The organism is Lacinutrix undariae, from assembly GCF_052934785.1.
In genome coordinates this window covers 1,162,843-1,220,513 of the sequence record NZ_CM128809.1, presented here as the reverse complement: position 1 = coordinate 1,220,513, position 57,671 = coordinate 1,162,843, and the positions used below count along the sequence as shown (strand labels likewise).

Here is a 57,671-nt window from a genome sequence, read left to right as displayed (position 1 = left end):
AGAAGCAATATTACCAAATAAACTCCACCCAGAATAACTTAATAGCGTCCTGTACAGTTTTGAATCATAATAAAATTGATATTTACTTTCTTTAAAGTTTCTAACACAATAAACAATATAAACAATGGCTATTAAAAGTGTAATACTAAATACTAGAGCAGCATAAAGAACTAATTTATTGATTTCTATAAATACCAATAAAAAAACAATACCTAATTTAAATACGACTTCTATTATACTTAAATACGCATAAGTAATCATTTTTTCATGCGCAATTATAATAGCATTATAAGGCACCCTAATAATACCTACTAAAAAAGTTAAAACAGAAAAATGATAAACCCATTGTACCGTCTCTAAACTACCTAAAGGTAGGTTTAATTTATTATTGACAAACCATAGGCCAAAAGTCTCTGCCAAGACTAAGACTAATACACCAATTAATATGTGTATGTTAACTGAAGCATTGAAAGTTAAACCTAGTTTTTTAAAGTCGCTACGACCGATTTCAAAAGAAAAAAAACGTTGTGTTGCAGATGCCATTGCAGAATTGAAAAAAGCAAAAAGAGTAACTACTCCTCCAACAACACTATAAACTCCAAAATCTTCTACACCTAATACATCTAAAACAACTCTAGATGTATATAAGGCAACGGCCATAGAAAAAAACATCCGAATGTATAAATACATTGTATTTTTCGCTATTTTCTTATTTTGATTTGAATCGTTCAACTTTATCTTTTTAGGCATTCTTATTCAAAAAAACAACTTTAAAAATAGCTGTGTTTTAAAAAATTTTAATACAACGTAATATTTCTTACCGCAATTACTTTACTTAACGTTTTACCCTGATAACCTGCTCTATGATAAAGCGCAAACCTAAATTCTTTTATTTTTTTCAACTTAGTCGTTACCGTATTAATCATGTATTTATGCCCGTTTTTCTCAATTAATTCGGGCTTAAAGTCCCATATCAACTCAGCTGTTTTAATGTTGTTTTTTTCCCTCTCTTCTTCTGTTGGTACAACTTTAATGGTTACAGCATAATTTTCTACAACTTCTTTGGCTACATCTTCATTTAATAAAAAAACCAAATCGTATGTATCTTCTTTTTCTTCAGATTTAATTATTCCGAAAACCTCTACCTTAAAATCATTTATTAAAAAATCTTTAAGAATATGCTTGTTTTGTAACTCAAATAAACCTTTATTAAGATAATTTTCTTGTTTGCTTGTACAGGAATTAAAGAGTAACAAGACAATTAAAAAATTAATCAAATGAATCTTTCGCATTACTTCTATTTACATCTATTAAAGCATTATACTCATTTCTAATATTAAAAAAAACATTTATATTTCTTAATGCTATTCTTTTTTTTCCTTTTGAGGATAAAAACTTAATTTTCAACTTACTGCCCTCATATCTGCCAAACAAATCATATTCGACAACATATGTTTTATGGTGTCTTGTTTTAAATTTAGTGTGATGTGTTCTTAAAATATCTTCATCGGTATTTGCTAATTCCCACTTATTATTATTGAAAACATAAATTTCAAACTTATCTGGTAATGATTGTTCATTTACACACCCATACAAAACTAACTTTGTAATATCTTTACGCTGCACACCAAAATCCAACACCAATTCTGTAGGAAATTTATTTGTACTCCAAAAGTTTCCAAACGTCCAATTATTATTCATTAAATTTTCCACACCATGCGTCTTAGGAATGATTGTGTGTGATGCCTCTATTGATTTTATCTTATTAGGTACATCTTTATTCATTTGAGACAAGTGCTGCTGATAAAACTTATATCCATATTCATAAAACACCTTGTTACCTGTCCATAGATATAAAGTTATTAGTTGATGAACTATTAATTTATGATAATGATCTGGATTTGTTCCATTTGCTGAATCATAAGGATATTGACCTGTACCTTCTACCATACTATAAAAAGAAGTAAAACCGGCATCATAATCTTTTATTTTAACCGTTAACGCTTCAATACCTTCATTATATAGTTTAAGTGCTTTTATATTTCCAGTTAATTGATAATGATAATACAGCCCAGCTAAAGAAAATATATATCCATTTAAAACATGAGATTTGGGGTCTGCGTATTCCTCATAATGCGGATAAGTATCCCATAAACTCTTAATTCCCCCATCAGCAATCAATACTTCAAAAGAATTTAATGCTAAGTTAGCTGCTTCTAAATATGATTTATCTTTAGTTAGCACATAAGCTTGTAGCATTACTCCTAATCCAAATCCTTGAGCCATAGAAGAAGCAAAAGGAGGATAAACTTTATAGGGAGATATCTCTACTCCACACTGCCACACACCAAAACCATCTTTAACAACCAACCTGTCTTTAATATCATTAGCTTGCTTTAAAAACACATTCTTATCTTTTTCCTGTTTAGAAAAATAATATTTAGCGTAATAATGAAGCGCTATTTGCGTATACTGTACAGGGTAATATATTAATGAATCTTTATATTTTAAAAGAGGTATTTTGTTTTCATCAAATGCAATATCATCATATTTTTCTATATTTCCGTTTGTAAAAGGATATAAAGGGACAATATCAATGTTTTTTAATTTATTAGTTTTAAAGAAAGAAGTTCCATCTTGAGTATTCACAACAGACTTACATGATGTTAAAAAAGCAATACTAAGTATAGCTGCAAATTGTAATATTTTCATTTATTTAAAATTTTATATTCTTTAAAAGAATATGTTTTCCGTAAGTTCTACCTTTGTAATCACCTCTGTCATATAGATAAAAATCTATACTATCTACTCTTTTTTCAATTACAGGTCGCTTTATTTTTCTAACTAGATAATTATAATCACTAATTTCTTCTACAAAAGGATCAAAATCATAAGAAATATGAGACCTGCCATTATACTTCACATAACACCTAATTCCCATTCTGTATTTTTCCACAACTTCTTTTTTTGACTTTCCGTCTAATAGAAATACAATATTTAAACTATCCTTCTCTTTAATTATTCCAACTTTAGTTAACCCATATTCTTTAAGAAAAACTTCATTTACGTTTCTATGGTTTTGTAAATTCTCTAATCCGTTTTCTAAATAGTTCTCTTCTTTAGAAACACAAGAAAACATCAAAATACTAACTATAAAATAAAATAAAAATCTCATATTATAATAATTATTTAAAAACCCCACAAAAGTCTAAAACAACTTTATCTGAAGGTATTTCTAATGTTTTAAACTCGTCGTGTGCTACTAAAAATGCAATTATATCTGCTTGTTTAGTCGCCGCTTTATAATCTGTTAATTTAAAGACTTTATGCTCTGTTATATTAGGCTCTACAATGTAGTACTCCTCATTATTTGCATTTTGCAGTACTTTTTGCGCAATGTACTTTGCTGGAGATTCCCTTAAATCATCAATATTTGGTTTAAAAGCTAAGCCCATAATAGCAATACTTGGTTTACGACCGTGTTGTAACTCAAATTGTAATTTTGCTGTTTGCACTTTTTCTGCACACCAAAATGATTTGTAGTTATTTATCTCCCTGGCTTTTCCTATAATTTTGGATTCCATTGGATATTCGGCTACAATAAAATAAGGGTCTACCGCAATACAGTGACCACCTACTCCACAACCAGGTTGTAATATATTTACTCTTGGGTGCTTGTTTGCTAATTCTATAAGTTTCCAAACATTTATATCTGCTTTATCACAAATTAGAGACAACTCATTTGCAAATGCTATTTGTACATCTCTAGAAGAATTTTCTACCAACTTACACATTTCTGCAGTACGCGCATTGGTTTTATGTAAATCTCCTTTTATAAATTGTCTATAAAAAGCTATTGCTTTTTCTGTAGATTTGTCATCTACACCTCCAATAACACGATCGTTATGAACCAACTCGTACATTACATTTCCTGGTAATACACGTTCTGGACAATAAGCGATATTAATTTTACCTTCCAACTCTGGTCTTTCGGCAAACATTAATTGCATCATTTTCTCTGTAGTCCCTACAGGAGAAGTAGATTCTATAATATATAAATCGTCTTCTTTTAATAAGGGAAGTATTGCTCTAGTTGCAGCTTCTACAAAAGAAATATCTGGTTCATTTTTAGCCTTAAACGGCGTTGGTACAACAACTAAATATGTATTAGCTTCAACTGGCGTTGTTGCAACTTTTAAATAGCCTTCTTTCACTGCATTTTCTACAGCAACATCAAGTTCTGGCTCTACAATATGTATTTTTCCTTGATTAATAGTATCTACAACAATCGGATTGATATCAACGCCGTGAACTGCCATTTTATTTTGTGCAATTAAGGCCGCTGTTGGTAATCCAATATATCCCAAACCAATCATGACAACTTGAGGTTTACTCATATTATTTTTAAAATTAAAAGGTATTTATAATTTCTTTTATGTGATTTACAATACGTCCACAGGCTTTACCATCTCCATAAGGATTATGTAATTTACTCATGGCTTGATAAGCCGATGTATTACTTAATAAACGATCTGCCTCTTCAATTATTTTATTTGTATTGGTTCCTACAAGTAATACGGTTCCTGCTTCTACTGCTTCAGGACGTTCAGTAGTATCTCGCATTACTAAAACAGGTTTTCCCAAACTTGGCGCTTCTTCTTGCACTCCACCACTGTCTGTAATAATAAGATGTGATTTTTCCATTAACCATACAAAAGATGGGTATGAAAGTGGCGCAATTAATTTTATATTTGAAACATCAGATAATAATTCATAAACAGGTTTCTGTACATTAGGATTTAAGTGTACAGGATAAATTATTTCGCAATCTTTATGTTTTAAGGCAATGCTTTTTAATGCTTCACAAATATTTAAAAATCCTTGTCCATGATTTTCTCTACGATGTCCTGTGACAAGAATTATTTTTTTATCTAAATTTAAAGTTGTTTTTAAAGCTTCTATTTCTTCATCAATATACCCTTTATTTACTTTATTTACACTGAAAAGTAAAGCGTCTATAACAGTATTACCAGTAATAATAATATGACTTTCTTTCTTGTTTTCTTTTATAAGATTTCCTTTTGAAGTTTCAGTAGGAGAAAAATGATAATCAGCAACAACACCTGTTACACTACGATTCATTTCTTCAGGGAAGGGCGATTGCATATTAAAGGTTCGTAAACCGGCTTCAACATGACATATTTTTGCTCTAGAGTAAAAACCAGCAAGACTTGTAGCCATTGTGGTGGTGGTATCTCCATGTACAAAAACGTAATCTGGAGTAAAGGCTTCTAAAACAGGTTTTAGATTGGTAATAATATCTGCAGTTAGGCTGTATAAATTTTGATTAGGTTTCATTAAATCTAAATCAAAATCAGGAATAATTTCAAAAAAAGACAAGACTTGATCCAACATCTCCCTGTGTTGTGCCGTAATACACACTTTAGTTTCAAAAAATTTATTTTCGTTTTCAAAAGCTTTTACTAAAGGTGCCATCTTTATAGCTTCAGGTCTTGTACCAAAGACAATTAGTATTTTTTTTTTCTGAATCATTATTTTTTTTTTATTTAAATCACAGCTTATTCTGAATAAAAAAACCACTCATTTTTCAGTACAAAAATAGCATAATTATCGACTTTACAATACGAATACTACCAAATTAGCTTGTATAAAAGTATTTCGTTTTTTAAAGAAAAGAGACTCTAAAAAAATATTAAAGCACAATGCGTGTAAAAAGCTTTGATGTTTTATTAAAATATAATTACACAATCATACCTGCCGCAACCGTTTCGTTTGTTGCATCATCTACAAGAATGATACTTCCTGTGGTTCTGTTTTCTCTATACGAATCTATCATTAATGGTTTTGTAGTACGTATTTTTACTTTACAAATATCATTCATATTAAGTTCTTTATCGTCGTTAATACGATCTAAAGTATTAATATTATATTTGTATACGACCTCTTTAATCATTGCTTTTTGATCGTTTGAAGTATGTTTTATAGTATATTTAGCTCTAGGTTTTGCTGCTGTATTATTTAACCAACATAACATTACTTCAATATCTTGAGAAGCTTCTGGTTTGTTGTTTGAACGTACAATCATGTCTCCTCTACTAATATCAATATCATCTTCTAGTGTTAAAGAAACAGACATTGGAGCGTAAGCTTCTTCTAACTCTGCATCTAGAGTATCAATGGTTTTTATTTTTGAAGTAAACCCTGATGGCATTACTGTAATCTCATCACCTTTTCTAAAAATTCCACTCGCTACACGTCCTGCATATCCTCTGTAATCAATAAATCCTTCTCTTTGAGGTCTAAGTACAGTTTGCACTGGAAAACGAGCGTCTACCTTATTAATATCGCTACTAATATGCATAGTCTCTAAAGTGTGTAACATTGGAGCGCCTTGAAACCAAGGCATATTCTCAGATTTATTGACAACGTTATCACCTAATAAAGCACTCATTGGGATAAAACGCACATCTGTAACTAACATTTTTGAGGCGATATCTTCAAATTCTCTTACAATTTTATTGTAAACTTCTTCTGAAAAATCTACCAAATCCATTTTGTTAATACAAACAATAATGTGAGGTATTTGTAATAAAGATGCTATAAATGCGTGTCTTTTTGTTTGCTCAATAACACCGTGTCTTGCATCTATTAAAATAGTTGCAACGTTTGCTGTTGATGCGCCCGTAACCATGTTACGTGTATATTGTATGTGTCCTGGTGTATCTGCAATAATAAATTTACGCTTTGGCGTGGTAAAGTATCTATAAGCAACATCAATAGTAATACCTTGCTCACGTTCGTCACGTAATCCATCGGTAAATAAAGCTAAATCTACACCTTTATGACCTTTCTTTTTACTTGTATTTGTAATTGCTTCTAGTTGATCTTCAAAAATAGATTTAGAATCGTATAATAAACGACCTATTAATGTACTTTTTCCATCATCTACACTTCCTGCTGTTGTAAAACGTAATAATTGATTGTTATCTAACATTTTTTACTTTTTGAAATTTGAAAAAAGGCCTTTCAGCGATACTGAAGGTAACATTTTTCAAAAATTTAATTTATTGTTTTCTAAAAATACCCTTGACGTTTTCTGTCTTCCATGGCAGATTCAGAACGTTTATCGTCACTTCTGTTACCTCTTTCTGTATTACGCATACCGGCAACTTCTGTAGCAATTTTTTCTAAAGTATCTGCTTCAGATTCGTCTCCTCCTGTGATAGTAATATCTCCTAAGGTTCTAAATCTTATTTTTTTAGTTACAACTTCTTCGTGTTCTTCTAAAATTAAAAACTCAGAGTTTGGTATCCAAGTTCCTTGTCTTTTAACCACTTCTCTCTCATGAGCAAAGTATAAAGAAGGTATTGCAATATTTTCTCTTTTTATGTAGTTCCAAACATCCATTTCTGTCCAGTTACTAATAGGGAAAGCTCTAAAATGTTCACCTTCAAAATGCTTACCATTAAAGATATTCCATAATTCTGGTCTTTGGTTTTTAGGATCCCATTGTCCAAAATCATCTCTGTGTGAAAAGAAACGTTCTTTTGCTCTTGCCTTTTCTTCATCACGACGTCCTCCTCCTATTGCACAATCAATTTTATTTGATTCTATAGCATCAAGAAGTGTAGTAATTTGCAATGCATTACGAGTAGCGTTTTTACCTTTTTCTTCAGCAACACGACCTTCATCAATAGATTCTTGTACAGAACCAACAATAAGTTCTACTCCTAATTCTTTAATGATATCATCTCTAAATTGAATGGTTTCAGGAAAGTTATGTCCTGTATCAACGTGCATTAAAGTGAATGGTATTTTAGCTGGGTGAAACGCTTTTTTTGCTAAATGCGTTACTAAAATAGAATCTTTTCCTCCAGAAAATAGTATTACTGGATTTTCAAATTGTGCCCAAACTTCACGTAAAATAAAGATTGCTTCACTTTCTAATTCATCTAAATAATTTAAGTAATACCTACTCATTGCTCCAATTTTAATTTTGGTTTAATATAATTCATGATGTCATGAACTGCTTCTTCAACCGATTTTTCTTCAGTTTTTATTTCTATATCTGGGTTTTCAGGTGCCTCATAAGGTGCCGAAATACCTGTCATGTTTTTTATTTCTCCAGTTCTTGCTTTCTTATAAAGACCTTTTACATCTCTACGTTCACATTCTTCAACACTGGTATTTATATAAACTTCAACAAAGTTATCATCTTTAACGATATTTTTAATGTTTACCCTATCTTTTTTATAGGGTGATACAAAAGCGGCTAATACAACAACACCTGCATCAACCATTAAATTTGAAATTTCTGCGATTCTTCTAATATTTTCTGTACGATCTTCGGGTGCAAAAGTAAGGTCGCTATTAATACCTTTTCTAATATTATCTCCATCAAGCGTGTATGTCTTTACATTTAATTTATACAATTCTTGCTCTACGATATTAGCAATTGTAGATTTTCCTGAACCTGAAAGTCCGGTAAACCATATTAAAAATGATTTGTGCTTGTTTCTGTCTTCTCTATCTGTTTTTGAAACTTGATAATGATGCAGAATAATATTTTCTTTCATAAATTATGATGTTTTACGGTCTGATAGTCCAAAATTAATTTTATACCATACACGTTCATGAAAATAGTATAATAACATTTTTGTTGCTATTTCTGCAGATCCTATTTTTAATGCTGTCATTGGATTTCCCGAAATAATCCAAGCCAAAGTCATAGTGTCAATAGTTCCTACAATACGCCATGTAATGGTTTTTGCAATATGTCTTTTTCTACTCTCAATTATTTCACCCCCTCGGGAAAGGTTAATTTTAAACCATACACGTTCATGTAAATAGTATAAAACACTTTTTGTAGTTACTTCTGCAAAACCAATTTTAAGTCCCGCAAATGGATCTCCTGTAATTATCCATGATAAAACTATAGTATCAATAGTACCAAGTATTCTCCAAGTTACTGTTTTAGCAATATGTCTTTTGTAAGATATGTCTGCCATTATTTACTAACTAAAAAATAACTATTTAATAGGTTTTTTTTATTGTATAAAAGTGATGCATTCGTATCTTTTGATATTACTTGCAAACCTACAGCGTTACAGATAGCTTGTCCTGCAGCAGTATCCCATTCCATAGTTGGTGCAAACCTAGGGTAAACATCTGCTTTTCCTTCGGCTACTAAACAGAATTTTAATGAACTTCCTTTTGAAACGACTTCAACATCTTTTCCTTCTGCTTTAATAGTATCAATAAAATCTAGTGTTTCTTGACTCATGTGTGACCGACTTCCTACAACTTGTACAGGATTAGATCCTGGTGCTTTTGGTTGTAATTTTGTGGCAAGAGCCATTACACCTTCTAAAGAGGTATCATGACTGCTTAATTTGGCTTTAAAAGCATTTTTATTTGTTACATCTGCAACATATAGGGTTTTACTTACAGGTACGTAAATAACACCTAAAACTGGCTTACCGCCTGTTACTAATGCTATATTTACGGTAAATTCTCCATTACGTTTAATAAACTCTTTGGTACCGTCTACAGGATCTACAACCCAACAGGTATTCCATGTTTTTCTAATTTCATAATCAGTTTGCTTATTTTCTTCGCTAATGATTGGAAATTCAGTATTTATTAAATAAGAGTTTATAACATCATTTGCTTTTTTATCGGCTTCCGTTAAAGGAGATTTATCGGCTTTTATTTCAACATCAAAAGGTGTATCATAAACTTGCATGATCACTTTTCCTGCTTCTAAACTGGCTTTTATGGCTGTTTCTAAATCTTTATTCATAACTGTTTTTAATTGCTATTTTTAAACTATCTCTCCAATATGGAATTTCAATTTGAAGATGTGTTTTTATTTTTGTTTTATCTAACACACTAAAATGTGGCCGTTTTGCGGGTGTTGGATAAGATTCCGATGGTATTGGGAAGACTTTAATATTAATATTTTTTTCGTCAAAAATAGCTTTTGCAAAATCGTACCAACTTGCTACGCCTTCGTTACTATAATGGTAAATACCGTAATCTTTATTATTAGTAGTAATGATGTTAATAATTACTTTTGCTAAATCTGTAGCGTATGTTGGTGTGCCTATTTGGTCTGCAACTATGCTTAATTGATCTCTTCCTTCAGATAATTTGATCATGGTTTTCATGAAATTATTACCGTGTTCCGAATATAACCAAGATGTTCTTAGTATAAAATGTTGTTCTAGATTTTTAGCGACTTCTAGTTCACCATCTAATTTTGTTATTCCATAAACTCCTGTAGGACTTGTGGGATCTGTTTCTGTGTAGGCTACAGATTTTTTGCCATTAAATACAAAGTCTGTTGACACATGAATTAAGGTTGTGTTTTTTTCCGCGCAAGCAATTGCTAAGTTTTTAGCGCCAATACTATTTACTTGTGTTGCTTTTTCTTGTTCAATTTCAGCTTTATCTACAGCCGTATATGCGGCACAATTAATACAGAATTGAATGTTTTCTTGATTAATAAAATATTGTACTGCTGTAAAATCTGTAATATCTAATTCTATAGAGTTTCTGTATATAAAATTTAAATCTGAATAATTAGATTGTACATCTTTTATACATTTAGCTAATTGCCCGTTACTTCCTGTAACCAAGATATTTATCATAATCTAGCATTATCTAATGTTGGCAAAATTATATCTTTTTCTGAAACAATAAATTCTTTTTCAGGTAATTGCCAATCTATTGCTAGTTTTGGATCATTATAAATAATACCTCCCTCTGATGCTTTATTATAGAGATTATCACATTTATATGAAAAAATCGCGGTATCACTTAACACTATAAATCCGTGAGCAAAGCCTCGTGGAATAAAAAGTTGTTTTTTATTTTCTCCTGATAATTCTATTGAAAAATGTTCTCCAAAAGTTTCAGAACTTGGTCTTATATCCACAACAACATCCAGAGCATTTCCTTCAATAATACGTACTAATTTTGCTTGCGCGTGCACTCCTGTTTGGTAATGTAAACCTCTTAAAACACCTTTTGATGAAAAAGATTCATTATCTTGTATAAACGTGATGTTTTGTTGAATTGTCTTGTTAAAACTGTCTTGATTAAAACTTTCAAAAAAATAACCTCGATTATCTTTAAAAACTGTTGGCTCTAAAATAAAACAGCCTTTTAGTTTGGTTGCTGTGGCCTTCATATTTATTTAACTGTATTGTTTTTACTAATAGGTTTGGTGTCTATCATTCAAAACATTATTTAACACTTTTATAATCTGGATATTTTTCAAAAAAATAACAACAAGAGATCTAATAAATCTTGGACCTCTTGTTATTGAAAATATTTTTTATGCGTTTATATTCTTTTTATAATTTCCTAAGTATGTGTTTAGTTTTTTAATAAAAAGGAAACCAAATAGCGCTAGCATTCCTATGATAAAAAATTTAATTGGAGTTTTCTCAAAAAATTCAACTTCAACCAAGTTACCTCTTCTTTGAAAACCAGAAACTACATTTATCATATCATTAGTTAATACTTTATCCGTATTAAGCAATAAGCGTTCTTTATTAATTTCTTTTTCTAATTTGAACAAATCTAACTCGTGAGAGGTGGTTTTATTCTCAGAAAACTGAATAGTAGTACCTGAATTTGCTTGTTTTTCAACACTTTTAAGCATTACTTTACTATAAATAATTCTCAAAGAATCAATCTTAGCTTCTCGTTTTGCTAATTCTTTATCTTTAAATGAGTAATTATCAACTGTTACTTTTTGACTATTTCTTAAGAATTTATTATTCTTTACGCTTCCATTAAGAATAGAATTTTCAAGTTTTATAAAGACAAAAGGGTCTCTGGATTTTACAAAAATTATGTGATCAGGAAACTCCGATGGAATAAGGTTTAACTTAAAAGTTTCATAGTTAATACCTGTCGTACTTAAAGTATCTTGGATTGTCTCATTAAACTCATCATACATTTTAAGTATCTGATTCTCATCACGAACAGGTTTGATATAAATTGCTGTTAGAGATGCAGCCTCAGTTGGTGAAATACCTAAACTGTTTGAAAGTTCAATAGTATCTTTAGCTAAAATTAAATTGTTATAATATTTAATATCCGAATATATTTGATCTGTACTACCAAAGTTTGGTTGGATCTTTAGTGTATCATAAAAAATTAAATCTTTATTAGTATCCAATAAATACCCTGCAACAAGAGTTCCTACACCTATAATTAAAAATTTAATAATGTTCTCCTTAATTAGTAACAGAAATCCAATAAAAAGATTAAATATACCTGCTAAAATCGTTTTTATTAGGTTGAAAACACTCTGAAAGAAATTACCTATAATTTTAAATACTTGGCCTAAATCTATTTCATCCGATCCATTTTTTTCTGGCAATTTTTCACTCATAACTATATTCTAATTAAATATTTGTTGTAAAATTTTTCTTGTTATTAAATATGTTGGTTTAACCCCTGATGTTCCTAAACCTCCCGAAGCTAATGTTCCTCCTGTTTCTAACGGATTATCACTTGCATAATACGCGTAACGTACTTTTACGTTTGGGTTAATACTTCCTCTTACTTTTGAGGCGGCCTGTATGGCTTTTTGGTAATGTGCCCCTTCCATTTCTAACCCAATCACATTCCATGTAGAAGTGTAAAAGAATTTTAAAATTTCTTTGTTCTGTAACGATGTTCCTAATACTGTTATCATTGCACCTTCATAAACGTTTACACCTTGTCCTTCTAAATCAGACTTACATAATTCGTTTTCAAATGGGTAATTATCTGCTGTACCTTCAAAAATATGTGCCGAAGGAATCATAATATCACCTTTTCCACCTTCCAGAATACCTGCTTTCCCCATAATAGAGATAGATTCTACATTTAAATGTTGGTGTCCTCCATCAACTTTCATAGGCTTTAAAAGCTCATCCATTGTTTCATATGCTTGCTCTCCAAACGCATAATCCATAACAAATATAACGGGTTTTTCAGAATTCGCTAATTTTTCGCTAATCTCGATATCCATTTTAGAAAAATCCAATTTCTCACCATCAAAAATCTGTACATCAATATTTGTACCCGATGTATCTTTAATATACACCATACCATGATCTTCAGCTTCTTTTGAAACTTTCTTTCGTAAAGCTTCGTTATCTTTCTGACTTAAAGATTCGTAAAGTTCAAAAACACTCTTTTTACCTGCTTCTTTTTTTAAGGCTTGTGGCGCAAAAAGCGAGTTCATTACACTGTGCATATTCGCACTAATAATATGAATTGGACGATTAATTAATCCTTTTTCTAAAAGCACTGCTTTTATATTATCAGCCCATATTTCACCATGAATATGATGTCCTAAACGCTCTCTTAATACCGGACTAAAAGTCACTGTACGTTTGTTATTATTTACAACTTCTTCAATAGCTAGTTTTCCTAACCAATATACAATATGTAATAACCGTTCTGGTTTTGTTGGTGTTGCAAATTCCGAATGTACTTCAGTTAATTCATGAAAAGTACGTCCTAAAATATTAGCGGTATGCGTAAGGGCAATTTCACGTTCTTTTTGTGTTAATTTTTTTGAAGATAACACCGCTTTTTCTAATTTAATCCAATCGCGAGTGGTCTCACCATTTTCATTAATTAAAACACGTTTACTTATCTTATGAGATTCTACAAATAAGAACGTAAGATGTGTTAAAATATCGTAAATCTCAGATCGTCCTCTAGTCACTTCAATATTCATTTGCTCCTCATCAATACGGTAGCAATTACGACGTCTTTTTGGTGGAATAATAGATGTAAAATGAGAATTTTTATACCCTTCATCACTTGTAAGGTTGATAAATGTACATTCTTCAATACCTATTGGTAAACGATCTACAACGTACAATAACCCTTCTAATTCTGCTTTTTCATCACCTATAGATCCATATATTTCTGGTCGTAAAGACAATAATGATTCTCTTAATGTTTCACCCGAAACGCCCATTGGCTTGTAAAAACCACGATTAAACAGGTGTCGCATAGTAATGTACATTCGTTCTATCGCGTTTGAGCTTTCTTGAGCTCTCGTTCTGTCGTGATGTGTTTGTGTACTCATAATATGATGTTTTACTCTTAAAAAGAGTTTTATTTAGTTAATTTTAAATCGACTAAAACGTCTGCAATCTTTCTATCATTAGATAAACGTGGCAGTTTATTTTGCCCGCCTAATTTTCCAATAGATTTCATATAGGTTTTAAAGCCGTTATTTTTAATAGCTGTTATTTTTAACGATTGTAAAACTTTACCGTTTATTAAATCGTCATAATAACTATTTTGTTGTCGTAAAGATGCTTCAATTTTTTGAATTAATTCTGAAAAATCGTCAGGTTCATTTTCAAACTCTATAAACCATTCGTGATATGGTAAACCTTCTGCAGGATCTATCTGTGGGGCTACTGTAAATTCTGAAATTCTAATAGCTGTCCCTTCAATAGCAACTTGTAAAGCTTCTTCTACTTCTTTTCCAATTACGTGCTCTCCAAAGGCTGAAATAAAATGCTTAATTCTACCTGAAACAATAACTCGATATGGTTTTGTTGTTGTAAATTGAACGGTATCTCCAATATTATATCCCCAAAGTCCCGCTGTACTAGAAATAATCATCACATAATTAACGCCAATTTCAACATCTTTTATAGTGATACGTTTAGGATTTTCATCGAAAAACTCATCAGTTTTAATAAATTCATAAAAAATACCCGAATTTAATTGCAGCAACATGCCTTTTTCTTTCTGTGTATCTTGAAATGCAAAAAAGCCTTCACTTGCTGGATACAACTCAATACTATCTACTTTTCGCCCTATTAAGTTTTCAAATTTAGCACGGTAAGGTTCATAATTTACACCTCCAAAAATAAAGAGATTAAAGTTTTTAAAGAGATCTCCTACTTTCTGTCCTGTTTTTTGTTCTAAACGTTCAAAATACATTTGTACCCATGAAGGAATCCCAGAAATAACCGACATATTTTCCGGTAAGGTTTCTTCAACTATAGCATCAACCTTAGTTTCCCAATCTTCAATACAGTTGGTTTCCCAAGATGGCATACGGTTTTTTTGAAGATATTTTGGTACATAATGCGCTACAATACCCGATAATCTTCCTAATTGAATTCCGTTTTGTTCGTTTAAGATAGGACTTCCTTGTAAGAAAATCATTTTCCCATCAACAAACTTACTGTTACCAGTTTCAGCAATATACATTAAAATAGCATTTCTAGCTGCTTCAATATGCGTTGGCATACTTTCTTTGGTAATAGGAATGTATTTTGCTCCAGAAGTTGTTCCTGAAGTTTTAGCAAAATAGATAGGTTTTCCTTTCCAAAGTACATTTTCTTCGCCAGCAACTACACGTTCTACATACGGTTTTAACGCTTCGTAATCTCTTACGGGAACACGTTTTACAAAATCGGCGTGAGAGTTTATACTCACAAAATCGTGATCGCTACCAAAAGCCGTAGCTGTAGCGGTACTTATCAATTCTTGAAACACTTTTTCTTGAGTTTCAATAGGATTATTAGCCCATTTTAAAACAGATTTATGAATGCGTTTTGCAAATTGTTTAGCTAATGCAGATTTTATTGATAACATTATTTAAAGTCGATAAAATTAGTTGGGTTTACAGGATATCCCCTGTTCCAAAGTTCAAAATGTAAATGTGGTCCGGTAGTAAATTCTCCAGTATTTCCTGCCATGGCAATTACCTCTCCGGCCTTTACCAAATCACCTTGTTGTTTGGTTACAGATCCGTTGTGTTTATATACCGAAATCAGCTCATAACTATGCTCTATAATTACGACATATCCGGTATCTGTAGTCCATTCTGCAAAAATTACAGTTCCGTCGGCAGTTGCCTTAACAGGTGTATCTTTTGCAATTACAACATCTACAGCGTAATGTTTCTCTTCAACATTATAACCTTCAGAAATTGTACCATGAACTGGAGGAAACAATACAAAGTTTGATGCCGATATTGCCGACTCAAATAAATTGTATTTATCTTCTTTATCTACTTTTTCTCGTAATAACGAATCTGCTTTATTTGGAGCAATACTTACCTCTCCAATTTCTTTTTTGGCGGCATCAATTAAAGAATCTCTGTTAAATTCTACCGTTTTCACATCTCCTGTAAGTACGCGTTTTATAGAAGTGTAATATTGTTCATTTAAAGCAATCACTTGTTGTAGCGAATCTGTTTTATAATTAAGTGCTGTAGCTTGCCTTTTTAATGCTGTTGAAGAATATCCTGGAATAAACTCACGAAGCGATGTAAATGCGATAAGTAAAATAGTACCAGACACTAATAATATTGATGATAGCGCCATAATTACAAACACATTTAGTCGTGTTAGCTTTATAGCAAACCGCTCTTCAAAAGTATCTTCGTTCAGGATTACCAAACGGTACTTATGAAGTAGTTTTTTTGAGAATTTTTTTTCTTTCTTTTTCTTTGACATTGTAATACAAAATTAAATAAAATTATATACAAGTAATGTACCTAAATCTTAAAGTTTACTTTAAAACGTTTAAATTGAAGTTTAATTATTAAATTTGCAATTCAAATTATAACATTATGATATCAGCAAGCATATTTTTAGCTCCAGGACCATGGCAGATTGTTTTAGTCGTTGTGGTAGTTTTATTATTATTTGGAGGGAAAAAAATTCCAGAATTAATGAGAGGTTTAGGAAGCGGCATCAAAGAATTTAAAGATGCTAGCAAAGAAGAAGGAGAAGAAGCAAATTCACCTTCTGATAAAAAAGAATAACCCTTTTACTGTGTACAAAAAAAGCGAACTTTTCAGTTCGCTTTTTTTGTGTGTTTTAGTGACTTATTTTATAACTGCTGAACGAATTATAGACTCCAGTTCAAACATATAATCACGTTTGTTTACAGAAGGTGCAAATACATAGCCTTCAATAACTAAATAACGGTTATTAACTTTATCTTCAATAGCATAATTAATAAACGGACCAGACATAAAATCGTTTTCTAACTCCCAAATTCCTTTGGTTTCAATAGTTGGTTTATTATCAATTATCGTTTTAAAAATGAATGGCGCATAAGCATCTTCGGTAATCATATACGAGCCTTCTAATCGCCCTTCAATATGCTGTTTTCCTATAGCATTTCTCATGTTTACAACATCCACAACCAAACTATCACCTTGTCTTAAACTATTTAGTGGTACTTCATATACCATAATATCCATAGTTCCGGTTCTAATATCTTTTCTTAACCAGAAAAAATCTTCATCTGCTTTTGCTATCCTGTATGCAGAAGACAACTTAATTGAAACACCTAATTTATCTTTTAAAGCAGAGACATCAAACAACGATAAACTCATACGACGTTGTTTTTCTTTAATTTCTTCCTTTTTAAAAGCATCAACAATTTTTTCGGCATTAGCTGTAAGTTCTGCTTTAATTTCAGTAGCATTTTTTCCCGAAACCGTAATTACCGTTTGTGGTTTTGCATATACATTTCGTGTAATATTAGTTGCTGCAGATTTGCCGTTTTCTATTTTTAAAATGGTTCTGTTTTTGGTTGTAAAATCAGAAAACACTTGAGGTGGCATTTGACTTATTGAAAATAACGCTTCGTCTTGCGCTAAACCTTCAACAGAAGCCGCTAAAATATCCCTTATTGTTTCTCCTACACTATCTTGCCAAAGCATATTATCAACCACTACGGTTAAGTTATTTATGTTTCCAGAAGAACTAGACACATAGCGTTTGTTTTCTGAGCCATCAGATTTACAGCTTACAAAACAGAGACTTATTACAAATAAAAGAGCTAATTTTTTCATGAATTTTACTTTTCGGTTAGTTGGAAACAACAAGCGTCGTTCCTATTTTTAGTTTTGTACCACTAATACCGTTCCAATCTTTAATATTTTGAACAGAAACTCCTGGAAATTTTTGTGCTATAGTCCATAATGAATCACCACTTTCTACTTTATACGTTTTTTTTCCTTTAACATCTACTGTTTTTGGTGCTGTTTTTTTAGCACTAGAACTTGACGATACTGCGGTTCCTCCTTTTGGATAAATGGTTAAACGTTGTCCTATTTTTAGATTATTACTTCGTAATCCATTCCATTTTTTTATCTCACTTACTCTCACTCCAAATTTTCGAGCAATTTTACCTAAATAATCACCACTTCTTACACGGTAACGTGTACGTGTTTGATTATCAAAAAACTGAGGTAATGGTTTTTCACGTTTATCAAATTCAGCTTTAGCGTAAGCATAAATTTCTGTTTCGTTGGTTACAAAGGTCCCTACAGCTTCTCTTGGTAGTCTTAAATAGTAGTTTTTTCCTTTTATATACGGAATGACATCTAACTTATAAGACGGATTTAAAAACTGTAATTCTTCAATTGGCACATCGGTAGCTTCCGAAACTTGATCTAGAGTAATCATTTGTTTTACTCTAATAGTATCTGTTTCTACATACTGAAATTTTGGACGTTCGGGTTTGAATCCATGATCTTCAGCAAATTCAAAAATATACATAGTTGCTAAAAAAGCAGGAACATATCCCGCTGTTTCACGTGGAAGATTATGACGAATATTCCAATAGTTTACGCTACCTCCCGAACGACGGATGGCTTTTGAAACATTTCCTGGACCAGAATTATAGGCGGCTAAAGCTAAATCCCAATCGCCAAAAATTCTATATAATTCAGAGAGATAAACGGCGGCTGTTTTGGTAGATTTTATAGGATCACTACGTTCATCAACATAACTACTTACATCTAAACCGTACTGTTTTCCGGTTGCAAACATAAATTGCCAAAGCCCAGTTGCACCAACACGAGATCTTGCTTTAGGTTTTAAAGCCGATTCTACAATGGCAAGATATTTCATCTCTAATGGCACATCATAGCTATCTAATTCTTGTTCAAACATTGGAAAATAATAATGGCTTAATCCCATTAAGCGTTCCATTGATCTTCTACGGTGTTTTAAGAAATTTTTAATCACACTTTCTAATGCAGGATTATACTCTACATTAAAAGGTGTTCTTGCATTTAATCGCTCTAGTCGTGCTTTTAAAGTATCGGTAGATAACTCAGGATAGTCTACTTTTTTATATTTTAACTCTTCAACTGTTTTATAAATGGTATCAAAAAGTGAAGTACTATAAAGTTCTTCTAACCATTTTTCATCAAGCTCTGCAGCTTGTTTGTGGTCTTCTAATGCTTTTATAGATAGAGAATCTAAAACCACTGGAATTGGTTTTAAAGTTTCATCAGCACCATCTAAAATAGAATCTGTAGTTTTTGTTTCAGGAGGAGTTACCGGTGTTGTAATGCTATCTTTTTCTTGCGTTACAGGAACTTCTTCTTGCGCATACGAAAAACAAGTTAAAAGTAAGGCACTAAATAAGAGGGTATTAAATTTTAGCTTCATCATTAATATATTTATCCATTTGGGATAGTGTGCTAAAATCGGGCTTTTTTAGGGCAAAAAAAAACTAAGACCTTGTTTTTAACAGCTCCTTTTAAAAATTATAGTTTAACTTTAATAAAATTCTTCTTCCTAATGTGTATTTTGAATTTTCAATTAACACTAAAGGAGATTGATAAACACTAGAATTTACTTTTGAAGAAAGTGCATTAATTCCTACAACCGAAAAGTCTAGTGATTTTATTTTATTTGTAAATCTCAATTCAAAATTAAGTGTATTAAATGCTTTTTGGTTTTCAAATTTAGAATGTGTATAAGACATATTAGCATAATATTGTTTAAAAAAACTATGTTGAATTTTAAACTTGTAACCAATGTTTTTAGTTCTCGTTTTAACATCTTTATTTTTTTGCTGATACGCTTTTAAATATGGCGTAAACGATAATTCGGGTAGCGATTTAAAAGTTGTTTTTATTTTAGGAAACACACTTATTTTATCACTTATAATTTCTTGTAAATCAGTTATTATAAGATTTTGTTTTGTTTTTGAAAGGTTAACATCAATACCAACTTCAAAATTTTTAAATAAATAAAAAAAGCTATTTCTAGTACTGAAACCTATGCGTTGATTATCTATTAATATTGGTGTTGAAAATAAATTAATTCCATCAAAAATATAATCGCTATAAGATAGTGAAAGTGCGTGTGCAATAGCCTTACCTAAATTTGGGTTTCCTTTAAAAACACTGTTGTAACTACTAATTTGTGTATAATTATCTAATTGCGACCTAGATGGTAAATTAATTCGCTTATTATAACTTATACTAAATTTTTTTTTATCGTTTACAGAATACTGTACATATAGAAAAGGGTTGAAAGCTGTTATAAAATTGTTGTTTTTAGTAATTGCATTTTTAAAACGCCAATCAACCATACTTAATTTGGCACCAAAATTAGCCTCCCATTGGTTTTTAAAATAGCTATATGAAAATTGAGGCACAATTTTTACAGTATTTAATTGAGTATCTGAATTAAATGAATCCCCAAAACTGTTTTGAGAATTATCATCTAAAACTTGAGCTTGATTGTTTACTGCATTTTCATAATCATAGCCTAAACCTAATGAAAATAAAAGAACATGATGTTTATTAATTGTGTAATAATATTGTGCAGCAGCTATAGCTTTTGCCTTCTCGATGTTTTCTTTATGCCCAACTCTATATGCGTCTTGGTTTAACCAATTAATTTGATCTTCTAAAAAAATTAAATCACTGTTTAAGTTTAAATCATTTTTGTCTTTTTTATAATCTAAATTCACCCCATACACAAGGTTAGAAGCTTTATTTATACGTTTTGTTTCCTCAAATATCACACTAGAGTTTATAATGGTTTCATCATTAGAGGTGTTTATATTTTTGTTTCCAAAATCACTTTCTGAGATGATAGATTCTATTGCTTCTGGTTTTTTTACAGAAAAATGAAAAGAAAATAATCGCTCTTTTTTTGACATAAACATATCATTTTTAAGTCTAAAAAAAAGAGCATCAGAAGTCTTTTCTTTTAACATAAAACGGTTTTCTAACGAAAAATTTTCTAAGTTTTCACGTCGTTCCTTTTCTTCTTCAGTAGTACTTACTTATTATAATAGCTTAAAAAATCCCATGTAGAATTGGTTTTAGTTCTTTTAAAATTCACTGTTGCCAATTGGTTTTTTACTTCCGAAAAATCGGTGTCATTAATCATATAATTTACAGGAACATCTGCGGTATCAAATAATGAAGAATTAACATTTAAAAAGGTACTAGAATCTGAAGTACTTATGCCATTTTCGGCAATATTGTTAACATCTAAAATGGCATTATTTTGTTGTTTCTTTTTAAACTGAAACAACGCCGCATGTAGCTTATAAAACTCATTAAAATCTGTAGCTGCTTCGGCATTACCAAAAACAATGTTTTTTTTATCTTCTTTTAATATCAAATTGATAACCTGATCATTGGTGCGTCTGCTATTTTTTAAAATTTTTGATTTGCTATAATTTGCTATTATTTCAAGTTTTTCAATAGCATCGGCAGGAATATTATCTAAACCAAGTTTGGTTGAACCACCAAAAAACTCTTCGTTTTCTACTAATAGTTTAGAAACTACTTTGCCTTTAAAATATAAAACACCATCATCTTGAATGGTTAATCCAGGGAGTTTTTCTACTAAATCTTTTAATTTTCGGTCACTGGGATCTATGAATTTTAAGATATTAAAAGATGTGGTATCATTTTTAATTTTAACTTTTGGTCTTTCGTGAGTAATAACTATTTCTTCTAAGCTGTTTTTAGCTGGTGCTAATACAAGTTGTATTTTGTTCTGTTTTTGTGGATTAAAATCAAAAATCGAGTCGTTAAAACTTAAATGTTGTGTTTTAAATTTATAGCTATAAACTGTATCTAATTCTACTAAAAAAGCGCCTTTGTGGTCTGACACCAATAGCTGCTCAATAGTATTTGCTGTTTGAGATTTAGAAACACTTATTACAACACCTTCAACCAATTCTCCATTAGTGGATAACACATTTCCTTGATATTGTGTTTGAGCAACACAGAGGTTACAAAATAAAAAAAAGAATATTAATTGCGTTATTTTCATACCTTTTAACAGAAAACAAAAAGACATTGTTTAATACTGAAACAATGCCTTTTCATTAAAATAGTTTTTTAATTAATTACCTCTCGAAATCCTTTTGGCTTGTTGTCTATAATCAAACCTGTTTTTAATAAACTCCGCTCCAGTAATTGGTTTTATAGTAGTTTTTAATGGTGTTATCCTATTATCATACTCATGGGTAAATGCAATTTTTTCGGCAGTATATCTTACATTTTCAACATTAAGCTCAATAATAAGCCCAGGTAAGCCGTTATAATGTAATGGACCATAGGGTAAAGGTATTTGTGTAGTAAACCAAGCATTAGCATCTTCTTTTTCACTAAACTCCCACCATAAACCACTTGGTTTATATTGTGCATAATAACACTTATAACCGTCTATTATTTTGGTTTTACTCAAATCTATATCCCAATTATCTGTGGTTTTAATTTCGATATTTAAATCCTGTAACCAATACTTAACTAGTATATTACTTGTTTTTGTTTGGGCATTATAATAATAATCTGCTTGTCCACTAACTTTATTTAGTGCAGAAAATTCTTTATTTCCACCAACTTGATATTCTTTAAGCCTAAAAGAGTTGCTCTTGTAGGTTTTAAAAACCACACCAAGCTCTATACCGTTTATTAAGCTATCTGTTTTTAAACTCTCTGCATATATATCTGGAGAATCACGAATATACTCTTCATCATAATAACCATAGCCCTCAGTTAAAGACACCTTATAAATAACAAAGCCATCTGTATTTGTTTGGCAAAATGCCAATTGAGATACAAAAACAAGTAATATTAGTAGTTTTTTCATAATTATAGTCCTGTTCCTATTGTTGTTTTTGGTGATTCTTCCAAGCCTCCAACACAATTATTATCTGACATACACTTATTATACCTTTTATTCCAAGTATATACAGACTCTCCCTTTTTTGCTTTTGCATCAGAATATCCTTTACAATAATAACCTGTATTACCGCAATTAAAAAAAAGCTCAGCCTCCTCTACATTTACATCTTTTGGTGATAAGAAAAATGAAGCTAACACAAACGTAATAGATAAATTTTCATAATTAAAATATTTAATGATTAATAATACCCACAAGAAAGAAAGAATAACAAAAACAAATTATTACACAATAATTTTTAACAATTTAACATAAAAAAATTACTAATATTAAATAATAATCATTTTTATAGCTAAAAACCTACATTATTAATAAAAAAACTAAGACCTTGTTTTTAACACAAAGTCTTAGTTATTATATAAAATTGATATGTAATTATACAAATAGAATTACGCTAAAATAGCTGCAATACCTGGTAATGTTTTTCCTTCCAAACTTTCAAGCATTGCACCACCACCTGTACTCACGTAGCTCACTTTGTTTTCAAATCCAAACTGTTTTACAGCTGCCACCGAGTCTCCTCCTCCAACTAGAGAAAAAGCACCGTTTTTAGTAGCTTCAGCAATTGAGTTTCCTAAAGCAATAGTTCCTCCAGCAAAACTTTCCATTTCAAAAACACCTAATGGTCCGTTCCAAAGAATGGTTTTACATTGCATTACTACATCATGAAATTGCGCTCTAGATTTTGGTCCGGCATCAACACCTTCCCAACCGTCAGGAATTTCATTAATATCTACTGTTTGCGTATTAGCATCGTTACTAAAATCGTCTGCAGCAATAGTATCAACAGGAATATGAACTTGTACGTTTTTGGCTTTAGCTAGTTTTAAAATCTCTAATGCTAATGGCATTTTATCATCTTCACAAATAGAGTTTCCTATTTTTCCTCCTTGAGCTTTTACAAAAGTAAATGCCATACCACCACCAATAATTAGGTGATCTACTTTATCAAGAATATTTTCGATAATGGTGATTTTTGAAGATACTTTTGCACCTCCAAGAATTGCTAAAATAGGTTTTTCGCCTGTTTTCATTACCTTATCTATACTTTCAATTTCTTGAGCTAATAATTTCCCAAAGCATTTTGCACCTTCAAAAAAATCGGCAACAATAGTTGTTGAGGCGTGTGCACGATGCGCTGTACCAAAAGCATCATTTACATAAATATCTCCTAGCTTAGATAGTTTTTCGGCGAAAGCCTTATCGCCTTTAGTTTCTTCTTTATAAAAACGTAAATTTTCTAATAGTAAAATCTGACCTGGTTGTAGGTTTTCAGCAGCAGCTTCAACATCATTTCCTATACAATCAGACGCCATAATCACTTCAACACCTAAAACATCTTCAACCGTGTTTACAATATGTTTTAATGAAAACTCATCTTGAAAACCGTCTGGTCGTCCTAAATGAGACATTAAAATACAGCTTCCACCGTCTTCTAAAATTTTAATAATTGTAGGTTTTGCCGATACAATTCTGGTGTTATCTGTAACTTCAAACTTGTCATTTAAAGGCACGTTAAAATCTACACGAATTAGGGCTTTTTTATTTTTAAAATTAAAGTCGTTTACAGTTTTCATTTATTGTTATATTAGTATTGTTTTCACAAATATAATTAATTAAAACGCGGTATAAAATGTGTTTTTTTACGAAAACGTTTTCAAATGAAACATTTTTTTAGATTGAATTTTACCTATCACAAATTATAAAAATGCTTTTTATTCATTCAGTTGAAAAAAATCGATAGTTTTGCTTTATGCTATTTTCAGAAATTTTAGGACAAGAACACTTAAAAAGCCATTTAACACAAAGTGTTGATAATGGCCGTATCTCACATGCACAATTATTTGTTGGACCAGAAGGTTCCGGTACATTACCCATGGCTATTGCTTACGCACAATATATTTTGTGTAGTAATACTAATGGCGAAAACACAAACGGTACCGACACTTGTAACCTAAGATTTGATAATTTATCGCATCCCGATTTGCATTTTGCTTTTCCGGTTGCAGGTAATGATAAGGTGAAAAAACATCCTGTATCGTCTTTTTTTATGGAAGAATGGCGACAATTAATTAAAGAACAACCTTACGGAAATCTTTTTGACTGGTTTAAAATTCTTGGTGTTGATAATAAGCAAGGGCAAATTGGTGTTGATGAAGCGCATGATATTGTAAAATCATTAACCTTAAAATCTTACGAAGGTGGTTACAAAGTAATGTTGATTTGGATGGCTGAAAAAATGCATACTTCGGCTGCCAACAAACTTTTAAAGCTTATTGAAGAACCGCCAAGTAAAACCATTTTTTTACTTGTTGCCGAAGATGAAGGACAAATTATAAATACCATTAAATCTCGTTGTCAGGTTTTACATTTTCCGCCATTAGCCGAAAATGTAATTAAAGATGCCTTGATTGAAAATTATGAAATTAGCGAAGCTGAAGCTACAAAAATAGCGCATCAAGCTAACGGAAATTATAATAAAGCTTGTGATTTAGTATATCATGATACTGAAGATTCTCAGTTTGAAGAATGGTTTGTTTTTTGGGTGCGTAGTGCTTTTAAAGCTAAAGGAAATAAAGCCGCCATCCATGATTTAATTTCTTGGAGTGAAGATATTGCTAAAACAGGACGCGAAACTCAAAAGCAATTTTTACAGTTTTGTATTGATTTTTTCAGACAAGCGTTATTACTAAATTACAACGCCAATGAATTAGTGTTTATGGAACCCAAATCGGCAAGTTTTAAACTTGAAAATTTTGCACCTTTTATTCATGGTGGAAATATTATGGAAATTAGCGACGAGCTACAAACTGCCATTTATCATATTGAACGTAACGGAAATTCTAAAATTATTTTAACCGATTTATCTATTAAACTTACACGTTTACTTCATAAAAAATAACAGCTATTATGTTTGCTACCGAAATTTTACTTCTTATCTTTTTAATCATTACTTTTTTTCAATCTGGTCTCGATAAACTTTTAGATTGGAGCGGAAACGTCGCTTGGTTAAAAGGTCATTTTGCTAATACTTTTATAGGAAAAATAGTACCATTAAGTTTAGGCATTATTCTTATTTTAGAAATTATAGCTACTGTATTATGTATTGCAGGAATTTATAATCTAATCACTACAGGAGATAAAATGATGGCTTTTTACGCCGCTATAGTGTCTTCTTTTACACTTTTCTTTCTACTCTTAGGACAACGTATTGCAAAAGATTATGATGGTGCGCGTACCATTGTAATCTACTTTATTCCTACTATCTTTTTAGTATATGCGTTAACGCATTAAAAGACATAAAAAAAACCGAATTAACTTCTACAAATTATAGATAGCAATTCGGTTATTTAAGAATTTTCTTACGCTTTATTTCTACTCAAACGTATATGATGTTTTTACAACTTCGGTCGCTCTAAAATAGCCATAAGGATAATTATCTTCATCGGTTTCATTAATACAGTTACCACGTAATTGTGCTGCAGTTGAAGAAAATGGATTTCCGCCACTATAATATTGTTCAATTAATAATCGCATATAATTATAATAGGCTTCCGAAATCCCGTAAAGTTTTATCTCTACAGTATCACCTGCCACAAAAGCTTCTTCATCTCCATCGTCATCATCGTCTTTTTCATAAAAATTATGAATCTCATTTCCATCTAAAAATTTATCAGATAAATCTTCTAGATCTGCAAACAAATCTCCATCTTCAAAAAAGCTAAATAAGTAATAGTTATCCACACCAACCGGATCGTTAAAATAGACGTTAAGTTCTAATAATTCGTCATCAAAACCACCATCAACAGATTGTGTTAAACTGCTAATATCAACTACAGACATTAACGTTTCGGTAGCCGTATAAACTTCATTATTATACACTACTTCCAACTCGTAAGTATCATCAATTACAGGCACAAAAGTTGTTGTTGAATACGTCCCGTCATTTTGGTTGGCAAACACAAATTCTTCAGCAGTATTTGTATTGGTTACTTTTACCGTTGCTGTAGTTACCTGAGTTTCTGTAAGTGTATCAAAAAATGGCGTGGTTGTACTTAAAGTAATACTTTGCGCGTTTCCGGGAGTTCCTTTTTCCCAATCTAAAGACGCTTCAATCACCAATCTTGTTTGCGCAGTTGGCACATCAACATCAATTACATCTTCGCAAGCAGTTAAAAAAACTAGAGTAAAAAGCGCTAAGAGTTTTATATATATTTTCATAGAATTAAAATTTAAAATTATAAGCTACTGATGGAATTAAGCCGAAAATAGAAATTCTCGTTGCTTCATTAATTCCGGTATCACTATTTTGATTAAAGCTAACTGACGCTGCGTTTTTACGATTATACACATTATAAATTCCAAAAACCCATTCACCTTTCCAGCGGTTTTCTGGCTTGTGATTTGGCACATAAGTTGCCGAAATATCTAAACGATGATAAGCCGCTAAACGATCTTCATTACGATTAGAATAAGTTGCTACCGAAAGTCCTTCGTAAGTATATTGTCCGTTTGGATAGGTAACAGGACGTCCTGTTTGAAATACTAAATTAGAACTAAATCGCCATTTATCATTCAGCTTATAACTTCCTGTAATTGAAAAATCGTGAGTACGATCGTAAGCCGTATTGTACCAATCGCCATTATTAATTCCTGGTCCACCAGCATTTCCTCCCGGTGTGCGTTGTTCAGATTTTGAAAGCGTATAAGCAAACCAACCTGTAAATTTTCCTTTATTTTTCTTCAGAAGAACTTCTAATCCGTATGCTCTAGCTTCTCCGTTTAAAATTTCGGTTTCAATAGTATTATTTCCTATTAAGTCTGATCCATCAATATAATCAATACGATTATCAACGGTTTTAAAATAGGTTTCAACTTCTAAGCTAAACACATTATTTTTAAAGTTTTTATAATAACCTACCGCATATTGAGTAGCGCGTTGTGGCTTTACATATTGCCCGCTAGGTGTCCAAACATCCAATGGCGTTACCGAAGCGGTGTTAGATAATAAATGTAAATATTGGGTAGATTTTGTATAGCTTGCTTTTACCGAAGTTTGATCAGTAAGTTGATATGACAACCCTAAACGTGGCTCAAAATTATCGAAGGTTTTTATACTTTCTCCTTTGCTATATTCGGTTTCTGAAATTGCTTCTCCACGTTCGTAAATTTTTAATTGGTTATTATAAACTACGGGTTGATTGTTTAGATAATTTGTCATGTTTTGTCCGCCTAATCTAGAAAATTTACTGTATCTAATTCCGTATTGAGCAGTCAATTTATCGGTGATTTTATGTTCGGCACTGGCGTAAATCCCACCTTCAAAAGCACGTTTTTCATCTAATTTTAAATAATTAACTGGAGACGTTTCAGAAGTAGGCGTTATTTCACCTGGGTTTAAATTATAACTGATACCGCTAATTCCAAAATCTAAATCTACCTTATCATTCAAGTAATATTTTAAATCATATTTTAGATTGTAATTTTTAATATCTGCCACCCAATCCAACTCAATAAAATCGAGTTCAATTTGATAATCATACTTGCTATAAATTAATGATAAGTTAGAAAACAGTTTATCATTAAACACATGATTCCAACGTAAGTTTGCTGTCGCATTTCCGTAGCTATTTTTTATAATTTTATTTAAATTGAATACATCACGACCAAAGTATCCTGAGAGATAAATGCGATTATCTTTATTTATTTCGTAATTAGTTTTTAAGTTTAAATCGTAAAAAGAGACTTTATCATCTTTTAAATCTTCCATACCTTTCATAAATAAATGCGCGTAAGATGTTCTTCCGGCAATTAAAAATGAGCCTTTTTCCTTAAAAAGAGGCGCTTCTAAGGTTAATCTACTTGAAATTAACCCTACACCTCCAGAGGCACTAAACTGTTTGCTATTTCCATCTTTTTGACGCACATCTAAAACTGAAGATACACGACCACCAAATTTTGCAGGAATATCACCTTTGTATAATTTGATATCCTTAATGGCATCGGCATTAAATACCGAAAAGAATCCGAAAAAATGTGAGGTGTTATAAATGATAGCTTCATCTAAAAGTACTAAATTTTGATCGGCAGCACCACCTCTAACATTAAAACCAGACGACCCTTCACCGTTGTTTGTAACCCCCGGTAACATCTGTATAGACTTAATTACGTCTACTTCTCCTAAAACAGCAGGCATTTGTTTAATTGTAGAAGTATTAAGCTTAGAGACGCTCATTTGAGGTTTCTTTATACTTACCTGTTCTGATTCTTGTGCAACAATAACCACTTCGTTTAATTGGTTGGAAGCTTCGGTCATTTCAAAATTTAAAGTTTGATCTGAAGTCAGCTGTAATTCCTTTGTAAAGGTTTCATAACCTAAATAAGAAACAATAATTGTGTAAGATCCTTCGGTCGCTGATAACGAATAAAAACCATACTCATTAGTTACCGCACCGTTAGAAGTTCCTTTTAAAAAAACAGTGGCGCCTAATAAGGTTTCACCATTACTAACATCTTTGATTGTACCACGAATACTATAGCTATTTTGAGCCATTAGTACTGAGCAGAAACAAAGAGAGAACATTAAAAAAATGTGTTTCATAAAATTATTTACTTTTTTGATTGATTATAGTATAGACGATTTTATGAATCATCTGTTACACAATACTAACGTTAATTATTTTTAAATATTAGAAAGCGTCAAAAAAATAACATAAAGATCAACTCAAAATAAAGCACAAAAAAAGCCAACTTTTAAAAGTTGGCTTTTCATATAATATATTGATTACTTATTTTTTCTCGTAAGCTGCATTTAAAGCTTCAGTAATTTCTTTAGAAAGATTGTTTTCTTCTTTTCCGTAAAGTACACTAGCTGCATTTTCACTTGTACCTAAGATATAAGTGTAACCGTTAGTTTTCCCATAATCTTGTACAAATCCTTTTACTTTTACAATTACAGAATCAATATCTGCTTGAAAAGATTGTTGCATCTCTTGTTGTTCAGATTGAATTTTTTGAGATAACATTTGTTCTTTTTGTTGAATTTGTTGAGACAACTCTTGCAATTTAGCTTGAGACATTCTTTGCGCTTTCACCTGAGCTTCTTTTAACTCTAATTGGTAAGCAGCAATCATACTATCTCTTCTCTTTTGAAAAACAACATCTTTTTCTTTGTATGTTTCTTCTAAATCAATTTTTGCTTGGTATGCATTGATCACTTCTCCGTTATCAATAAATCCAATTTTTTGTTGTTCTTGACAAGATGTAAAACCTATCGCCATTAAAACTACTAATCCTAAATATTTCATTGTTTTGGTTTTTGTTATTTTTTTTGCAAATGTATAAAAGTTGTAGACTTTTTATTAAAATATTTTATTCATTGATAAAACTAATTAAAAATAGGCTAATTATAATTTCAACCTATTAAAAACGACTCGTTTTAAAGCGGTTTTAAGCGCGTTTTAAAAAAAGTTAATATTATTACGCGTTTATAAGTCTAAAAACCTAATTACGCTTGTTAAAATTAGTTTTCCCTGTTTTTTATGGTGTAAATAAGTGAAGAATACTCTCCTTCCCTACGCGCTTTCCTGTTTGACTTAAAACCGATGAAAAATGCTTTTATATAATTCATTTTTCCTGTTTTATATTTTTCAGAAAGCAAACTCACATAATATGCATCAAATGGCATCGGAAAAATTTTAACGACTTCCATCGTTTCTCTTCCCACTAATTTTGAAATTGATGTTTTTGAAAAATGCCATAAATGTCTTGGTACATCATAAGCTGCCCAAAAATTTTTGTAATACTGCGCATCATAACTTTTATAATTAGGAACAGCAATAATTAAAGTTCCGTTTGGTTTTAAAAGTTTTTTAAATGTTGAAATTTGCAGTTCTAAATTTGGCAAATGTTCTAATACATGCCAAAGTGTAATGACATCAAAACTCTCTGGCTTAAATTGAGAAAGCTTATCAATATCAAATACTGCATTATTAGTTTTTGAATTGGCTATTTTTCTAGCAGCTTCATTTGGCTCTACTCCCGAAACTTTCCAATCGTGTTGTTTTACAAATTGTAAAAAATCACCTGTACCACATCCAATATCTAGAAGATTTTTATCTTCTGAAGTAAACGAATTAATTAATCTTAGTTTTCGTTTTAACGACATTGAGCGCACCACATGATATGCTTTTTCAAACAGATTACGTTTGGTATCGGTATGCGAAATATAATCTTCACTTTTATAATATTCGGGTAGCTTACTTAAAGATGGCATCGGAAATGTTTCGAGCATCTGTAAATCTTCGTTATACTGTAACTGAAATTCTTCACCAGAAACCGAATAATCTTTAAGTGTAATATGTATGTTTTTTGAATTCATTTATGTTTTGTTCCACGTGGAACAACTTTAAATTATCGTCCCATATAAACTAAAAGTACAGAAACATCACTTGGAGAAACTCCACTAATTCTTGACGCCTGAGATATAGTTACCGGTCTAATTTTATTTAGTTTTTCACGTGCTTCAAAACTCATTGACTTAAGTATTGAATAATCAAAATCTTTAGGGATCTTAATATTCTCTAAACGGTTTAGTTTATCGGCATTGTTTTTTTCTTTGTCAATATATCCAGAATATTTTACCTGAATTTCGGCTTGCTCAATCACCTCTTTATCTAGATCGTGTTCTTGAATAAAAGCTTCAACACTTTCAATCTTTCTTACATCTTCCATTCCAATATTTGGCCTAGAAAAAATCTTAAATAATTTCCCTGATTGTTTTACTAGAGCAGAATCTTTAGATTCTAAAATAGGGTTAATATCATCTAACGATACACTAGTGTCTTTAAAAAACTTAACAAACTGAGAAGACATTTTAAACTTCTCTTCCATTCTCTTTAATCGTTTTTCGCTAGCTAAACCTAATTCAAATCCTTTTGGCGTTAATCTAAAATCTGCATTATCTTGTCTTAACAACGTACGATACTCTGCACGCGATGTAAACATTCTATAAGGTTCTTCTGTTCCTTTAGTAATTAAATCATCAATTAAAACACCTATGTAAGCTTCACTTCTAGTTAAAATAAAAGGCTCGCGTTCTTGTACTTTTAATGCGGCATTTATACCAGCCATTAAACCTTGAGAAGCAGCTTCTTCATAACCTGTAGTTCCGTTAATTTGACCTGCAAAATATAACCCTTCTATAAGTTTAGTTTCTAATGTATGCTGTAATTGTGTTGGCGGAAAATAATCATACTCGATAGCATAACCTGGTCTAAAAAACTTAACCCCTTCAAAACCTACAACTGATCGTAATGCTTTAAATTGAACATCTTCTGGAAGTGATGTCGAGAATCCATTAACATAGAATTCGCAAGTTTTCCAACCTTCTGGTTCAACAAATAATTGATGTCTATCTTTATCTGCAAAACGATTAATTTTATCTTCAATAGACGGACAATATCTTGGACCCGTACTTTGAATACGACCATTAAACATTGGTGATCTATCAAACCCTTCACGAAGCAAATCATGCACTTCATTACTTGTATAAGATAAGTAACAATCGCGTTGTTTGGTTAATGGTTTTGTTTCATCTGAATAAGAGAATTTTTCTGGAACAGCATCACCAGGTTGCACAGTCATTTTAGAGAAATCTAACGATCGTCCATCCACTCGCGGAGGCGTTCCTGTTTTCATTCTACCAGACTCAAAACCTAACTCAACGAGTTGTTCTGTAATTCCTGTTGCGGCACCTTCACCTGCACGACCACCACCAAAGTTTTTATCTCCAATATGAATCAATCCATTTAAAAAAGTCCCATTAGTAAGGATCACTGATTTTGCTCTTACCTCTACTCCTAAAGATGTTTTTACTCCAACAACTTTATGATCTTCTACAATTAAACCACGAACCATTTCTTGATAGAAATCTAAATTCTCGGTACCTTCTAACATCATTCTCCAGTCTTCAGCAAAACGCATACGGTCACTTTGCACACGCGGACTCCACATGGCTGGACCTTTAGATTTGTTAAGCATTTTAAATTGAATAGCAGACGTATCACTAACAATACCACTGTAACCACCAAGCGCATCAATCTCTCTAACAATTTGCCCTTTTGCAATACCTCCCATCGCTGGGTTGCACGACATTTGCGCAATGTTTTGAAGACTCATGGTAATAAGTAAGGTTTTACTTCCCATGTTTGCGGCGGCGGCGGCGGCTTCACTTCCTGCATGACCAGCTCCTACTACAATAACATCGTATGTATCTTGAAATAAACTCATAATTGTTCCACGTGAAACATTTTGTTTCTTTTTAAATTAATTCCCATAAATTGGGATGCAAATATATGCTGAATAAAACACTTTTAAGACAGCGTATTTAAGTAGAATTCTTCTTTATTACGCATTACTTTTTCGTCAGTATCAGTCTTATCTTTATATCCACAGTAATGTAAGATACCATGAATAATTACACGCTGAAGCTCGTTACTAAATGCTACTTTAAAGTCGTTAGCATTATCTTGTACACGTTCAACAGATATATATATATCACCGTGAATTTCTTTTCCAACGGTATAATCAAAACTAATTACATCGGTTAATGTATCATGATCTAAAAACTCTACATTTAATTTATGTAGGTATTCGTCATCACAAAAAATGTAATTTATCTCTCCTTCTCTATAACCTTCTGCTTCTATTGTAGCAGAAATCCATTCTGAAAGTTCTGCTTCATTTTGAAGCTCAAACTCGGTTTCGTAATTAAAACTAGTCATCTGTTTTCTTAAAGTATTCTTGTACTTTCTTTTTATAAATTTGCTGCAAAGGTAAGGCTTGTCTATTTAAAATTTCAGTAGTATTGAAATATTCTTTAGCCGTTGGTATTTGATTATTAGACCTGTTATTAAAGTCTTTATTATTGGTTTCAGATTTACGCTTATTCTCTTCTCCTTGCATAAAGGTGGCATTCTCCATTTTTAATAATTGATGTTGTAAATCCATCATTTTTTGAAGCGTTTGATTGGTAAAACCTTTGTTTAATAAATCTAATTCTACCTCCTCCATATCCTTTAATAATTGTTTGCCTTCAATATTTCCTATAGGATTTTTTGATAAATGATCTTGCAACGCTTCACGTAATTGTTGTTGTTGTTGGTATATTTTAAACAACTCGCCATTCATCTCCTCACTATTACCTTCTCCTTCGCCTTGTTGTTTTCCATCCTTACCACTTTTACCGTCTTGTCCTTCACCCGATTTTCCTTCGCCATCTTTAGGTTCACCTTCTTTTCCGTCTTTTCCAGCTTTACCATTTTCACCTTCATTAGGTTTTCCTTTTTGGCCTTTTTTCATGCCTTCTTCCATCGCTTTATTAAGTTCTTCTTGACTCTGAATAATATCAGGTAATTGCATTTCGCCTTCGCCACCTTGTCCTGAACCCGAAGCACTCATTTGAGCTTGCATATTATCTAAAACATCACTTAAAAAATTAGCTAACTCATTGGTAGCTGTAATAGTATATTGCTGAGCCGAAACACCTCTATCTAATTGATTTTCTGATAATTGACTCATGCTTTTATCAATATTAAAAAAGACTTCAGTAATCTGTTTATTAACCTGTTCTGAAAGTTTAGGCTGTCGTAAAGACAAAGCGAAGAGACTATCATCAATATGCTCAAAATGGGTTCTTAAACTGCTTTGTTTACGTAAATGTTTACCGTATTCGTTGTGATTAATTTCAATACTATTAAATGTATTCATTAACGATTCTTGGTTGAAAGAAAACAATACCAAGTTGTCTAAAATCTGACGAAGTGCTTCGGCATCTTCAGACATCTGCTCTCCCCCACCCGACATCATTGCTTGAGACATTTGAGCACTCATCTGTTTCATTTTCTTAGCTGCACTTTTTTGTTTTTTCTTAGCGCTATTTTCACTCTTTTCAGATTTTTCTTTATCTCCAGACTTCTCTTGTTGTTCTTGTTTTTCTAATTCTTGAGACGCTTCTTTTTGCTCTTCTTTAATCTCTTCTTCGGCAGCTTTATCCTGAGGAACATCCATAGGTTTTTGGAGTTCTTTATTTTCTTTCTGAAGATCTTCTAATTCTTTTTGAAGGTCTTCAAATTTTTCATTCAATTTATCTTGAGCCTCTTTGGTGTTCTTTTCTTTAGTTTCTTCAGAAAGTTTTTCTTGCTCGTCTGCTAAATCTTTTAAGTCTTCTTGAAGTTTTTCAGCTTTTTTAGCCACATAATAACGCTTAGTCAATTCTAATAATTGCTCTAAACTGCGTTCTTTATTTTTATTCTGTTTTGCTAATTGCTCTAACTTTTCGGTAAGTTCTTCTTTCTTAATTTTATCTTGAAGCTTCTCTAACTCGTCTAATAATTTTTCGTCCTTTTTTAGCTGTTCTTCATTTTCTTTAAGACGTTGTTTTAAATCTTCTTTAAATTCGTCCTTTTTTTCTTGTTGAAAATTCTCAAGATTATCTTTCAATTTTTTATTGAAATCCTTCATTAATTGCTCCTGCTCTTTCTGACGTTTTAAGAAATTTTCTAACTTCTTTTTATCATTAAAATTGAGTTGCTCTTTCTCTTTTTGAGTTTTTGATAAATCTTTCAACTTTACATCTTGATCTTTTAACTTATCAAATGTCTTACTTAAATCTTCAATAGTTTTATTTTGTTCTTCAAGTTGTTTTTGTTCTTCTTCATCTTGAGTTCGTTTTCTATAAGAAAAAACGGTGCTTTTTGTACTTTTATAATTATGAAGCACATCGTTATCAAACACCTGAAAATAGAGTTCGTAATTCACACCTTCTTCCAACTCTAATTGATTTGGAAATGCACTTACAAATTCATCAAAATTAGATTTAGAAACCGGTAACATTTCATAACGTTTATGACTATCATCGTTTGATGGGTAATACACCAATTGCAATTTACTTAATCCATAATCATCACTCGCTTGACCGTAAAAATATAGCGTTTGATGATCAATAGAATCTTTTTGCATTTTAATATCTAATTGCGGGTGATCATCTTTAACCACACGAATTGAAAAATCAAGATTTTCATAATCTTTTAAATTCTCATTACTCGTACTTATGCTATAATCAAACGTATTAAAAATCTGTTTTGTAGTGTTGAATTTTCCGTTGTCTTCCGCAGTAAAAACTATAGTATCTTTACTATATAAATTGACATTATCTGTTGAAAGCGTATTGACTTGCCACGTAATTTTTGTTCCTTCTGGAACCGTTGTACTTCCTGTACTTTTTAAAGTTTCATCTTTTTTAGATACATAATTGGGGTAATCTAAAAGCATTTCAAAATTTACCAATGCCGGAACTTTCACCACCTCTAAAGTGTAGTTTTTTGAATTCACCTTATTGGCCGTTAACTGAAAATTGATAGCCGATTTTGGTTGTGTAAATGTATATTCAAATTGACCAGGAGCCGTTTTTTTTAAATAATAGGTTTGATTATTATATTTAATTTGTGCATTCTCTGGAACCAAATCACCTGCGGTAGAAATATGTAGTGTAAAATCTTCATTTTCTATAGATTTTAAATTCTCATTTACCACAAAAAATTCAAAAGGTGCTGGCGGTTGGTAAGCCGTTTTATAATTTACCACACGCTCATAACTGTCACTAAATAAATTAAAATGTCCGGTAAAAAAGGTTAGCAATACTACCACAACAGGAATCGCAGCATATTTAAGATATTTTAAACTGTGCTTAAAATTAACAGCCAGTTTAAACGGGATTGGGCGTAACTCTAATGATTTTTGTTCAATACTTGCCAAGAGTAATTCCGACTCTACATTATTTTCTTTCAGTTGAAGCACATTAAGTAACTTATCGCTTACTTGAGGAAAATGTTCTCCAATAATTTTAGAGGCGTCTTTATAATCTATTCTATGCTGAAGTTTAAATAACTTAGCCAATGGTAAAGCTATAAATTTAGCAAACAGGCCAACTTCAACAGCTATAAAAATCCAGAATAAAAGCGTTCTAAAAAGCGGCGTTAACCATAATACATATTCAATAATTAAGGTAAATAAAAGATATAAAAATCCTATTGTAAAAAACAAAATAGCGCCTTTTAAAAGCTCGTTGGTGTAATACCGTTTTATAAACTGCTCTAATTTATCTTGTATGTTTTTAAAATTATTCAAGTAATTACGTCTTTAACTTACTAAACTACAATTTTATTTTTATCTGTAATTAGTTACAGCTGATAAGATTGTGTTAATTTCAAAAAAACAGAATACAATTGGAGATAAAAAGGCTTAAAAATGTATTTAGAGCATAAAAAATTAGGCTTTATCCTATTTTCTTTGCTCGTTATTATTTGCTAGTCTATCTTTGGAGACTTAAATAAAAAAACATGACTAAAAACGTTCGTGTGCGTTTTGCACCAAGTCCTACTGGACCTTTACATATTGGCGGGGTTCGTACTGCTTTATTCAACTATTTATTTGCTAAAAAGCATAACGGAACATTTGTACTTCGTATTGAAGATACCGACCAAAATAGATATGTTGAAGGTGCCGAAAAATATATTATTGACGCCTTAAATTGGTGTAATATGCCATTTGATGAAGGCCCAAACAAGAACGAAAAATTTGGTCCTTACAAACAAAGTGAACGTAAAGAATTACACAAACAATACGCCGATCAACTTATTGCAAGTGGTGATGCTTATTACGCTTTTGATACTGCCGAAGCTTTAGATGCTTCTCGAAAAGAGCACGAAGCCAACAAGCAAACCTTTATTTATAACTGGCATAATCGTTTACAGATGAGTAATTCTTTATCGCTTAGCGCGGAAGAAACTCAGGCAAAACTAGATGCTGGTGAAGATTATGTAATTCGTTTTAAATCACCACAAGATGAGACGCTTCATCTTACAGATATTATTAGAGGAAATATTAAAATTGACACTAATATACTGGATGACAAAGTGTTGTTTAAAAGTGACGGAATGCCAACCTATCACCTAGCTAATATTGTAGACGACCATTTAATGGAAATTTCGCATGTAATTAGAGGTGAAGAATGGTTACCAAGTTTAGCTTTACACTACCAATTATACAAAGCTTTTGGATGGGAATCTCCAGAATTTGCTCACTTACCATTAATTTTAAAACCTACAGGAAAAGGAAAATTAAGCAAGCGTGATGGTGATAAATTAGGTTTTCCTGTGTTTCCATTATTATGGGAAGATCCAAAAACCAACGAAATTTCTAGAGGGTATAAAGAAGATGGTTATTTTGCCGATGCTATGGTAAATTTCCTAGCCTTTTTAGGATGGAATCCAGGTACGGAACAAGAAATTTTTAATTTAGAAGAACTTATCGCTGCCTTTGATTTAGCGAAAGTAAATAAATCTGGAGCACGTTTTGATCCGGATAAAATAAAATGGTTTAACCACCATTACATGCAAGATCAACATAACGATGATTTAGCAGCTACTTTTAAAGCTTCTCGTGAAGAATTAGCTGATATTGATGTAGATTTTATTTCATTAGCAGTAGGATTAATTAAAGAACGTGCCACATTTGTAAGTGATTTTTGGGACTTAACACACTTTTTCTTTGTAACCCCAGAAACCTACGATGAAAAAGCAAGCAAAAAAGCTTTAAAAGAAGGTACAAAAGAATTAATGGAACAATTAGTAGCTATTATTTCTCCTATTGAAGACTTTGAGGTAGAGACACTTCAAACAGAAATAAAAGGATGGATTACTAAAAACGAAATTAGTTTTGGTAAGATAATGATGCCATTGCGTTTAGCTTTAGTTGGCGCATTACAAGGTCCGGACGTATTTGATATTATGTATATGATTGGTAAAAATGAAACCATAAAACGTATTGAAAAAATAACTGAGACGTTATAAGATAACAAAAAAAGCGAGTTGAAAAACTCGCTTTTTTTTATGCTTTATTGTGACTGAAATTTAAAATACAACCATCGCTGTAAAAGCTAACATAGATTGGTGTCCTTTAAATTTAGAATCCCCTCCTGTAAGATCAATATCATTATTTAATTTATTAAGCATATTGGTAAACCCATAAATATACTGTGCTCTCAATTTAAAACTAGAAAAACCTACAGTTGCACCAATTGCGCCATTCACATTAAATTGCGAAATACCTGTAATGTCTTTTGCTAGTAAATTATTGTAATTCTGAATTAAATAATTTTCTTGATTATCATCCTTCATTTCCAACTCACTATTGTATTGTAACATAGGCCCAAAATCAATAGTTAAATAATCTTGTATCACTTTAGCATGAAATAAAAAGGCAATTTGTGCAGTAAATAATTTATAATCTACCTGCTCTTCAACTAAAGAAATACCGCTAATTTTGTTAGCCATAATTCCTATATTATTTTCAGAAAGTTGAATACTATAACTCACCTTATACCATTTATGTGGCAAATCTACTGTGGCGTTTAATCCACCAATCCAACCTTCGGTTTTTACGGTTTCAAAATTATCTGTAATAATATCAAATTGAGTGATACCACCTTGAATTCCAATACCGTTTTTTATGGCATATCTTTTATGTTGAGAAAAAGAAATTGTAACAAAACCTATACAAAGTACTACTAATAGAATATACTGTTTGTTTTTCATGAGATATAGCGAGTTTTAAAAACAAACCTATAAATAATACTTGAGTTTATATTTATAATATATCAATAAATATAACTTAAATTAGTAACAATTATTTTTTAACCTAAAAATCAAAAAACTATGTTCTTCATTATTCCCTTTTTAATCTTCGGATTATTTATTCTAATTTCATCCTTTTTTATTGTAAAACAGCAAACGGCAGCTGTAATTGAGCGTTTTGGGCGTTTTAAAAATATCCGTCAATCGGGTTTACAAATGAAAATTCCGTTAATGGATCGTGTTTCTGGGCGTTTGAGTTTAAAAATTCAACAATTAGATGTTATCGTTGAAACCAAAACTAAAGATGATGTATTTGTGCGTCTTAAAGTATCTGTACAATACAAAGTAATTAGAGATAAAGTAGAAGATGCGTTTTATAAGTTAGATTATCCTCATGATCAAATTACATCTTATGTATTTGATGTGGTAAGAGCTGAAGTTCCAAAAATGATTTTGGATGATGTATTTTTAAGAAAAGATGATGTTGCAATTGCAGTAAAATCTGAATTAAATGATGCCATGCAAGATTACGGATATGATATCATTAAAACATTAGTTACAGATATTGATCCAGATGCGCAAGTAAAAGCGGCAATGAACCGTATTAATGCTGCCGATAGAGAAAAAACTGCTGCACAATATGAAGGAGATGCTGCACGTATTTTAATTGTTGAAAAAGCAAAAGCTGAAGCTGAAAGCAAACGTTTACAAGGACAAGGTATTGCCGATCAACGTCGTGAAATTGCACGTGGTTTGGAAGAATCTGTAGATGTATTAAACCGTGTTGGAATTAACTCACAAGAAGCCTCTGCTTTAATTGTAGTAACACAACATTACGATACATTACAAGCTATTGGTAGTGAAACTAATAGTAACCTTATTTTATTACCAAATTCGCCACAAGCGGGAAGTAATATGTTAAATGATATGGTAGCAAGTTTTACAGCAAGTAACCAAATTGGTGAAGCTATGAAAAATGCTCAAAAAAATAAAGAGGAGTAAGTTTTTAAATCCTTTTTATATCTATATTTTAATGCAACCTCAAAGGCAACTTTGGGGTTGTTTTTTGTTATACTTTAAAAGGATGACGTTCTTCCCAATCTTGCGTAGGATTCATGGTTTTAAAAAGAAGTTGTAATACCGAATTTAAAATTACATTAGTATGTTTCATATACATACTCATTGCTATTGGTTTGGCACCTACTGAGCTTTTAATTTCCATAGCAGTTCTTGCATATACTACAGAATTAAGCTGGTTATTTATCCCAAATTCAGCCATATCATAAAGCATATTTAAATACAATTGATAGGTATATTGATGTGTACTATCGTAACCTAAAAAGTAAGTTTCTAAGACACTTTTATTAATAATTAGCGTATAAAAACCAATTAAAATATCATTTAAAAAATAACCAAAAACCTTAAAATCGGTTCCTAATTGTTGTTTTAGACTATAAAAATGCCCTTTTGGAAGTAAAAACGTATTAATTTTAGCATTATCCGATACATTTTTATACAACTCAAATAAACGATTTTGATGAATTTCTACATCTTGTAAAGTGAGTTCTTTTTTTACAATTACAGACGCTTTTTTTCGTGCCGAATTTAATCGTTGTCTGTATTTTTTAGTGAGATTGGTTTTATAATCATCAAAAGTATGCCACGTTACAGGAAGTATCATATTTGGTTGTACACTTACCTTATGAAATTTTAATTTTTTAAAAACTTTTGTATGTTCATGAATACTGTCAGTATCAAAATAATCTTTAAGTAAAAATGTTCTTATAGTTTTGTTTGAAGACTTTTTAATCTCTTTTTTTAGTGAATTTAAAGCCTTAAAAACAACGTTTATAAATTCTTTACCACTTAGTTTATCTGTGTCATAAAAGAGTCCGTGTTGTCCTGTATGCATCAAATTTCCTACAACTAATATATTTCCTTTTAATATTTTAGATATGTGATGTTTTAATTGCTGTTTAGTACAAGAATCTTTAGGGTTTCTAAAAATATCTTCAAGATATAATTGCACACGTTGTACAATAAAAACACCTACTAATTTTTCTACTTTAAAAACACCAACGTAATACCAAGAAATATGTTTGGGAGAAGCAACTTCAACAGCTTTAAAATATTGACTTTGTAAAAACACATCGTGAGCTACAAAATCATCCCAAATAATTGAAAGTTGAGAATGGTTATTGAAAATTTTAAATTCTATCACGAAAATCAAAGAAATTAACGGTGGAATAAAGATACTTGAAATAGATGAATTTCATCATTTAAAACAAAAAACCCTCAAGTAAATATACTTAAGGGTTTTAATTGAACGTTTTTTTTATTTATTTAACGGCATTAGCTTCAGTAACTAATAGCTCATTTTTATCTTCTAAAGCTTTAGCAATAAAATCATTAACCGCCTCGTTTTTGGTTAAGCCTTCTGCTAATTTCACATTTAAAATAAGCATCGCAGCAATACGCGTTCCTACTTTTTTCACAGCGGTAGCAAATAAAGGTTCTAACTCTTCGTAAGTAACATCTTTAGCTAATTCTAAAATATCAGCACGAACTTTTACTTGTTTTTCTTCAGGTAAATTAGTGTACTTTTTACCTAATTTATTAATTGTATTTATCGCTTTTGCACCACCTTGTTGCGGATTATTATTTTGCTTTGGTGCATTATTTTGTTGTTGTTCTTTTGGCTTTTGTTTTGCCCAAGTATCTCTTAAACCAACAATTTTATTGAAAATTATTTTTTCTGAACTACTATCTGTATCCACATTAAAATATCCTAAACGTTGAAACTGAAAACGGTCGCCAGTATGAGCTTCAGTAAGACTTGGTTCAACAAAAGCAGTGATTAATTTTAAAGAATCTGGATTTATAAATTCCATAAAATCTTTATCGCCATGACTATCTGGAGCTTCATCACTAAATAAACGATCGTATTCTCTTACTTCGGCTTTAACCGCGTGTTTAATTGATACCCAGTGTAAGGTTCCTTTCACTTTTTTGGTAGTATCTTCAGAATAGGTACATTTTATTTCGGTGATATTTCCACTTTCATCTTTAACAACGTCTTCGGCTTTAATAATGTAAGCGTTTTTTAAACGTACTTCTCCGCCTAATTTCAAACGGAAAAATTTATTACTTGCTTCTTCTTTAAAATCGTCTTTTTCAATATATAATTCGCGAGAAAAAGGAACTTTTCTAGATCCAGCAGCGTCATCTTCAGGGTTATTTTCAGCATCAAACCATTCTTCTTTATCTTCTGGATAATTAGTAATAGTAACTTTCACAGGATCTAAAACGGCCATCACACGAGATGCCGTTTTATTTAAATCTTCGCGAATGCAAAATTCTAAAAGTGAAACATCAATGACATTTTCTCGCTTGGCAACTCCTACTTTTTCAATAAATTGACGAATTGAGTTTGGCGTATATCCGCGACGACGTAAACCAGAAATTGTTGGCATTCTTGGATCGTCCCAACCGTTTACAATACCTTCTTCAACCAATTTGAGCAACTTACGTTTACTCATAATAGTATAACTTAAGTTAAGACGTGCAAACTCACGTTGCTTAGGTTGCATTGGGTATTCTGTTTTATTGTAATCGTAAACTTGCTCCTTAAACCAATCGTAAAGTTCTCTGTGAGGTTTAAATTCAAGCGAACAAAGCGAATGAGACACTTGCTCTAGGTAATCACTTTCACCGTGCGTCCAATCGTACATTGGGTAAATGCACCAATCGTCACCAGTTCTATGATGTGTTTTCTTTAAAATACGATACATAATAGGATCACGCATTAACATGTTGTTATGTTGCATGTCTATTTTTGCACGTAATATGTGTTCGCCAGCTTCAAATTCGCCAGCTTTCATACGTTCAAAAAGGTCTAAATTTTCTTCTACCGTACGGTTTCTAAAAGGACCGTCAACTCCGGGTTGTGTAGGTGTTCCTTTTTGAGTGGCCATAGCTTCGCTAGATTGCGAATCTACATAGGCTTTTCCTTCCTTAATTAATAAAATCGTCCAATCATACAATTGCTGAAAATAATCTGATGAGTACAATTCATTTTCCCATTTATATCCTAACCAAGAAACATCTTCCTTAATGGCATCAACATATTCTTGTTCTTCTTTGGCAGGATTGGTATCATCAAATCTAAGATTTACAGGTGCGTTATAACGCTCACCCAAACCAAAACTAATACCAATAGCTTTTGTATGACCAATGTGTAAATATCCATTTGGTTCTGGTGGAAAACGAAACCTTAATTTAGATTTTTCTAAACCGTTAGCTAAATCTTCTTCTATAATGTGCTCAATAAAATTGAGTGATTTAATTTCTTCAGACATAATGTAAAATATATTGCAAATGTAAGGCGCAAAATTAGTTAATTTAAAGCTAACTTTTAAGCATAGACGTTAATATAAAGTGTAACATAAGTGATATTTTTTAGACGTATAATGTAAACACTAAAATTATGAAACATATAAATTACGAATGTCCAAAATGTCACAACAAAAGTTTTAAAACAGACCAAATGCGCGCAACTGGTGGTTTTTTCGCTAAGATTTTTGATGTTCAGAATAAAAAATTTACAACCGTAACTTGCGAACGTTGTACTTATACCGAATTTTATAAGACTAAAACTAGCGGATTAAGTAACGTATTTGACTTTTTTACGAGCTAATAACCGATTTAAAAATCTTTCTTTTTTTAACTTGAAATCTGAATTTTGAATAGTACTTTTGTAGTATGGGAATTATTAAAGTAGAAAACATACGCGTTTACGCACATCATGGTTGCTTAATTGAAGAAACCAAAATAGGAAGTGATTATCGTGTAGATTTAGAAATAAAAGCGAATTTACAACCTTCTGCAATTAGCGATGCGCTTAGTGATACGGTAGATTATGTATTATTAAACCGAATTGTGCGCGAAGAAATGCAACAACCTTCTTATTTATTAGAAACGGTTGCAAAACGTATTTTAGATCGAATTTTTAAGGACGAAAAATTAATAACCAAAGCTACTGTTTTAGTGCGCAAACTAAATCCGCCAATTGGTGGAGATGTAGAAATGGTGACTATAAAAATGACTAAAAAGAGAAAAAAGCAATAGTATATAGTGAAACCGCTTATTTTTTTTTACATTTGCCCACGCTAAAACGGAGATATCATTAAAATATTTCTATTTTTGTAAAAAATAAAGGGTGTCGTGGCCGAGTGGCTAGGCAGTGGTCTGCAACACCATCTACAGCGGTTCGAATCCGCTCGACACCTCAAGAAACCTTCAACATATGTTGAGGGTTTTTTTATGCTTTGTTTTTAAATTTTATAAAAATTTAGAGTAAGATAGATTGGTTTGACAACTCAACGAACTTTAGATTAATATTTATCTAAAGTTAATTAAATTTTCACCCCATCTAAAGTCTTAATTTTTGTTTCTAATTCATTGGTCATTACTTTAGTTTCAAATCTTTTTATACGCTTAAAAAGTAACTGAAATAAAAACATAATAATTATTTGTACAACAAGTGCTGTACAAGCAGATTTAAAACCTGAAACGATAAGAAGACATGGAAATAATAGCAATTGCACACCCCAAAACACTTTATTGAGTAATTTATAATACGGATTATCTTGAAGAGAAATGTCTATTAAAATATCATTCTCATCAAATTTTAAATGATAAACAGGATATGCTGCTCGTAACTGTATTGAAGAACGCCAAAGAAGAATTTCGTGAGCTTTAACTTCACCACTATAAGACACAGTATTACGTAAGAAAACATCTTTAAAATGCGTTTTTAAAGTATTTTTTTTATGCTGAATAATAAGACTTTTTATAGCCGTTTTTTTAACCATAAACAGACGCATTAAAACCAAATATATCTTTTAAAGAATGGTTTGCTCTAATTTTTCTTTAAGCATTTCTTTTTCTTTCGGAAAAAAGCCTTGGGCTAATAATAAAATTCCGAAGCCTAAAATCACTAAAGCAATTACTTTTTTAGTTTTAAAAATACGTCTAGGTGTTAGTTTATTTTTTAAGACTTTGGCAATTACAATTTTTATAAGATCTATAATAAAATATACAGATAATATAGTTCCTAAAAACACATAAACGCCTTCAGTTGAATCTGCAATTGAGTTAGCGATAATAATAAATCCTAACCAACCTAAAAGTACACCTATATTAATGAAGTTTAGTAAAAACCCTTTTAAAAATAGTTTTCCGTAGTTTTTTTGAAGTTCGACAGTATGGTATTCTTTTACAATTTCTCTAAAAGATTTTGATGTTTTTATGAAAGAAATAAGTCCGTAAGTCGCTAATAAAATACCTCCAAATATTAAGAAACTTGGTTCGCCTTTTATTTTTTCTATAATAGTATTTGTACTATAAAAAGCAACTAGTATGAATAAAATATCGGCAAGTATTACACCAGCATCAAATATTAAAGCACTCTTAAAGCCTTTTGTTGCACTGGTTTCGAGAAGTACAAAAAATACAGGTCCGATGGTAAAAGATAAGATAATACCAAAAGGAATTGCCGCTAAGATAATGTCTAACATAAAAAAAATAGTGTTTCTACAAAATTACATCTTTTTTTTATGCAACGTTGTGAAAACACTATTTATAACTTGTTATTTTTATGTAAAAAAGACTGTTGTACTAGTCTTTTATTTGGGTTACGTTACCGCCTAAAGCAATATTTTCAATTACTGTTTTTGGGTTTCCATAAATTTTCACGTTACCACCAGCTCTCACTTTAGCATCTACAATATTTGAAGCTCTTACTTTAGCGTCTCCTCCTGCTTTGATACTAACGGTTGTTTGTGTGGTTTCAAAGGTTTTTCCTTCGTAAATCCCACCTGTATTTAATGTGATGTCTTGAAATGTTGCTTTTCCTAAAGTTTCTACAATACCACCTGATACTGTTTTTACATTTAGTTTTTCAACATCCAAACCTATTTTAAGGTGTGCTCCTTCTTGCGCTTTCAACTCAATATAATCTTGCTCAATTAATTCGTTTGCGGTGATAAAAGCGCCTTCATTTCCATCAATAACAGATAATTTGGTATAATGAACAGCTACAAATGTTTTCTGTCCGTTAAATTGCTTATTAAACTTCATACGGATTTTCAATTTTCCGTTTTTATTTACTACTTCAACATCATCAACATCATCTCCGGTAATAACAACTTTGGTGTTGGTATCTTTGATTAGGTTGACTTCAATTAAATCGAAAACTTTAACTTCATCAAAATCTCCTACTTGTTTATCTAATGGGTTTTGTGCAATTGCTGTAAAAGCAATACAAAACATAAAAATTGCTACTATCTTTTTCATGGGTTTACGTGTTTTAAGTTCTAAACAAAATCTAGACTGATTTATAGATACTGAAATTTAAAAATTGTTACACTTTTAAAATACAATAACTGCAGTTCCGGTAATTGATACCAAAATTAATGTAGATCCTGGAAAGGTTTCAACATCAACTTTTATACCAACTACGGCATTTGCTTTTAACTTTAAAGCGTTTTCGGTTAAATTTTGAAAAGCTAAATCTTTTACTTCATTAACACTAGCCTCAAGAGCATCGTAATATTTTTCCATTTTAAATGAAAAAGAACTTTTTCTTGTATTTACACTTACGCCATTTACAATACCTAAATAGCTTTGTATTTTTAATCCTTCAACAGAATTTGTTGTTGTTAATATCATAATTTTTGTGAGACTATTCGTTTTTACCTACCAAATTAAAGTCAAGATGTTTCTTTACTAAATCTGTATTTTTAACTTTTACAATAACTTCATCACCTAATTGGTACATCGTTTTGTTGTTTTTTCCTACAAGAGCAAAATGATCTTCATCAAATTGATAATGGTCGTCTTTCATATCACGAACACTTACCATTCCTTCACATTTGTTTTGCACAATTTCAACATAAATACCCCAATCTGTAACTCCAGAAATTACACCAACAAATTCTTCTTGTTTGTGATCTTCCATGTAACGAATTTGCATGTATTTGATAGAATCTCTTTCGGCTTTAGTGGCTAAATTTTCCATGTTACTAGAATGCTTACACTTATCGTCGTAAATATCTGAGTTTGCAGATTTCTCGCCATCAAGATATAATTGTAATAAACGATGTGCCATAACATCTGGATATCTACGAATTGGCGATGTAAAATGACTGTAATAATCAAAAGCTAATCCGTAATGACCTACATTATGCGTTGTATATTCGGCTTTACTCATAGTTCTTATGGTAAGCGTATCTACTAAATTTTGCTCTTTTTTACCGTTTACCTGCTGTAATAAATTATTTAACGAAGCCGTAGTTGTTTTACGATCGGTAAAATCTAGTTTGTAACCAAATTTACTCACTACGTTTTGCAGTGCTGCTAATTTGTTATCATCTGGCTCGTCGTGTACACGGTAAACAAATGTTTTTTCAGGTTTTTGTTTTCCTACAAATTCTGAAACTTTTCTATTTGCCAATAGCATAAATTCTTCAATTAATTTATTGGCATCTTTACTCGTTTTGAAAAATACGCCTATTGGATTTGCTTCAGCATCTAAATTGAATTTCACTTCAACTTTATCAAAAGAAATAGCTCCAGATTCCATACGTGCTGCACGCATAATTTTTGCTAATTCATCTAATTTTAAAGTGGCGTCTGCAATTTTTTGATCGGTTTTATAAGCTTTTCCTGTAAGCGAAACTTCTGCAGGAATTTCATTGGTACCAGATTCTATAATTGCTTGTGCTTCTTCATAAGCAAAACGTGCATCACTGTAAGTTACAGTTCGGCCAAACCATTGGTTTTTTATTTCTGCTTTATCATTAATTTGAAAAACTGCTGAGAAGGTATATTTTTCTTCATGCGGACGTAAAGAACACGCATTATTTGATAATACTTCTGGAAGCATTGGCACAACACGATCTACTAAATAAACTGAAGTAGCACGTTCGTAAGCTTCGTCATCTAAAATGGTTCCCGATTGCACGTAATGTGACACATCGGCAATATGAATTCCTATTTCGTATAATCCGTTTTCTAAAACTTGAAATGATAATGCATCATCAAAGTCTTTAGCATCTTTTGGATCAATGGTAAAAGTTAAAACATCTCGCATGTCGCGACGTTTTGCAATTTCTTCGGCAGTAATTGAGGTATCAATTTTATTTGCAAAATCTTCTACTTCTTTAGGAAATTCTAAAGGCAATCCATATTCGGCAAGTATGGCATGAATTTCTGTATTATGTTCTCCTGGTTTTCCTAAAATTTCTTTTACTTTTCCGTTAGGAGAATCTGCTTTTTCTGGCCAGTCTTCAAGAGTCACTAAAACCTTATCACCATCTTCGGCTTTGTTTGTTTTATTTATAGGCACAAAAATGTCTTTGTACATCTTGTTACTATCGGCAACTACGAAGGCATAATTTTTATGAATTTGAATAACTCCAACATATTCGCTTTTTGCGCGTTTTATGATATTGGTAACTTCTCCTTCCATTTTTCCACGGTTACGTCTTTTGTAAACATAGAATTCAATTTCATCGCCGTGTAAGGCTTTATTCATATTGTTTGAAGCAATGTATACATCCTCTTCAAAATCGTCGCTAATTATATACCCAGATCCTCTTGAAGCCATATCAACTCTACCGGTATGATAATCGGTATTTATGATGGCTTTAAATTTACCGCGTTCTAATTCTTCAATTTCTTGCTTAGCTTTTAATTGTTGAAGTTTTTTAATGATTTGATTGCGACTGCTAGAATCATTAACGCCAATTTTTGCTGCAATCTGTTTATAATTAAAAGTCTGGTTTCTGTCTTTTTTTAAAATACTTAAAATAGTATTTGTAAGGTTGGAAATCTTATTATTTGAAGGTTTCCTGTGTTTCTTTTTTGTCATGTAATATTTGTAATCTTTATCTTCCTAAAGGTAGGAAGGTGTTCTGTTATAACCTAATAAAAAGCGAAGTACTGGTTATAAATATATAACAAAGTTACGGTTTATATATTAAATCAACTTTTTCTTAATATTAATTTAGCATTTGAAACCTGTAAACGTTTTTTAAAGAGGTAAAGTCATTGTAAACAAAAAGCTTCAAAAAAGAGTTATCCACATTATATACTATATAAACCTTTTTCTTTTAAAATTTAAAAAAAAATTAATGTATATGATGGTTTGTTAATAGCGGTATAACTTTCGTGTTTTTAATTTTGTTTTTATCTTATTTACGTTCTATTAATAGGAAGTTAACAATGACATTACTTTTAAATATCTAATTTATAGCATCTAATATACGTTATTAACAACTGTTGATAACTGTTGTTAATAGTGAAATTCTTATAAGTTTTTAAGTTTTTGATGTTGATAACCATCAATTCTTACTCTTAAAACTTCACCAAAAAAAAGTGCTAACTTTTTAGGTTTTTAAACTTAAAATCTCGCTTGTAAAAATAATTGTAATATCAAAATTTAGCTATCATATATTAATCACAAGTTATAAACAAGTTATCACCATGTAAACATATAGTAATTAACAATTGAAAAATAAGCGGTACGAAAGCTAGTCATTTAATGATTCATTTCCTATTGGTTTTGTACCTTTACAGTAACAAACACACAACTATATATTATGAAAATATCTATTGGAAATGATCACGCCGGAACCGACTATAAATTTGCTATAATGAAGCATTTAGAGGCTAAAGGTTACGAGTTAACTAACTATGGAACTGATGCTGCAGATAGCGTTGATTATCCTGATTTTGTACACCCCGTTGCACAAGATGTTAACAACTCAAAAGTACCCTTTGGTATCTTAATTTGTGGTAGTGCTAATGGTGTTGCTATGACGGCTAATAAGTACCAAAATGTACGTGCTGGGATTTGCTGGATTGATGAAATTACTGAATTAACAAGACAACATAATAACGCTAATATTATATGTATACCGGCTAGATATACTTCAATTCCGCAGGCTATAAAAATGGTAGACACCTTTTTAAATACTGCTTTTGAAGGTGGTCGTCATCAAAATAGAGTAGACAAAATACCTGCAAAAACATGCTAATATGAGTCACTCTCATTCACATAATCACTCTAATTTAAAGGATAGAAGTCTCATGATTTCTATCCTTTTAAATATTGGTATTACGGTAGCACAAGTTATAGGTGGTTTAGTGTCTGGGAGCTTGTCTTTATTAAGTGATGCATTGCATAATTTTAGTGATGTAATTTCATTAATTGTAAGTTATATTGCTTCAAAATTATCAAAAAAAAAAGCCTCTGTAAATAGAACTTTTGGTTATAAACGTGCCGAAATTTTAGCCGCTTTTATCAATGCATCAACCTTAATAATTGTAGCTATAATTTTAATTTTTGAAGCTATAAAACGCTTTCAAAATCCTCAAGAAATTGAATCTAATTTGGTTATTTGGCTTTCAATTGTAGCTATTTTAGGGAACGGATATAGCGTTGTTTTAATTAAAAAAACAGCAAAAAATAACATCAATATGCAGTCGGCATATTTACATTTACTAACTGATATGTTAGCTAGTGTTGCCGTATTAATTGGTGGATTATTGATGAAATATTTCCAGTTATTTTGGGTAGATAGTCTCCTTACTTTTCTAATTGCGGTTTACCTAATTTGGGTTGGTTTAGCCTTATTAAAGACTTCTACAAAAATGATTATGCTGTTTACGCCAGATCATATTAATATAAAAGAGGTAGTTTTTAAGGTGAATAAACTCTCTAAAGTAAAGAAACTACATCATGTTCATATATGGAATTTAAGTGATGAAGAACTTCATTTAGAAGCGCATTTAGACCTAGAAGAAGATATCTCTACCACTCAATTTAATGCTTTATTATTAGAGATTGAACAGTTATTACATGATCAATTTAACATTAATCATGTGACTATTCAACCCGAATATAATAAGGAAGATCCTAAAGAAGTAATTGTTCAAGATTAAAATTAATTCACATATCTTATATAAAATGATTGATATAAAAGTAAAAGAATTTAATAAATTAAGCATTGAAGAGTTGTATGATATCCTACAATTACGAAGTCAAGTTTTTGTAGTTGAACAAGATTGTCCGTATCAAGATATTGATGGAAAAGATGCTAAAGCACTTCATGTTTTAGGGATGAAAAATGGAAAAATTGTGGCTTATACACGTATATTTAATGCAGGAAATTACTTTGAAAATGCGAGTATTGGACGTGTTGTGGTGAGTAAAAATGAGCGTAAACATAAGTATGGTTATGATATTATGGAGGCTTCAATAGCAGCTGTAAATATTCATTTTAATACCAATACTGTCCAAATTTCAGCACAATGTTACCTTGAAAATTTTTATAAAAATCTTGGATTTAAAGTTGTAGGAACCTCTTATTTAGAAGATGATATTCCGCATATTGAGATGATAAAACACTAGTTGTTTTCACTTACATAAGTGACTAAAAGCTCTACACGTCTGTCAAATTTAGCTTCCCCACCAAGCGGGAATTTACGACGCATTCCAACGTATTTCATACGTCTTGCACTTACCCCCTTTTTAACAAGATAATCGTATATAAATTTGGCACGTGCTACAGATAAATTGCGTTTTTTTGTACGTCTATCAACCGCATCTCTACTATATTTTGTACAACAAACATGACCTTGAATTGTAAAATAAATATCATCACGCTCAACAAGTACTTTTGCTATTTCAGACATTGTTTTTACAGATTCTGGAGCTAAATAACTGTACCCAGTTCTAAATAAAATATTATCTAAAGTAATTTTATCACCTACTTTTAATTCGCCTTTTAAAGCAGCTTTAGTATCTGTACTTTTAGGAGTTTCTTCAACTACTTTTGGAGGATCATAAGGTTCTACAATAATCTCTACTTTACGATTTAAACCTCTTATTTTATTAAGATTTTCTTCTTTAATTATTTTAAGTAGAATTTCGCCTTTCCCGTCTACATTAGTAATTATAGACTCGTCGAACTCATTATTAGAAAAGACATTTTTTATTGAATTAGCTCTGTTTTGAGATAGCTTTTGATTGTAACTATCACTCCCAATATCGTCTGTAAAACCATAAATTGAAATTTTTTGAATCTCTAAATTTTCTATTTGTGATAGAAATAAAAGGAGTCTGTTTTCTTCTGTTGAAGGAATTTCAAATTTATCGGTTTCAAAATATACCTCATGTGTTAGCTTTTTTTGAGCACACATAAATTGAGTTATTAAGAGAAATAATATGAAGAGTTTTTTCATTTTTTAGTTTTATAATCCGTTTTTAAAGCTTAAAATTTAATTTAAATATCCTAAATAAGTGGAAGGGTTTTTAAGGATTTCTGTAGCTTTTTTAATTTCAGGATTGTGTGTAATATAATACGAATATAAACCTTCTCTGTAAAAATAACGCTTTACAATCTCGTCTGATAATAAAGCTAATAATTGGGTTTTATTATCGTCTATAGCTTGATTTTTATAGGTATTTAACCCATCTACAAGTGTATTATAATTAGTGTTAATTGCATTTTGTAAACCTTCTTCTTTAGCAATTGCTATCGCGTTATCAAATGCTTTTTCTGTTTTGGTTTCAAAGTTGAAATTATTAGTTTTTAGATAGTTTTTAAAGTTTTTAAAATCACTATCTGAAAGTTTAAAATCATTAATATTTGCTACTCTATTTTTGTAATAATACTTTGTAGCATACTCAAAAATTAGATTATCGTTAAGTATAGCTGTGGTTATGGGACTGTATTTTGACTCGTCCATTTTTAAATCTGGATCAATTCCACCACCATCATAAACGGTACGTCCTTTTTTAGTTTTAAAAGCGTTATAATTTTCTTGTTTTACACGTGCAGCTTTTCCGTTTTCATCTCTATTCCAATAATCTAATGCTTGTATGCAACGTCCTGAAGGTGTATAATATCTAGAGATAGTAATTTTCATTTGTGTGCCATAAATAAGCTGTTTTGGGCGTTGTACCAATCCTTTTCCAAAACTTCTTGCTCCAACTATCACAGCTCTATCTAAATCTTGTAATGCACCTGATACTATCTCACTTGCCGAAGCACTTCTTCCATCAATTAAAATTACTACAGGAATTTCGGTATCTAAGGCTTGTTTTTGTGTGTAATAGGTTTTGTTGTATTTTTTAACTTTAGATTTTGTAGTCACTACCAATTGATTTTGTGGTACAAATATGTTTACCACATTTACCGCTTCGCTAAGTAAACCTCCTGGATTTCCTCTTAAATCTAAAATTATTTTTTTAGCACCTTCTGCTTTCAATGCTCTAATGGCTGCTATAGTTTCAGTGGAAGCTTTATTATTAAATTTTCGTAATACTACATAGCCTGTTTTATCATCAACCATTGAGAAATGTGGTACTGCATGTATCTCAACGGCTTCTCTTTTTATAGTAGTGTTTTGCGTTCTACCTTGTCTTACATAGGTCACGTTTACCGATGTTCCGGCAGCACCTTGTAGTAAGTTTCCGGCATCATCTTTAAAATCTGCAACAATTACATTTTCAACTTTTATAATCTCATCCCCTGCTCTTAAACCTGCTTTATCGGCAGGATAATCTTTATAAGGTTCCACGATTACTAATTTATCTTTTTTAGTTAAAACACTTGCTCCAATACCTGTATAATCGCCTGTGTTATTAATTCTGGCCGCTTCTACATCTTGTTCGTTCATAAAATTAGTGTAAGGATCAAGATCGCTTAACATGCTTTTTATGGCGGTATCCATTAAGTCACCAGGATTAGTTTCATCAACATAATTCATGTTGAGTTCTTTAAATAAAGTGGTGAAAATTTCAATTTGTTTAGCAACTTCAAAAAAATTACTTTTAAAGGCTGTTCCTGTAAAAAATACAGAAAGTAAGAACACCGGAATGAGTATTTTTTTATGTAAAAGTCGTTTCATTTCAATTAAAATTTAATGTTTTAAAGTCTGTTCGGTAAACTTATTAAGGAGTTTTTTCATCTTGGTATTGATGGTTTCAAAATCTATACCATCTTTTCCAATATATAAAATCATTAACGCATAAGAATGAGGCATGTTGTTAATGTACTCTAATTTATTTAAGCGATAGGCTTCTCTTAAAAGGCGTTTAATATGGTTTCTATCTACCGCTTTTTTAAAATTTCTTTTACTTACAGATACGCCCGTTTTTAGAGGAACTTCTAAAGGTGTTTCACATTTTAAATACACCAAACGTAATGGGTAAGCAATGACTGAATTTCCTTCGGAAAATAGCTGCTCTATAAGCTTTTTGCTTTTTAGTTTTTCGGTGTTACTGTAAGTGTTATTCATCTGTAATATAGGTACAATGTAAATATAATTATGCTATTTTTATAAAAAAACTAATTTTTAAGTGCTTATAGTTTTAGGCTGTTATTTTCTTTTTCAATATCTGCCATAAGTTCTTTAGGATCTATTTGTACAGATTTTACAGGTTTTGAAGTTGTAAAATTGTAGGTTGGAAATGCCCAAGCCCAATCTTTTAATAGAGTTGCTTTTGTAGGTTTTTCTCCACGCATCATTTGTAATGGAATGTAAAAATCTTCGGTAGTTCCATCAGTATAGGTTACTGTTAAATCCAGTGGCATTGGCATAAGACCAATACGCTTTAAGGCTACTACATTCTCCTTAATTTCTGTTACTGCATAGTCAATAGTATTTGTAGTTTGTGCAAAATCTACCAAATACCAATCTAATTCTAAATTGGTAACTTTTTCTGCAGAACGAATAACATCAATAGGTCTTGGGTGTTTAAAAGAGAAATCATCAAAGTACTTTTTAAGGGTTGCTTTTAAATTATCATCACCAATTACATATCCTAATTGCGAAATAAATACAGCACCTTTACTGTAAGCAGCAACGCTATAAGATCTGTTATAGGCATAACGATCTGCGTGTGTAGTTAAAGGTTGTTCTTTTCCTGATTTAGCTAATTTTATGTATCTATTATAAGCGCTTTCAATAGGGTTAATTTTACCTTCGTTCATTATTTCATTCATAGCCATATCACTAATATAACTAGTAAAACCTTCGTCCATCCACTCGTGTCTCGCTTCATTTGAGGCTAATAAAAATTGAAACCAAGTATGTGCTATTTCGTGAGAAGTAACACCAACTAAACTACTAAATTTACGTTTTCCGGTAATTAAAGTACTCATGGCATACTCCATTCCTCCATCTCCACCTTGTATTACAGAGTATTGTTTGTAAGGGTATTTTCCTACATGCTCACTAAAATACTGCATAATTTCAACGGTTTTTGGTTGTAAATCTTTCCAGTTTTGTTGTTCTTCTGCAGTTAACGTGTTTTTGTAATAAAAATGTAATAACGGTCCGTCTGGAACTTGCATAGTATCGTGAATATATTCTGGATCTGCAGCCCAAGTAAAATCGTGAACATTTGGCGCTATAAAATGTAATGTTTTTTTGTCGCCATTTTCAATAATATCATCTTGTAAATATCCTGTTCCACCAACGGTATAATTTTTATCGATGGTTAATTTTAAATCGAAATCTCCCCAAACACCATGAAACTCACGACCAATATATGAGTCGGCATGCCAACCTTCAAAATCATATTCAGCTAATTTTGGATACCATTGTGACATAGATAATGCCACACCTTCAGCACTATTTCTTCCAGAACGACGAATTTGCTCTGGTACTTGTGCATCAAAATCCATTGTAAAAGTTACAGAGGCTCCTGGTTGTATGGGTTGCGCCAATTCTACTTCCAAAATAGTTCCTACAGTAGTATGTTTTAATTGCGTACCATCTTGTTGTAAACTATTTACTTTGATATACCCAATTTCGTTTGGTTTTAAAGTATTAATTCTAGTTGAAACACGTTTATCTGGATCACTAATAGTACGTGATCTCACATCCATATCGCTTCCTGGTTGAAACGCATTAAAGTACAAATGGTAGTATGCACGATGTAATACATCTGGCGAATTATTAGTGTAAACTAAGGTTTGTTTCCCTTTATATTGATAGGTATTTACATTCATATCTATCTCCATTTTATAATCTACATGTTGTTGCCAATAGGTATTATTGGTGATAATAGTTGGTGTAGATTCGTTTTTATAAATGGCTTTTGATGTGCTGCAAGAAGCAACTAATAGTGTACTAAAAGCGGCAATAAATAGATGTTTCATTATAAATAATTTTTTATGGAGACGTTTTCTTTTTTAAGTTGAAAAACGCTGTAATATTAATATGTTTTTATAGTTGAGATGCCATAATTAAAGCATTATAAGCATTGATTATTTTTCCGGATTTAGAAAACGTATTGAAATAATCATTTTGAATTCCGTTTTCACCAACTACTACTTTTGTTTTTACTTCAATTCCAGAATTCATTAAAACAGATTTTACTTGTACAGCTGTTAGTTTTGGATATTGTGATCTAATTAATGCAGCAAGTCCAGTAACATAAGGTGCAGCCATTGATGTTCCATCAATAGATTCGTACGTGTTATTTGGGTATGTTGAATAAATATCAGATCCTGGAGCAAAAACATCTACTGTAGTTTTTCCATAGTTAGAATAATCTGCGACTAATAAAGAGCCATATTTTGGGGTAATTGCACCAACGGTAATAAAAGCATCTGTAATTTCGTTTCCTTGGTATTCATCTGAAGGAAAATTACCTTTATCATCTACATTTATACCTTCGTTTCCTGCAGCATTTACAAGTAAAACATCTTTTTTATTAGCATAAATGATAGCATCTCTCACCCACTCGCTATGTGGTGAATAGTATTTACCAAAGCTCATATTTATTACTTTTGCACCATTATCTGCTGCATATTTAATAGCTAAAGCGACATCTTTATCATATTCATCTCCGTTT

54 protein-coding genes and 1 tRNA gene (2 of these 55 only partly in view) are annotated in these 57,671 nt (G+C 31.2%); 11 read left to right on the top strand and 44 right to left on the bottom strand.

The window, feature by feature from the left end:
* The 17 genes from ACU4C5_RS05425 to ACU4C5_RS05345 form a co-directional block, all read right to left on the bottom strand.
* Positions 1-750 carry the 5' end (the start) of an MATE family efflux transporter gene (locus tag ACU4C5_RS05425; RefSeq protein WP_446846037.1) on the bottom strand. Its footprint begins 792 nt before the window's first position, so 750 of the gene's 1,542 nt are visible here — the first part of the coding sequence; the start codon lies at positions 748-750; its stop codon lies off the left edge, out of view.
* Between the two features lie 47 nt (positions 751-797).
* Positions 798-1,292, bottom strand: a complete 495-nt coding sequence (locus ACU4C5_RS05420; protein WP_446846036.1) for a hypothetical protein — start codon at positions 1,290-1,292, stop codon at positions 798-800.
* On the bottom strand, positions 1,270-2,712 hold the full coding sequence (locus ACU4C5_RS05415) for a D-glucuronyl C5-epimerase family protein (protein WP_446846035.1): 1,443 nt from the start codon (positions 2,710-2,712) through the stop codon (positions 1,270-1,272). Before ACU4C5_RS05415 ends, ACU4C5_RS05420 begins: the two co-directional genes overlap by 23 nt.
* Positions 2,713-2,716: 4 nt before the next feature.
* Positions 2,717-3,175 carry a hypothetical protein gene (locus tag ACU4C5_RS05410; RefSeq protein ID WP_446846034.1) on the bottom strand — a complete coding sequence of 153 codons (459 nt, stop codon included), beginning with the start codon at positions 3,173-3,175 and terminating at the stop codon, positions 2,717-2,719.
* A gap of 10 nt (positions 3,176-3,185) precedes the next feature.
* Positions 3,186-4,397, bottom strand: coding sequence for a UDP-N-acetyl-D-mannosamine dehydrogenase (wecC, locus tag ACU4C5_RS05405; protein WP_446846033.1), 1,212 nt, complete (start codon positions 4,395-4,397; stop codon positions 3,186-3,188).
* Positions 4,398-4,410: 13 nt separating this feature from the next.
* On the bottom strand, positions 4,411-5,553 hold the full coding sequence (gene wecB / locus ACU4C5_RS05400) for a non-hydrolyzing UDP-N-acetylglucosamine 2-epimerase (protein ID WP_446846032.1): 1,143 nt from the start codon (positions 5,551-5,553) through the stop codon (positions 4,411-4,413).
* Between the two features lie 208 nt (positions 5,554-5,761).
* Positions 5,762-7,015 carry a sulfate adenylyltransferase subunit 1 gene (locus ACU4C5_RS05395; RefSeq protein WP_446846031.1) on the bottom strand — a complete coding sequence of 418 codons (1,254 nt, stop codon included), beginning with the start codon at positions 7,013-7,015 and terminating at the stop codon, positions 5,762-5,764.
* Between the two features lie 80 nt (positions 7,016-7,095).
* A complete protein-coding gene (gene cysD, locus ACU4C5_RS05390; protein ID WP_446846030.1) occupies positions 7,096-8,001 on the bottom strand; it encodes a sulfate adenylyltransferase subunit CysD in 906 nt (301 codons plus the stop codon).
* On the bottom strand, positions 7,998-8,597 hold the full coding sequence (cysC, locus tag ACU4C5_RS05385) for an adenylyl-sulfate kinase (protein WP_446846029.1): 600 nt from the start codon (positions 8,595-8,597) through the stop codon (positions 7,998-8,000). The genes cysD and cysC overlap by 4 nt, the downstream gene beginning before the upstream one ends.
* A 3-nt stretch (positions 8,598-8,600) precedes the next feature.
* Positions 8,601-9,029, bottom strand: coding sequence for a DUF2061 domain-containing protein (locus tag ACU4C5_RS05380; protein ID WP_446846028.1), 429 nt, complete (start codon positions 9,027-9,029; stop codon positions 8,601-8,603).
* On the bottom strand, positions 9,029-9,823 hold the full coding sequence (cysQ, locus tag ACU4C5_RS05375) for a 3'(2'),5'-bisphosphate nucleotidase CysQ (protein ID WP_446846026.1): 795 nt from the start codon (positions 9,821-9,823) through the stop codon (positions 9,029-9,031). Before cysQ ends, ACU4C5_RS05380 begins: the two co-directional genes overlap by 1 nt.
* Positions 9,816-10,673: a dTDP-4-dehydrorhamnose reductase gene (gene rfbD, locus ACU4C5_RS05370; protein ID WP_446846025.1), complete on the bottom strand. Its 858-nt coding sequence runs from the start codon at positions 10,671-10,673 to the stop codon at positions 9,816-9,818. Before rfbD ends, cysQ begins: the two co-directional genes overlap by 8 nt.
* On the bottom strand, positions 10,670-11,215 hold the full coding sequence (gene rfbC, locus ACU4C5_RS05365) for a dTDP-4-dehydrorhamnose 3,5-epimerase (protein WP_446846024.1): 546 nt from the start codon (positions 11,213-11,215) through the stop codon (positions 10,670-10,672). Before rfbC ends, rfbD begins: the two co-directional genes overlap by 4 nt.
* A 147-nt stretch (positions 11,216-11,362) precedes the next feature.
* Positions 11,363-12,430 (bottom strand): hypothetical protein, encoded by a 1,068-nt coding sequence (locus ACU4C5_RS05360; protein ID WP_446846023.1) that lies wholly within the window; start codon positions 12,428-12,430, stop codon positions 11,363-11,365.
* A 9-nt stretch (positions 12,431-12,439) separates the two neighbouring features.
* A complete protein-coding gene (locus ACU4C5_RS05355) occupies positions 12,440-14,128 on the bottom strand; it encodes a DUF6909 family protein (protein ID WP_446846022.1) in 1,689 nt (562 codons plus the stop codon).
* Positions 14,129-14,157: 29 nt separating this feature from the next.
* Positions 14,158-15,660, bottom strand: a complete 1,503-nt coding sequence (locus ACU4C5_RS05350; RefSeq protein WP_446846021.1) for a GH3 auxin-responsive promoter family protein — start codon at positions 15,658-15,660, stop codon at positions 14,158-14,160.
* Positions 15,660-16,526 (bottom strand): M23 family metallopeptidase, encoded by an 867-nt coding sequence (locus ACU4C5_RS05345; RefSeq protein WP_446846020.1) that lies wholly within the window; start codon positions 16,524-16,526, stop codon positions 15,660-15,662. The genes ACU4C5_RS05350 and ACU4C5_RS05345 overlap by 1 nt, the downstream gene beginning before the upstream one ends.
* A gap of 116 nt (positions 16,527-16,642) precedes the next feature.
* On the opposite strand from ACU4C5_RS05345, the gene tatA reads away from it, so the two are divergent.
* Positions 16,643-16,837 (top strand): twin-arginine translocase TatA/TatE family subunit, encoded by a 195-nt coding sequence (gene tatA / locus ACU4C5_RS05340; protein ID WP_446846019.1) that lies wholly within the window; start codon positions 16,643-16,645, stop codon positions 16,835-16,837.
* 63 nt (positions 16,838-16,900) lie between these two features.
* Here tatA and ACU4C5_RS05335 read toward each other — a convergent pair whose 3' ends face one another.
* The 7 genes from ACU4C5_RS05335 to ACU4C5_RS05305 form a co-directional block, all read right to left on the bottom strand.
* Positions 16,901-17,878 carry a DUF4837 family protein gene (locus ACU4C5_RS05335; RefSeq protein ID WP_446846018.1) on the bottom strand — a complete coding sequence of 326 codons (978 nt, stop codon included), beginning with the start codon at positions 17,876-17,878 and terminating at the stop codon, positions 16,901-16,903.
* Between the two features lie 16 nt (positions 17,879-17,894).
* Positions 17,895-19,487 (bottom strand): LysM peptidoglycan-binding domain-containing protein, encoded by a 1,593-nt coding sequence (locus ACU4C5_RS05330; RefSeq protein ID WP_446846431.1) that lies wholly within the window; start codon positions 19,485-19,487, stop codon positions 17,895-17,897.
* Between the two features lie 91 nt (positions 19,488-19,578).
* Positions 19,579-20,994, bottom strand: coding sequence for an outer membrane beta-barrel protein (locus ACU4C5_RS05325; protein ID WP_446846017.1), 1,416 nt, complete (start codon positions 20,992-20,994; stop codon positions 19,579-19,581).
* 122 nt (positions 20,995-21,116) lie between these two features.
* Positions 21,117-22,124: a TonB-dependent receptor gene (locus tag ACU4C5_RS05320; RefSeq protein WP_446846016.1), complete on the bottom strand. Its 1,008-nt coding sequence runs from the start codon at positions 22,122-22,124 to the stop codon at positions 21,117-21,119.
* Positions 22,125-22,196: 72 nt separating this feature from the next.
* The gene (locus tag ACU4C5_RS05315) at positions 22,197-22,946 is read right to left on the bottom strand and encodes a GLPGLI family protein (protein WP_446846015.1); all 750 of its coding nucleotides are present in this window, start codon (positions 22,944-22,946) and stop codon (positions 22,197-22,199) included.
* A 2-nt stretch (positions 22,947-22,948) separates the two neighbouring features.
* On the bottom strand, positions 22,949-23,236 hold the full coding sequence (locus tag ACU4C5_RS05310) for a hypothetical protein (RefSeq protein WP_446846014.1): 288 nt from the start codon (positions 23,234-23,236) through the stop codon (positions 22,949-22,951).
* A 192-nt stretch (positions 23,237-23,428) separates the two neighbouring features.
* Positions 23,429-24,616, bottom strand: coding sequence for a phosphoglycerate kinase (locus ACU4C5_RS05305; protein WP_446846013.1), 1,188 nt, complete (start codon positions 24,614-24,616; stop codon positions 23,429-23,431).
* 176 nt (positions 24,617-24,792) lie between these two features.
* On the opposite strand from ACU4C5_RS05305, the gene ACU4C5_RS05300 reads away from it, so the two are divergent.
* Both ACU4C5_RS05300 and ACU4C5_RS05295 read left to right on the top strand, forming a co-directional pair.
* Positions 24,793-25,941 carry a DNA polymerase III subunit gene (locus tag ACU4C5_RS05300; protein WP_446846012.1) on the top strand — a complete coding sequence of 383 codons (1,149 nt, stop codon included), beginning with the start codon at positions 24,793-24,795 and terminating at the stop codon, positions 25,939-25,941.
* 8 nt (positions 25,942-25,949) lie between these two features.
* Positions 25,950-26,333, top strand: coding sequence for a DoxX family protein (locus tag ACU4C5_RS05295; protein WP_446846011.1), 384 nt, complete (start codon positions 25,950-25,952; stop codon positions 26,331-26,333).
* Positions 26,334-26,414: 81 nt separating this feature from the next.
* Here the strand turns inward: ACU4C5_RS05295 and ACU4C5_RS05290 are convergent, their stop codons facing one another.
* The 7 genes from ACU4C5_RS05290 to ACU4C5_RS05260 all read right to left on the bottom strand — a co-directional run bounded on the left by ACU4C5_RS05290 (position 26,415) and on the right by ACU4C5_RS05260 (position 37,226).
* Positions 26,415-27,260 carry a DUF4249 domain-containing protein gene (locus tag ACU4C5_RS05290; protein ID WP_446846010.1) on the bottom strand — a complete coding sequence of 282 codons (846 nt, stop codon included), beginning with the start codon at positions 27,258-27,260 and terminating at the stop codon, positions 26,415-26,417.
* Between the two features lie 4 nt (positions 27,261-27,264).
* Positions 27,265-29,640, bottom strand: a complete 2,376-nt coding sequence (locus ACU4C5_RS05285; RefSeq protein ID WP_446846009.1) for a TonB-dependent receptor — start codon at positions 29,638-29,640, stop codon at positions 27,265-27,267.
* Between the two features lie 187 nt (positions 29,641-29,827).
* The gene (locus ACU4C5_RS05280; protein WP_446846008.1) at positions 29,828-30,346 is read right to left on the bottom strand and encodes an OmpH/Skp family outer membrane protein; all 519 of its coding nucleotides are present in this window, start codon (positions 30,344-30,346) and stop codon (positions 29,828-29,830) included.
* Positions 30,347-30,561: 215 nt separating this feature from the next.
* Complete coding sequence (locus ACU4C5_RS05275; RefSeq protein WP_446846007.1) at positions 30,562-31,419, bottom strand: class I SAM-dependent methyltransferase; 858 nt, start codon at positions 31,417-31,419, stop codon at positions 30,562-30,564.
* 32 nt (positions 31,420-31,451) lie between these two features.
* The gene (gene mnmG, locus ACU4C5_RS05270) at positions 31,452-33,329 is read right to left on the bottom strand and encodes a tRNA uridine-5-carboxymethylaminomethyl(34) synthesis enzyme MnmG (RefSeq protein ID WP_446846006.1); all 1,878 of its coding nucleotides are present in this window, start codon (positions 33,327-33,329) and stop codon (positions 31,452-31,454) included.
* Positions 33,330-33,412: 83 nt separating this feature from the next.
* Positions 33,413-33,823, bottom strand: a complete 411-nt coding sequence (ybeY, locus tag ACU4C5_RS05265; protein WP_446846005.1) for an rRNA maturation RNase YbeY — start codon at positions 33,821-33,823, stop codon at positions 33,413-33,415.
* On the bottom strand, positions 33,816-37,226 hold the full coding sequence (locus tag ACU4C5_RS05260) for a hypothetical protein (RefSeq protein ID WP_446846004.1): 3,411 nt from the start codon (positions 37,224-37,226) through the stop codon (positions 33,816-33,818). The genes ybeY and ACU4C5_RS05260 overlap by 8 nt, the downstream gene beginning before the upstream one ends.
* A 212-nt stretch (positions 37,227-37,438) precedes the next feature.
* Here ACU4C5_RS05260 and gltX point away from each other — a divergent pair, with 212 nt between their 5' ends.
* Complete coding sequence (gltX, locus tag ACU4C5_RS05255) at positions 37,439-38,950, top strand: glutamate--tRNA ligase (RefSeq protein ID WP_446846003.1); 1,512 nt, start codon at positions 37,439-37,441, stop codon at positions 38,948-38,950.
* 60 nt (positions 38,951-39,010) lie between these two features.
* Here the strand turns inward: gltX and ACU4C5_RS05250 are convergent, their stop codons facing one another.
* On the bottom strand, positions 39,011-39,694 hold the full coding sequence (locus ACU4C5_RS05250; protein WP_446846002.1) for a hypothetical protein: 684 nt from the start codon (positions 39,692-39,694) through the stop codon (positions 39,011-39,013).
* 120 nt (positions 39,695-39,814) lie between these two features.
* Here ACU4C5_RS05250 and ACU4C5_RS05245 point away from each other — a divergent pair, with 120 nt between their 5' ends.
* Entirely contained in the window at positions 39,815-40,735 is a 921-nt protein-coding gene (locus ACU4C5_RS05245) for an SPFH domain-containing protein (RefSeq protein ID WP_446846001.1), read from the top strand.
* Between the two features lie 67 nt (positions 40,736-40,802).
* Here ACU4C5_RS05245 and ACU4C5_RS05240 read toward each other — a convergent pair whose 3' ends face one another.
* Positions 40,803-41,954, bottom strand: a complete 1,152-nt coding sequence (locus ACU4C5_RS05240) for a GNAT family N-acetyltransferase (protein ID WP_446846000.1) — start codon at positions 41,952-41,954, stop codon at positions 40,803-40,805.
* Between the two features lie 118 nt (positions 41,955-42,072).
* The gene (locus ACU4C5_RS05235) at positions 42,073-44,091 is read right to left on the bottom strand and encodes a glutamine--tRNA ligase/YqeY domain fusion protein (RefSeq protein WP_446845999.1); all 2,019 of its coding nucleotides are present in this window, start codon (positions 44,089-44,091) and stop codon (positions 42,073-42,075) included.
* A 128-nt stretch (positions 44,092-44,219) separates the two neighbouring features.
* Between ACU4C5_RS05235 and ACU4C5_RS05230 the strand changes: the two genes are divergently transcribed.
* The 3 genes from ACU4C5_RS05230 (at position 44,220) to ACU4C5_RS05220 (ending at position 45,021) form a co-directional block, all read left to right on the top strand.
* Positions 44,220-44,429 carry a zinc ribbon domain-containing protein gene (locus ACU4C5_RS05230; RefSeq protein ID WP_446845998.1) on the top strand — a complete coding sequence of 70 codons (210 nt, stop codon included), beginning with the start codon at positions 44,220-44,222 and terminating at the stop codon, positions 44,427-44,429.
* A 65-nt stretch (positions 44,430-44,494) separates the two neighbouring features.
* Positions 44,495-44,860: a dihydroneopterin aldolase gene (gene folB / locus ACU4C5_RS05225; RefSeq protein ID WP_446845997.1), complete on the top strand. Its 366-nt coding sequence runs from the start codon at positions 44,495-44,497 to the stop codon at positions 44,858-44,860.
* Positions 44,861-44,950: 90 nt separating this feature from the next.
* Positions 44,951-45,021: transfer RNA gene (locus ACU4C5_RS05220), tRNA-Cys, on the top strand.
* 126 nt (positions 45,022-45,147) lie between these two features.
* Here the strand turns inward: ACU4C5_RS05220 and ACU4C5_RS05215 are convergent.
* The 5 genes from ACU4C5_RS05215 to rnr form a co-directional block, all read right to left on the bottom strand.
* The gene (locus ACU4C5_RS05215) at positions 45,148-45,606 is read right to left on the bottom strand and encodes a hypothetical protein (protein ID WP_446845996.1); all 459 of its coding nucleotides are present in this window, start codon (positions 45,604-45,606) and stop codon (positions 45,148-45,150) included.
* A 30-nt stretch (positions 45,607-45,636) separates the two neighbouring features.
* Complete coding sequence (locus tag ACU4C5_RS05210) at positions 45,637-46,311, bottom strand: LysE family translocator (RefSeq protein ID WP_446845995.1); 675 nt, start codon at positions 46,309-46,311, stop codon at positions 45,637-45,639.
* A 100-nt stretch (positions 46,312-46,411) separates the two neighbouring features.
* Entirely contained in the window at positions 46,412-47,089 is a 678-nt protein-coding gene (locus ACU4C5_RS05205; RefSeq protein ID WP_446845993.1) for a head GIN domain-containing protein, read from the bottom strand.
* Between the two features lie 75 nt (positions 47,090-47,164).
* Positions 47,165-47,464: a heavy metal-binding domain-containing protein gene (locus ACU4C5_RS05200; protein WP_514132398.1), complete on the bottom strand. Its 300-nt coding sequence runs from the start codon at positions 47,462-47,464 to the stop codon at positions 47,165-47,167.
* Positions 47,465-47,477: 13 nt separating this feature from the next.
* Positions 47,478-49,667: a ribonuclease R gene (gene rnr, locus ACU4C5_RS05195; protein WP_446845992.1), complete on the bottom strand. Its 2,190-nt coding sequence runs from the start codon at positions 49,665-49,667 to the stop codon at positions 47,478-47,480.
* 730 nt (positions 49,668-50,397) lie between these two features.
* Here rnr and rpiB point away from each other — a divergent pair.
* Genes rpiB through ACU4C5_RS05180 form a run of 3 tightly spaced genes read left to right on the top strand, consistent with a single transcriptional unit; the run spans position 50,398 to position 52,211 of the window.
* Positions 50,398-50,835 (top strand): ribose 5-phosphate isomerase B, encoded by a 438-nt coding sequence (gene rpiB / locus ACU4C5_RS05190; protein WP_446845991.1) that lies wholly within the window; start codon positions 50,398-50,400, stop codon positions 50,833-50,835.
* 1 nt (position 50,836) lies between these two features.
* Positions 50,837-51,742, top strand: coding sequence for a cation diffusion facilitator family transporter (locus tag ACU4C5_RS05185; protein WP_446845990.1), 906 nt, complete (start codon positions 50,837-50,839; stop codon positions 51,740-51,742).
* 25 nt (positions 51,743-51,767) lie between these two features.
* Positions 51,768-52,211: a GNAT family N-acetyltransferase gene (locus ACU4C5_RS05180; RefSeq protein WP_446845989.1), complete on the top strand. Its 444-nt coding sequence runs from the start codon at positions 51,768-51,770 to the stop codon at positions 52,209-52,211.
* Here the strand turns inward: ACU4C5_RS05180 and ACU4C5_RS05175 are convergent.
* The 5 genes from ACU4C5_RS05175 to ACU4C5_RS05155 all read right to left on the bottom strand — a co-directional run.
* Complete coding sequence (locus ACU4C5_RS05175; RefSeq protein WP_446845988.1) at positions 52,208-53,044, bottom strand: OmpA family protein; 837 nt, start codon at positions 53,042-53,044, stop codon at positions 52,208-52,210. The two genes, ACU4C5_RS05180 and ACU4C5_RS05175, sit on opposite strands and share 4 nt — an antisense overlap.
* A 36-nt stretch (positions 53,045-53,080) precedes the next feature.
* A complete protein-coding gene (locus tag ACU4C5_RS05170; RefSeq protein WP_446845987.1) occupies positions 53,081-54,715 on the bottom strand; it encodes a S41 family peptidase in 1,635 nt (544 codons plus the stop codon).
* A gap of 12 nt (positions 54,716-54,727) precedes the next feature.
* Entirely contained in the window at positions 54,728-55,105 is a 378-nt protein-coding gene (rnpA, locus tag ACU4C5_RS05165; RefSeq protein WP_446845986.1) for a ribonuclease P protein component, read from the bottom strand.
* 65 nt (positions 55,106-55,170) lie between these two features.
* On the bottom strand, positions 55,171-56,973 hold the full coding sequence (locus tag ACU4C5_RS05160; RefSeq protein WP_446845985.1) for a M1 family metallopeptidase: 1,803 nt from the start codon (positions 56,971-56,973) through the stop codon (positions 55,171-55,173).
* Between the two features lie 67 nt (positions 56,974-57,040).
* Positions 57,041-57,671, bottom strand: the 3' portion of a protein-coding gene (locus ACU4C5_RS05155) for a S8 family peptidase (RefSeq protein ID WP_446845984.1). Its footprint extends 968 nt past the window's final position; 631 of the gene's 1,599 nt are visible here — the last part of the coding sequence; the start codon falls outside the window, past its right edge; it ends in the stop codon at positions 57,041-57,043.

Bases quoted from the DNA above. Each gene is read 5' to 3' on its own strand.
- ACU4C5_RS05245 (WP_446846001.1), top strand. From the start codon at position 39,815: ATGTTCTTCATTATTCCCTTTTTAATCTTCGGATTATTTATTCTAATT.
- cysQ (WP_446846026.1), bottom strand. From the start codon at position 9,823: ATGAATAAAGATTTAGAAACAGCCATAAAAGCCAGTTTAGAAGCAGGA.
- ACU4C5_RS05230 (WP_446845998.1), top strand. From the start codon at position 44,220: ATGAAACATATAAATTACGAATGTCCAAAATGTCACAACAAAAGTTTT.
- ACU4C5_RS05210 (WP_446845995.1), bottom strand. From the start codon at position 46,311: ATGTTAGACATTATCTTAGCGGCAATTCCTTTTGGTATTATCTTATCT.
- ACU4C5_RS05320 (WP_446846016.1), bottom strand. From the start codon at position 22,124: ATGAAAATAACGCAATTAATATTCTTTTTTTTATTTTGTAACCTCTGT.
- ACU4C5_RS05305 (WP_446846013.1), bottom strand. From the start codon at position 24,616: ATGAAAACTGTAAACGACTTTAATTTTAAAAATAAAAAAGCCCTAATT.
- ACU4C5_RS05300 (WP_446846012.1), top strand. From the start codon at position 24,793: ATGCTATTTTCAGAAATTTTAGGACAAGAACACTTAAAAAGCCATTTA.
- cysD (WP_446846030.1), bottom strand. From the start codon at position 8,001: ATGAGTAGGTATTACTTAAATTATTTAGATGAATTAGAAAGTGAAGCA.
- ACU4C5_RS05180 (WP_446845989.1), top strand. From the start codon at position 51,768: ATGATTGATATAAAAGTAAAAGAATTTAATAAATTAAGCATTGAAGAG.
- ACU4C5_RS05410 (WP_446846034.1), bottom strand. From the start codon at position 3,175: ATGAGATTTTTATTTTATTTTATAGTTAGTATTTTGATGTTTTCTTGT.
- rpiB (WP_446845991.1), top strand. From the start codon at position 50,398: ATGAAAATATCTATTGGAAATGATCACGCCGGAACCGACTATAAATTT.
- ACU4C5_RS05350 (WP_446846021.1), bottom strand. From the start codon at position 15,660: ATGTTATCAATAAAATCTGCATTAGCTAAACAATTTGCAAAACGCATT.
- mnmG (WP_446846006.1), bottom strand. From the start codon at position 33,329: ATGAGTTTATTTCAAGATACATACGATGTTATTGTAGTAGGAGCTGGT.
- ACU4C5_RS05185 (WP_446845990.1), top strand. From the start codon at position 50,837: ATGAGTCACTCTCATTCACATAATCACTCTAATTTAAAGGATAGAAGT.
- ACU4C5_RS05235 (WP_446845999.1), bottom strand. From the start codon at position 44,091: ATGTCTGAAGAAATTAAATCACTCAATTTTATTGAGCACATTATAGAA.
- ACU4C5_RS05160 (WP_446845985.1), bottom strand. From the start codon at position 56,973: ATGAAACATCTATTTATTGCCGCTTTTAGTACACTATTAGTTGCTTCT.
- rfbC (WP_446846024.1), bottom strand. From the start codon at position 11,215: ATGAAGGCCACAGCAACCAAACTAAAAGGCTGTTTTATTTTAGAGCCA.
- ACU4C5_RS05335 (WP_446846018.1), bottom strand. From the start codon at position 17,878: ATGAAAAAATTAGCTCTTTTATTTGTAATAAGTCTCTGTTTTGTAAGC.
- wecB (WP_446846032.1), bottom strand. From the start codon at position 5,553: ATGATTCAGAAAAAAAAAATACTAATTGTCTTTGGTACAAGACCTGAA.
- ACU4C5_RS05205 (WP_446845993.1), bottom strand. From the start codon at position 47,089: ATGAAAAAGATAGTAGCAATTTTTATGTTTTGTATTGCTTTTACAGCA.
- ACU4C5_RS05295 (WP_446846011.1), top strand. From the start codon at position 25,950: ATGTTTGCTACCGAAATTTTACTTCTTATCTTTTTAATCATTACTTTT.
- ACU4C5_RS05330 (WP_446846431.1), bottom strand. From the start codon at position 19,487: ATGAAGCTAAAATTTAATACCCTCTTATTTAGTGCCTTACTTTTAACT.
- cysC (WP_446846029.1), bottom strand. From the start codon at position 8,597: ATGAAAGAAAATATTATTCTGCATCATTATCAAGTTTCAAAAACAGAT.
- rnr (WP_446845992.1), bottom strand. From the start codon at position 49,667: ATGACAAAAAAGAAACACAGGAAACCTTCAAATAATAAGATTTCCAAC.
- ACU4C5_RS05275 (WP_446846007.1), bottom strand. From the start codon at position 31,419: ATGAATTCAAAAAACATACATATTACACTTAAAGATTATTCGGTTTCT.
- ACU4C5_RS05200 (WP_514132398.1), bottom strand. From the start codon at position 47,464: ATGATATTAACAACAACAAATTCTGTTGAAGGATTAAAAATACAAAGC.
- ACU4C5_RS05250 (WP_446846002.1), bottom strand. From the start codon at position 39,694: ATGAAAAACAAACAGTATATTCTATTAGTAGTACTTTGTATAGGTTTT.
- ACU4C5_RS05290 (WP_446846010.1), bottom strand. From the start codon at position 27,260: ATGAAAATATATATAAAACTCTTAGCGCTTTTTACTCTAGTTTTTTTA.
- rfbD (WP_446846025.1), bottom strand. From the start codon at position 10,673: ATGATAAATATCTTGGTTACAGGAAGTAACGGGCAATTAGCTAAATGT.
- tatA (WP_446846019.1), top strand. From the start codon at position 16,643: ATGATATCAGCAAGCATATTTTTAGCTCCAGGACCATGGCAGATTGTT.
- ACU4C5_RS05420 (WP_446846036.1), bottom strand. From the start codon at position 1,292: ATGCGAAAGATTCATTTGATTAATTTTTTAATTGTCTTGTTACTCTTT.
- ACU4C5_RS05285 (WP_446846009.1), bottom strand. From the start codon at position 29,640: ATGAAACACATTTTTTTAATGTTCTCTCTTTGTTTCTGCTCAGTACTA.
- ACU4C5_RS05175 (WP_446845988.1), bottom strand. From the start codon at position 53,044: ATGAAAAAACTCTTCATATTATTTCTCTTAATAACTCAATTTATGTGT.
- ACU4C5_RS05215 (WP_446845996.1), bottom strand. From the start codon at position 45,606: ATGGTTAAAAAAACGGCTATAAAAAGTCTTATTATTCAGCATAAAAAA.
- ybeY (WP_446846005.1), bottom strand. From the start codon at position 33,823: ATGACTAGTTTTAATTACGAAACCGAGTTTGAGCTTCAAAATGAAGCA.
- ACU4C5_RS05415 (WP_446846035.1), bottom strand. From the start codon at position 2,712: ATGAAAATATTACAATTTGCAGCTATACTTAGTATTGCTTTTTTAACA.
- ACU4C5_RS05355 (WP_446846022.1), bottom strand. From the start codon at position 14,128: ATGAGTACACAAACACATCACGACAGAACGAGAGCTCAAGAAAGCTCA.
- ACU4C5_RS05280 (WP_446846008.1), bottom strand. From the start codon at position 30,346: ATGAAATATTTAGGATTAGTAGTTTTAATGGCGATAGGTTTTACATCT.
- rnpA (WP_446845986.1), bottom strand. From the start codon at position 55,105: ATGAATAACACTTACAGTAACACCGAAAAACTAAAAAGCAAAAAGCTT.
- ACU4C5_RS05345 (WP_446846020.1), bottom strand. From the start codon at position 16,526: ATGTCAAAGAAAAAGAAAGAAAAAAAATTCTCAAAAAAACTACTTCAT.
- folB (WP_446845997.1), top strand. From the start codon at position 44,495: ATGGGAATTATTAAAGTAGAAAACATACGCGTTTACGCACATCATGGT.
- wecC (WP_446846033.1), bottom strand. From the start codon at position 4,397: ATGAGTAAACCTCAAGTTGTCATGATTGGTTTGGGATATATTGGATTA.
- gltX (WP_446846003.1), top strand. From the start codon at position 37,439: ATGACTAAAAACGTTCGTGTGCGTTTTGCACCAAGTCCTACTGGACCT.
- ACU4C5_RS05395 (WP_446846031.1), bottom strand. From the start codon at position 7,015: ATGTTAGATAACAATCAATTATTACGTTTTACAACAGCAGGAAGTGTA.
- ACU4C5_RS05325 (WP_446846017.1), bottom strand. From the start codon at position 20,994: ATGTCAAAAAAAGAGCGATTATTTTCTTTTCATTTTTCTGTAAAAAAA.
- ACU4C5_RS05360 (WP_446846023.1), bottom strand. From the start codon at position 12,430: ATGAGTGAAAAATTGCCAGAAAAAAATGGATCGGATGAAATAGATTTA.
- ACU4C5_RS05170 (WP_446845987.1), bottom strand. From the start codon at position 54,715: ATGAAACGACTTTTACATAAAAAAATACTCATTCCGGTGTTCTTACTT.
- ACU4C5_RS05315 (WP_446846015.1), bottom strand. From the start codon at position 22,946: ATGAAAAAACTACTAATATTACTTGTTTTTGTATCTCAATTGGCATTT.
- ACU4C5_RS05380 (WP_446846028.1), bottom strand. From the start codon at position 9,029: ATGGCAGACATATCTTACAAAAGACATATTGCTAAAACAGTAACTTGG.